General features: G+C 64.6%; 64 protein-coding genes, 1 tRNA gene and 1 pseudogene (1 of these 66 only partly in view). 32 read left to right on the top strand and 34 right to left on the bottom strand.

Annotation, left to right across the window (positions count from 1 at the left end):
- Positions 1-329: 329 nt before the first annotated feature.
- Genes ruvC through KR49_RS04415 form a run of 6 tightly spaced genes read right to left on the bottom strand, consistent with a single transcriptional unit; the run spans position 330 to position 5,625 of the window.
- Positions 330-794, bottom strand: coding sequence for a crossover junction endodeoxyribonuclease RuvC (gene ruvC / locus KR49_RS04440; protein WP_043692089.1), 465 nt, complete (start codon positions 792-794; stop codon positions 330-332).
- A gap of 15 nt (positions 795-809) precedes the next feature.
- Complete coding sequence (gene bchI, locus KR49_RS04435; protein WP_043692082.1) at positions 810-1,898, bottom strand: magnesium chelatase ATPase subunit I; 1,089 nt, start codon at positions 1,896-1,898, stop codon at positions 810-812.
- A 4-nt stretch (positions 1,899-1,902) separates the two neighbouring features.
- Complete coding sequence (locus KR49_RS04430) at positions 1,903-3,294, bottom strand: DUF3370 domain-containing protein (protein WP_043692080.1); 1,392 nt, start codon at positions 3,292-3,294, stop codon at positions 1,903-1,905.
- The gene (locus KR49_RS04425; RefSeq protein WP_043692078.1) at positions 3,291-4,457 is read right to left on the bottom strand and encodes a serine hydrolase; all 1,167 of its coding nucleotides are present in this window, start codon (positions 4,455-4,457) and stop codon (positions 3,291-3,293) included. The genes KR49_RS04430 and KR49_RS04425 overlap by 4 nt, the downstream gene beginning before the upstream one ends.
- 29 nt (positions 4,458-4,486) lie before the next feature.
- Positions 4,487-5,230 (bottom strand): RNA methyltransferase, encoded by a 744-nt coding sequence (locus KR49_RS04420; RefSeq protein WP_043692076.1) that lies wholly within the window; start codon positions 5,228-5,230, stop codon positions 4,487-4,489.
- Positions 5,227-5,625, bottom strand: a complete 399-nt coding sequence (locus tag KR49_RS04415) for a cytochrome c (RefSeq protein ID WP_043692074.1) — start codon at positions 5,623-5,625, stop codon at positions 5,227-5,229. Before KR49_RS04415 ends, KR49_RS04420 begins: the two co-directional genes overlap by 4 nt.
- A 58-nt stretch (positions 5,626-5,683) precedes the next feature.
- Between KR49_RS04415 and petG the strand changes: the two genes are divergently transcribed.
- Positions 5,684-5,797: a cytochrome b6-f complex subunit V gene (petG, locus tag KR49_RS14385; protein WP_071839763.1), complete on the top strand. Its 114-nt coding sequence runs from the start codon at positions 5,684-5,686 to the stop codon at positions 5,795-5,797.
- Positions 5,798-5,807: 10 nt separating this feature from the next.
- On the opposite strand, the pseudogene rsmD reads toward petG, so the two are convergent.
- The 5 genes and pseudogenes from rsmD to KR49_RS04390 form a co-directional block, all read right to left on the bottom strand.
- Positions 5,808-6,341, bottom strand: a pseudogene (rsmD, locus tag KR49_RS04410) (16S rRNA (guanine(966)-N(2))-methyltransferase RsmD); the annotation flags it as partial.
- Positions 6,338-6,973 (bottom strand): imidazole glycerol phosphate synthase subunit HisH, encoded by a 636-nt coding sequence (hisH, locus tag KR49_RS04405; protein ID WP_043692068.1) that lies wholly within the window; start codon positions 6,971-6,973, stop codon positions 6,338-6,340. The pseudogene rsmD and the gene hisH, both read right to left, overlap by 4 nt.
- A gap of 24 nt (positions 6,974-6,997) precedes the next feature.
- A complete protein-coding gene (gene trxA, locus KR49_RS04400) occupies positions 6,998-7,321 on the bottom strand; it encodes a thioredoxin (protein ID WP_043692066.1) in 324 nt (107 codons plus the stop codon).
- A 220-nt stretch (positions 7,322-7,541) separates the two neighbouring features.
- Positions 7,542-8,705: a GuaB3 family IMP dehydrogenase-related protein gene (locus KR49_RS04395; RefSeq protein WP_043692057.1), complete on the bottom strand. Its 1,164-nt coding sequence runs from the start codon at positions 8,703-8,705 to the stop codon at positions 7,542-7,544.
- A 70-nt stretch (positions 8,706-8,775) separates the two neighbouring features.
- Positions 8,776-9,315: a CAAD domain-containing protein gene (locus KR49_RS04390; RefSeq protein WP_043692049.1), complete on the bottom strand. Its 540-nt coding sequence runs from the start codon at positions 9,313-9,315 to the stop codon at positions 8,776-8,778.
- A gap of 93 nt (positions 9,316-9,408) precedes the next feature.
- Here KR49_RS04390 and gyrA point away from each other — a divergent pair, with 93 nt between their 5' ends.
- Together gyrA and crtL are read left to right on the top strand one after the other, a co-directional pair.
- Positions 9,409-12,003, top strand: a complete 2,595-nt coding sequence (gene gyrA / locus KR49_RS04385) for a DNA gyrase subunit A (protein WP_043692040.1) — start codon at positions 9,409-9,411, stop codon at positions 12,001-12,003.
- Between the two features lie 2 nt (positions 12,004-12,005).
- Positions 12,006-13,262, top strand: a complete 1,257-nt coding sequence (gene crtL / locus KR49_RS04380) for a lycopene beta cyclase (protein WP_043692033.1) — start codon at positions 12,006-12,008, stop codon at positions 13,260-13,262.
- Here the strand turns inward: crtL and KR49_RS04375 are convergent.
- The gene (locus tag KR49_RS04375; RefSeq protein ID WP_043696777.1) at positions 13,229-14,797 is read right to left on the bottom strand and encodes a glycoside hydrolase family 57 protein; all 1,569 of its coding nucleotides are present in this window, start codon (positions 14,795-14,797) and stop codon (positions 13,229-13,231) included. The two genes, crtL and KR49_RS04375, sit on opposite strands and share 34 nt — an antisense overlap.
- Positions 14,798-14,922: 125 nt before the next feature.
- On the opposite strand from KR49_RS04375, the gene KR49_RS04370 reads away from it, so the two are divergent.
- The 4 genes from KR49_RS04370 to KR49_RS04355 all read left to right on the top strand — a co-directional run bounded on the left by KR49_RS04370 (position 14,923) and on the right by KR49_RS04355 (position 17,959).
- The gene (locus KR49_RS04370) at positions 14,923-16,545 is read left to right on the top strand and encodes a 2-isopropylmalate synthase (protein WP_043692031.1); all 1,623 of its coding nucleotides are present in this window, start codon (positions 14,923-14,925) and stop codon (positions 16,543-16,545) included.
- 10 nt (positions 16,546-16,555) lie between these two features.
- On the top strand, positions 16,556-17,380 hold the full coding sequence (locus KR49_RS04365) for a carbohydrate ABC transporter permease (protein ID WP_043696774.1): 825 nt from the start codon (positions 16,556-16,558) through the stop codon (positions 17,378-17,380).
- 65 nt (positions 17,381-17,445) lie between these two features.
- Positions 17,446-17,691: a Nif11-like leader peptide family RiPP precursor gene (locus KR49_RS04360; protein WP_043692027.1), complete on the top strand. Its 246-nt coding sequence runs from the start codon at positions 17,446-17,448 to the stop codon at positions 17,689-17,691.
- 82 nt (positions 17,692-17,773) lie between these two features.
- Positions 17,774-17,959, top strand: a complete 186-nt coding sequence (locus KR49_RS04355; protein ID WP_043692022.1) for a hypothetical protein — start codon at positions 17,774-17,776, stop codon at positions 17,957-17,959.
- Between the two features lie 4 nt (positions 17,960-17,963).
- On the opposite strand, the gene KR49_RS04350 is transcribed toward KR49_RS04355, so the two are convergent.
- Together KR49_RS04350 and KR49_RS04345 are read right to left on the bottom strand one after the other, a co-directional pair.
- Complete coding sequence (locus KR49_RS04350) at positions 17,964-18,230, bottom strand: hypothetical protein (RefSeq protein WP_371257656.1); 267 nt, start codon at positions 18,228-18,230, stop codon at positions 17,964-17,966.
- A gap of 21 nt (positions 18,231-18,251) precedes the next feature.
- On the bottom strand, positions 18,252-18,692 hold the full coding sequence (locus KR49_RS04345) for a hypothetical protein (RefSeq protein ID WP_043692020.1): 441 nt from the start codon (positions 18,690-18,692) through the stop codon (positions 18,252-18,254).
- Between the two features lie 88 nt (positions 18,693-18,780).
- On the opposite strand from KR49_RS04345, the gene KR49_RS04340 reads away from it, so the two are divergent.
- The 5 genes from KR49_RS04340 (at position 18,781) to KR49_RS04320 (ending at position 20,758) form a co-directional block, all read left to right on the top strand.
- The gene (locus tag KR49_RS04340) at positions 18,781-19,029 is read left to right on the top strand and encodes a hypothetical protein (RefSeq protein ID WP_043692018.1); all 249 of its coding nucleotides are present in this window, start codon (positions 18,781-18,783) and stop codon (positions 19,027-19,029) included.
- Complete coding sequence (locus tag KR49_RS04335; RefSeq protein WP_253912817.1) at positions 18,996-19,331, top strand: MTH1187 family thiamine-binding protein; 336 nt, start codon at positions 18,996-18,998, stop codon at positions 19,329-19,331. The genes KR49_RS04340 and KR49_RS04335 overlap by 34 nt, the downstream gene beginning before the upstream one ends.
- Positions 19,332-19,408: 77 nt before the next feature.
- Positions 19,409-19,900, top strand: a complete 492-nt coding sequence (locus tag KR49_RS04330) for a hypothetical protein (RefSeq protein WP_043692010.1) — start codon at positions 19,409-19,411, stop codon at positions 19,898-19,900.
- A gap of 4 nt (positions 19,901-19,904) precedes the next feature.
- The gene (locus KR49_RS04325; RefSeq protein WP_043696768.1) at positions 19,905-20,525 is read left to right on the top strand and encodes an RluA family pseudouridine synthase; all 621 of its coding nucleotides are present in this window, start codon (positions 19,905-19,907) and stop codon (positions 20,523-20,525) included.
- Complete coding sequence (locus tag KR49_RS04320) at positions 20,504-20,758, top strand: SemiSWEET family sugar transporter (RefSeq protein WP_043692008.1); 255 nt, start codon at positions 20,504-20,506, stop codon at positions 20,756-20,758. The genes KR49_RS04325 and KR49_RS04320 overlap by 22 nt, the downstream gene beginning before the upstream one ends.
- Before the next feature lie 26 nt (positions 20,759-20,784).
- Here the strand turns inward: KR49_RS04320 and KR49_RS04315 are convergent, their stop codons facing one another.
- Entirely contained in the window at positions 20,785-22,758 is a 1,974-nt protein-coding gene (locus KR49_RS04315) for an HDIG domain-containing metalloprotein (protein WP_371257666.1), read from the bottom strand.
- A 200-nt stretch (positions 22,759-22,958) separates the two neighbouring features.
- Between KR49_RS04315 and folD the strand changes: the two genes are divergently transcribed.
- The 5 genes from folD to KR49_RS04290 are packed head-to-tail and all read left to right on the top strand — an operon-like array spanning position 22,959 to position 27,443.
- Complete coding sequence (folD, locus tag KR49_RS04310) at positions 22,959-23,840, top strand: bifunctional methylenetetrahydrofolate dehydrogenase/methenyltetrahydrofolate cyclohydrolase FolD (protein ID WP_043692002.1); 882 nt, start codon at positions 22,959-22,961, stop codon at positions 23,838-23,840.
- Positions 23,841-23,848: 8 nt separating this feature from the next.
- Positions 23,849-24,538, top strand: a complete 690-nt coding sequence (locus KR49_RS04305) for a TIGR02466 family protein (RefSeq protein WP_043692000.1) — start codon at positions 23,849-23,851, stop codon at positions 24,536-24,538.
- A gap of 27 nt (positions 24,539-24,565) precedes the next feature.
- Complete coding sequence (gene crtE, locus KR49_RS04300) at positions 24,566-25,495, top strand: geranylgeranyl diphosphate synthase CrtE (RefSeq protein ID WP_052378163.1); 930 nt, start codon at positions 24,566-24,568, stop codon at positions 25,493-25,495.
- Positions 25,492-25,995, top strand: a complete 504-nt coding sequence (locus KR49_RS04295) for a divergent PAP2 family protein (protein WP_043691998.1) — start codon at positions 25,492-25,494, stop codon at positions 25,993-25,995. The genes crtE and KR49_RS04295 overlap by 4 nt, the downstream gene beginning before the upstream one ends.
- Complete coding sequence (locus KR49_RS04290; RefSeq protein ID WP_043691996.1) at positions 25,992-27,443, top strand: ATP-dependent RecD-like DNA helicase; 1,452 nt, start codon at positions 25,992-25,994, stop codon at positions 27,441-27,443. The genes KR49_RS04295 and KR49_RS04290 overlap by 4 nt, the downstream gene beginning before the upstream one ends.
- 14 nt (positions 27,444-27,457) lie before the next feature.
- On the opposite strand, the gene KR49_RS04285 is transcribed toward KR49_RS04290, so the two are convergent.
- From KR49_RS04285 to KR49_RS04255, 7 genes are all read right to left on the bottom strand, one after another.
- On the bottom strand, positions 27,458-28,066 hold the full coding sequence (locus KR49_RS04285; protein WP_043691994.1) for a histidine phosphatase family protein: 609 nt from the start codon (positions 28,064-28,066) through the stop codon (positions 27,458-27,460).
- 180 nt (positions 28,067-28,246) lie between these two features.
- On the bottom strand, positions 28,247-28,612 hold the full coding sequence (locus tag KR49_RS04280; RefSeq protein WP_043691991.1) for a hypothetical protein: 366 nt from the start codon (positions 28,610-28,612) through the stop codon (positions 28,247-28,249).
- Positions 28,613-28,717: 105 nt separating this feature from the next.
- On the bottom strand, positions 28,718-29,071 hold the full coding sequence (locus tag KR49_RS04275; RefSeq protein ID WP_043691989.1) for an acylphosphatase: 354 nt from the start codon (positions 29,069-29,071) through the stop codon (positions 28,718-28,720).
- Positions 28,969-30,384: a cobyrinate a,c-diamide synthase gene (locus KR49_RS04270; protein WP_043691988.1), complete on the bottom strand. Its 1,416-nt coding sequence runs from the start codon at positions 30,382-30,384 to the stop codon at positions 28,969-28,971. Before KR49_RS04270 ends, KR49_RS04275 begins: the two co-directional genes overlap by 103 nt.
- A 14-nt stretch (positions 30,385-30,398) precedes the next feature.
- Positions 30,399-31,685 (bottom strand): glucose-6-phosphate dehydrogenase assembly protein OpcA, encoded by a 1,287-nt coding sequence (locus tag KR49_RS04265; RefSeq protein WP_043691987.1) that lies wholly within the window; start codon positions 31,683-31,685, stop codon positions 30,399-30,401.
- A 39-nt stretch (positions 31,686-31,724) separates the two neighbouring features.
- Positions 31,725-33,248 (bottom strand): glucose-6-phosphate dehydrogenase, encoded by a 1,524-nt coding sequence (gene zwf / locus KR49_RS04260; protein ID WP_043691986.1) that lies wholly within the window; start codon positions 33,246-33,248, stop codon positions 31,725-31,727.
- A 152-nt stretch (positions 33,249-33,400) separates the two neighbouring features.
- The gene (locus KR49_RS04255; RefSeq protein ID WP_043691984.1) at positions 33,401-34,570 is read right to left on the bottom strand and encodes an FAD-binding oxidoreductase; all 1,170 of its coding nucleotides are present in this window, start codon (positions 34,568-34,570) and stop codon (positions 33,401-33,403) included.
- Positions 34,571-34,792: 222 nt separating this feature from the next.
- Here KR49_RS04255 and KR49_RS04250 point away from each other — a divergent pair, with 222 nt between their 5' ends.
- On the top strand, positions 34,793-35,263 hold the full coding sequence (locus KR49_RS04250; protein ID WP_084188098.1) for an SRPBCC family protein: 471 nt from the start codon (positions 34,793-34,795) through the stop codon (positions 35,261-35,263).
- A 26-nt stretch (positions 35,264-35,289) separates the two neighbouring features.
- On the opposite strand, the gene KR49_RS04245 is transcribed toward KR49_RS04250, so the two are convergent.
- Together KR49_RS04245 and KR49_RS04240 are read right to left on the bottom strand one after the other, a co-directional pair.
- Positions 35,290-35,362, bottom strand: a tRNA-Glu gene (locus tag KR49_RS04245).
- Between the two features lie 47 nt (positions 35,363-35,409).
- Positions 35,410-36,561: a histidine kinase gene (locus KR49_RS04240; protein ID WP_043691982.1), complete on the bottom strand. Its 1,152-nt coding sequence runs from the start codon at positions 36,559-36,561 to the stop codon at positions 35,410-35,412.
- A 106-nt stretch (positions 36,562-36,667) separates the two neighbouring features.
- On the opposite strand from KR49_RS04240, the gene KR49_RS04235 reads away from it, so the two are divergent.
- From KR49_RS04235 to pepN, 4 genes are all read left to right on the top strand, one after another.
- On the top strand, positions 36,668-37,255 hold the full coding sequence (locus KR49_RS04235) for a hypothetical protein (protein ID WP_052378162.1): 588 nt from the start codon (positions 36,668-36,670) through the stop codon (positions 37,253-37,255).
- Positions 37,256-37,360: 105 nt separating this feature from the next.
- Positions 37,361-37,729: a cAMP phosphodiesterase gene (locus KR49_RS04230; RefSeq protein WP_253912855.1), complete on the top strand. Its 369-nt coding sequence runs from the start codon at positions 37,361-37,363 to the stop codon at positions 37,727-37,729.
- Positions 37,730-37,860: 131 nt separating this feature from the next.
- Positions 37,861-38,211 (top strand): glycine zipper 2TM domain-containing protein, encoded by a 351-nt coding sequence (locus KR49_RS04225; protein WP_043691976.1) that lies wholly within the window; start codon positions 37,861-37,863, stop codon positions 38,209-38,211.
- Between the two features lie 42 nt (positions 38,212-38,253).
- A complete protein-coding gene (gene pepN, locus KR49_RS04220; protein WP_043696758.1) occupies positions 38,254-40,857 on the top strand; it encodes an aminopeptidase N in 2,604 nt (867 codons plus the stop codon).
- A 9-nt stretch (positions 40,858-40,866) separates the two neighbouring features.
- On the opposite strand, the gene KR49_RS04215 is transcribed toward pepN, so the two are convergent.
- Both KR49_RS04215 and KR49_RS04210 read right to left on the bottom strand, forming a co-directional pair.
- Positions 40,867-41,076: a hypothetical protein gene (locus KR49_RS04215; RefSeq protein WP_043691974.1), complete on the bottom strand. Its 210-nt coding sequence runs from the start codon at positions 41,074-41,076 to the stop codon at positions 40,867-40,869.
- Between the two features lie 41 nt (positions 41,077-41,117).
- The gene (locus KR49_RS04210; RefSeq protein ID WP_043691972.1) at positions 41,118-41,663 is read right to left on the bottom strand and encodes a rhomboid family intramembrane serine protease; all 546 of its coding nucleotides are present in this window, start codon (positions 41,661-41,663) and stop codon (positions 41,118-41,120) included.
- 68 nt (positions 41,664-41,731) lie between these two features.
- On the opposite strand from KR49_RS04210, the gene KR49_RS04205 reads away from it, so the two are divergent.
- Positions 41,732-41,938: a hypothetical protein gene (locus KR49_RS04205; RefSeq protein WP_043691966.1), complete on the top strand. Its 207-nt coding sequence runs from the start codon at positions 41,732-41,734 to the stop codon at positions 41,936-41,938.
- A 10-nt stretch (positions 41,939-41,948) separates the two neighbouring features.
- Here KR49_RS04205 and KR49_RS04200 read toward each other — a convergent pair whose 3' ends face one another.
- The 3 genes from KR49_RS04200 to KR49_RS04190 are packed head-to-tail and all read right to left on the bottom strand — an operon-like array spanning position 41,949 to position 43,315.
- The gene (locus KR49_RS04200) at positions 41,949-42,455 is read right to left on the bottom strand and encodes a WbuC family cupin fold metalloprotein (RefSeq protein WP_043691963.1); all 507 of its coding nucleotides are present in this window, start codon (positions 42,453-42,455) and stop codon (positions 41,949-41,951) included.
- Positions 42,452-42,688, bottom strand: coding sequence for a DUF6737 family protein (locus KR49_RS04195; protein WP_043691961.1), 237 nt, complete (start codon positions 42,686-42,688; stop codon positions 42,452-42,454). Before KR49_RS04195 ends, KR49_RS04200 begins: the two co-directional genes overlap by 4 nt.
- Before the next feature lie 9 nt (positions 42,689-42,697).
- Positions 42,698-43,315, bottom strand: a complete 618-nt coding sequence (locus tag KR49_RS04190) for a PCC domain-containing protein (RefSeq protein ID WP_043691960.1) — start codon at positions 43,313-43,315, stop codon at positions 42,698-42,700.
- A gap of 106 nt (positions 43,316-43,421) precedes the next feature.
- Here KR49_RS04190 and KR49_RS04185 point away from each other — a divergent pair, with 106 nt between their 5' ends.
- Positions 43,422-43,658, top strand: a complete 237-nt coding sequence (locus KR49_RS04185) for a CopG family transcriptional regulator (RefSeq protein WP_043691958.1) — start codon at positions 43,422-43,424, stop codon at positions 43,656-43,658.
- 21 nt (positions 43,659-43,679) lie between these two features.
- Here the strand turns inward: KR49_RS04185 and KR49_RS04180 are convergent, their stop codons facing one another.
- The gene (locus KR49_RS04180) at positions 43,680-44,804 is read right to left on the bottom strand and encodes a transporter substrate-binding domain-containing protein (protein ID WP_253912816.1); all 1,125 of its coding nucleotides are present in this window, start codon (positions 44,802-44,804) and stop codon (positions 43,680-43,682) included.
- 48 nt (positions 44,805-44,852) lie between these two features.
- Here KR49_RS04180 and KR49_RS14555 point away from each other — a divergent pair, with 48 nt between their 5' ends.
- Complete coding sequence (locus tag KR49_RS14555) at positions 44,853-45,224, top strand: DUF3104 domain-containing protein (RefSeq protein WP_071839652.1); 372 nt, start codon at positions 44,853-44,855, stop codon at positions 45,222-45,224.
- Here the strand turns inward: KR49_RS14555 and KR49_RS14090 are convergent.
- Positions 45,146-45,325, bottom strand: a complete 180-nt coding sequence (locus KR49_RS14090; protein WP_043691955.1) for a hypothetical protein — start codon at positions 45,323-45,325, stop codon at positions 45,146-45,148. The genes KR49_RS14555 and KR49_RS14090 overlap by 79 nt on opposite strands.
- A 96-nt stretch (positions 45,326-45,421) precedes the next feature.
- Between KR49_RS14090 and pdeM the strand changes: the two genes are divergently transcribed.
- Together pdeM and KR49_RS04165 are read left to right on the top strand one after the other, a co-directional pair.
- A complete protein-coding gene (gene pdeM / locus KR49_RS04170) occupies positions 45,422-46,099 on the top strand; it encodes a ligase-associated DNA damage response endonuclease PdeM (RefSeq protein ID WP_043691952.1) in 678 nt (225 codons plus the stop codon).
- A complete protein-coding gene (locus tag KR49_RS04165; protein ID WP_253912815.1) occupies positions 46,021-47,604 on the top strand; it encodes a hypothetical protein in 1,584 nt (527 codons plus the stop codon). Before pdeM ends, KR49_RS04165 begins: the two co-directional genes overlap by 79 nt.
- An 809-nt stretch (positions 47,605-48,413) precedes the next feature.
- Here the strand turns inward: KR49_RS04165 and KR49_RS04150 are convergent.
- Positions 48,414-48,686: a DUF3764 family protein gene (locus tag KR49_RS04150; RefSeq protein WP_052378160.1), complete on the bottom strand. Its 273-nt coding sequence runs from the start codon at positions 48,684-48,686 to the stop codon at positions 48,414-48,416.
- Positions 48,687-49,112: 426 nt separating this feature from the next.
- Here KR49_RS04150 and KR49_RS04145 point away from each other — a divergent pair, with 426 nt between their 5' ends.
- The 4 genes from KR49_RS04145 to KR49_RS04130 all read left to right on the top strand — a co-directional run bounded on the left by KR49_RS04145 (position 49,113) and on the right by KR49_RS04130 (position 51,572).
- Positions 49,113-49,304: a hypothetical protein gene (locus KR49_RS04145; protein WP_043691941.1), complete on the top strand. Its 192-nt coding sequence runs from the start codon at positions 49,113-49,115 to the stop codon at positions 49,302-49,304.
- Positions 49,305-50,033: 729 nt separating this feature from the next.
- Complete coding sequence (locus tag KR49_RS04140) at positions 50,034-50,552, top strand: hypothetical protein (protein ID WP_043691938.1); 519 nt, start codon at positions 50,034-50,036, stop codon at positions 50,550-50,552.
- A 129-nt stretch (positions 50,553-50,681) separates the two neighbouring features.
- Positions 50,682-51,086, top strand: coding sequence for a septal ring lytic transglycosylase RlpA family protein (locus tag KR49_RS04135; protein ID WP_052378159.1), 405 nt, complete (start codon positions 50,682-50,684; stop codon positions 51,084-51,086).
- A gap of 54 nt (positions 51,087-51,140) precedes the next feature.
- A complete protein-coding gene (locus KR49_RS04130) occupies positions 51,141-51,572 on the top strand; it encodes a hypothetical protein (protein WP_043691934.1) in 432 nt (143 codons plus the stop codon).
- Between the two features lie 31 nt (positions 51,573-51,603).
- Here KR49_RS04130 and KR49_RS04125 read toward each other — a convergent pair whose 3' ends face one another.
- Entirely contained in the window at positions 51,604-51,897 is a 294-nt protein-coding gene (locus tag KR49_RS04125; protein WP_156957096.1) for a hypothetical protein, read from the bottom strand.
- A 328-nt stretch (positions 51,898-52,225) separates the two neighbouring features.
- Here KR49_RS04125 and KR49_RS04120 point away from each other — a divergent pair, with 328 nt between their 5' ends.
- Entirely contained in the window at positions 52,226-52,429 is a 204-nt protein-coding gene (locus KR49_RS04120) for a hypothetical protein (protein WP_371257665.1), read from the top strand.
- A gap of 17 nt (positions 52,430-52,446) precedes the next feature.
- Here the strand turns inward: KR49_RS04120 and KR49_RS04115 are convergent, their stop codons facing one another.
- Positions 52,447-52,508 carry the final stretch of a hypothetical protein gene (locus KR49_RS04115; RefSeq protein ID WP_043691929.1) on the bottom strand. It continues 226 nt past the right edge of the window, so 62 of the gene's 288 nt are visible here — the last part of the coding sequence; its start codon lies off the right edge, out of view — the gene reads right to left on this strand; it ends in the stop codon at positions 52,447-52,449.

Raw genomic sequence — 52,508 nt, 5'->3', positions numbered from 1 at the left:
GGATGAAGGCGGCAAGGCAATGTGGAATCCCCATCGAAGCTGTCGGAGACACGCGGACCTCAGCCGCAACCAGCAGTCCCGGCACTCAGAAGCAAGAGGCCCCAGTGACGGCAAGCTCTCAAGCTGGTGGTCCAGTCAATAACGTGACTTCGATCGAAGCCGGCGCGGCGAAGAAAACGAGCCGTCGCAGAGGACGCCGCAAAGCGTCGTAATCAATCCCCTCGATTGCGCAGGCATCGGCAGAGCGATTGGGGCGTTTGGTTCATCATCAGGCGGATGAAATCAGTGTTTTTTCTGCGAGGAATCGATGCCTGGCGGGCAGGGCTTGTTTATCGCTGGAACCAGCCGGTGAGGGCCACCGCCAGAGCGTCGGCGGCATCATCGGGGCGTGGAGGATCCGAGAGATTCAGTTCCCGCATCACGGCTTCCAGCACCTCGTCCTTGTCGGCATGGCCGAATCCGGCGAGGGCAAGCTTGATCTGCATCGGCGGGAACTCCACCACCGGCACCTTGAACCGCGCCAGGGTCATCATCACCACACCGCGGGCCTGCACCACGCTGATGGTGTTGCTTGAGCGATAGAAAAAGAACTTCTCCACCGCAGCCAGTTGCGGTCGCCAGCGGCGGATCAGCTGGCGCAGATCCCCGGCGATCTCCACCATCCGTTCACCATCGGGTCGGCCTGGATCGGTACGGATGATCCCGCAGTCGAGCATCCGCTGCTGCCCGCCTGTGGTGTCGATCACCCCATAGCCCACCCGGGCCAGGCCCGGATCGATGCCGAGGATCCGCATGCAGTTCCTGGCGGATCAGGCCGCCAGGGCCAGTTCGAAGCCGGCGCGGTCGCTGCTCTCACTGCGCTCGAACACCTTGCAGAACACCTTCACCACCCGCTCGCCGGAATCCACCTGCTCCAGGGGGTCCTTGCGCAGGCGGTGGCGCAGACAGCAGGAGGCCACCCTCGCCACATCGTCTTCACTCACCTCGATGCGGCCTTCAAAAGCGGCGAGGGCGCGGGCTGCCCGGTTGGTGACGATGTCGCCGCGCAGGCCATCCACATCCAGTTCGCCGCAGACCGAAGAGATGCGCAGGCGCAGATCCTCATCGATCACCACCTGCTCCAGCCGTTGCTGAGCCTCCACCACCCTCTGCTGCAGGGCTTTCTGGTTCTCCTCCATCGCGGTGCTGAACCGGTCGGGATCACTGTCAAACGCGGTGCGCTGGTCCACAACCTGCACCCGCAGCTCCGGGTCCCGCACGGTGCGCACCTCGACGCTCATGCCGAAGCGATCCAGCAGCTGCGGACGCAGTTCCCCTTCTTCCGGGTTTCCGGAGCCGATCAGCACGAAGCGCGCAGGATGGCGGACGGAGACCCCTTCCCGTTCCACGGTGTTCCATCCGGAGGCGGCTGAATCCAGCAGCACATCAACCAGGTGGTCATCCAGCAGATTCACCTCATCCACATAGAGCAGCCCGCGGTTGGCCTTGGCCAGAAGGCCCGGTTCAAAGGCACGCACCCCTTCGCTGAGGGCTTTTTCGATGTCGATGGTTCCGCAGAGACGATCCTCCGTGGCGCCAAGAGGCAGATCCACCATCGGCACCTGGCGCGGTTCGGTGGTCAGCGCTTCACCCTGCTCCTGCCGCTGACGCACCTCGCTGCTCTGCAGGTCTGGATCCGTGGCCGAGCTGTTGTAAGGATCACCCGCCACCACGTCGATGTCCGGCAGCAGATCCGCCAGGGCACGGATGGTGGTGGATTTCCCTGTGCCCCGATCCCCCATGATCATCACGCCGCCGATGCGCGGATCGATCACATTGAGCAGAAGCGCCAGTTTCATCTCCTCCTGACCGATCACGGCGGTGAAGGGGAAGACCCTGCGCTTCCGGGGTGCACTCACAGACTCACGTGTCAGGTGTCCTGGATTGTTTCACAGGCCGGAGGGTGAGCACCTGCGGGGGTGTGGCATCGGCTGGATAAACCAGACGAACCCGCACGTTGCGCTGCTCACCGGGGGCAAGGGTCAGTTGCCCGAGGGCCGGTCCCTGCTGTCCCTGACGCAGCACCAGGTGAATGGTCTGGCGGCCGAGTGGACGTCCGTCGTGGTCATCCAGGCCGGCGACCTCGATCGGGCCGCGGTACATCACCGGACCGGTCATCGAGGTTCTGAACCTGAGGCTGTCGCTGGGCTGATCGGATTTGAGCGGCGATTCCAGAGCCAGTTCAACGCTGGCGGGATGGTCGCCATCGTTGCTGAGAGGAAGGCTGAGGTCATAGGTGACCCCATAGTTGCCATGGGCGGCCCAGGCGGTGTCCGGATGGAACGCCTGCAGCTCCGCGGTCTGCACCTGTCCGGTGCCGAGGGATCCCCGTTCCAGGCTGCTGATCGGCCACGACAGCGGTTGGGACGGAATGGCCAGATGAGCGCTGCCAGGATCGGTGATCCGTGTGCTCCAGCTGCTGCCGATCTGAACACCGCTGACGCGGGAATAGACCATCTTTCCCTTGGCGCCCCGCGGTGTTGGGCTGTGTTCCTTGGAGCTGAGTTCCCCGCTGTGGAGCATCTCCTGCCAGCGGCTGGTGGGAGGCGGGGTGTCGGCACTGCCGTAGGCCGCCAGGGTGGCGAGGGCCACGGGGGCGGAACTGCGCAGTCGCAGCTGCAGATTGCGTCCGTTGAGCAGGGGGTCGAGGCCGGCCACGGGGATCGGCAGCACCACAATCGGCGTCGCATCGCCCGGCTCCAGCGACCAACGCGTCGTGTGCAGTTCCGGAGCCCGACGCTTCGCCAGCAGATCACCGGCCACCCGGCTGCCGGGCCCGGCGGCAACGATCTCTGTCGTTTCGCGCATGAATGCCGGCAGGGGCAGGAAGGGGGCGGCGGTCTGGCCGGGGCGGGTGGCCTGCGACAGCGATGTGCTGCCCTCCAGCAGTTCCAGGGTCACGGGGGTGCCGTCCAGAGGGGCGACCATCACCGCCAGCCAGAGGGTCGAGTCGAGCGTGTCGTCGTTGCCGGCGTAGACGTGATGGCTGAAGAGATCGAAGCGACCGTTCAGCGGCACCGCCAACGCGTCGGCGCCTCCCTCCGGAAAGGTCGACAGCAGGATGCCCTCGTCCCGGATCAACTCGGGATTGTTGTCGTTCACCATCAGCACCTTGTCCAGCGCGCCGGGCAGCGGACGGATCTCCTGTTGGCGCGCGAAGGCGTCGGCCCGCACGGCCGGGCAGGCGGGTCCCGTGGCGATCGCGGCGGCCGGCAGGGCGATCAAGGCAGCGGTCAGCAGGGCTCTCAGGCTCATGGGGAAGGCTGGGCGGAGACGGCTCGCGGTGGGCTCGGCGCTGGCTTGAGATGGGGAGCCATCGCTGCAGCCATGGCTCGGATCAGGTTGGTGGAACGCGGATCGTTGAACGGTCCCTTCACGAGAAAGCCTGCCACGGCCCGACGTCCATCGGGCAGTTCGATCAGTCCTGCATCGGCGTAGGCGATGCCGATGTCGCCGGTTTTGTTGTAAACGCGGTAGCCCTTGCGGCTCAGTGCTGGATCAGGCCGACCCTGCTCTCCCCCAAGGCCCTGCATCAGTCCCTTGGGCAGAAGCGTGTTGGTGACCGATGTGCCCATCACATCGCGGAACAGATCCCGGGTCCGCAGGGAGAGCGTTCCTCCGGTATCGACAAGGGCGATGGCACGACTCAGGTCGCGGGCGCTCGTGGTGTTGGTGCCATCCAGATCCGGGAGCCAGTTGTTCACCTTGGTGGCGGTCAGCCCCAGGGCCTGGAAGCGGCTGTTGAGACGTTCCTTGCCGCCGGCTCTCTGAATCAGCAGATTGGTGGCGGTGTTGTCGCTGATGCGGATCATCTCGGTCGCCACCTCGTAGGTCGGGAACCGCGTTCCCAGAGGCTTGGAAGCCATCCAGCCGGCACCGCCTCCCACCACCGGCTTGGTGAGCGTCAAAGGTTCGTTCCAGCGCAGATCCCCACGGTCGATCTGCTCCAGGCTGACCAGCAGGATCGGCGTCTTGATGGAACTCGCGGCCGGCATCGCACGGTCCGCCTGCATCTGGGCGTAGCGACCGTCATCGAGAACCAGCAGAAAGGCACTGGCTTCGAGGTCGTCCTGGGCTGCGGCCAACTGTGTCCATCGCTGACTCAGGGCGGTGATCTCCTGGGTCGGAAGAAACTGTCCCGGCAGCAGAGCTGGCGTGATCGGCTGCTCCTGGGAGGGAGCGGACTCGCTGGTCGCCGTTGTGTTCGTGTCGTCCGGCTGATCGTCGCTGGTGAGGGCGATCAGGTCGCTCAGCCAGGGGAGTGCGGGCAGGGTCTGCTGACGCACCTGCGGAGCCAGCATCTTGAGGGCCGTGCCGCTGAGCACGCCGAGCCCGACGCCGAACAGGATCAGACGAAGCAGCAGCCAAAGCGGCTGCTGCCATCCAGGGTTGGAACGGGATGAACGTCGGCCCGTCACGCCTGTTGCTCGCGGATCATCGGCAGAGGTTAGGGGCGTCGGGTGGTGAGCGCCCAGCGAAGCTGACGCACCATTCCCCGGATCAGAGCCACTTCCCCGGCCTGGATCGAAGCCCGTTGCAGCAGATCGCGAACCTTGTTCATCCGTGCCGCGGCGGTGTGAGGCAGCAGAAAGCCCACGTCCAGCAGGAGGTCTGAAGCATCCTCCAGGCAGTGATCCAGCTGGCGCGGCGGGGCCGGGTCCGGCTCGTCATCGCCGTCATGCTCTGGCAGGGTCTGCAGTCGGGCCAGCTCGTGCAGCACCACGGCGACAGCATGCGAAAGGTTGAGCGAGGGATAACTGCAGGAGCTGTGCAGGGTCAGCACGCGCTGGCAGAGCCGCAGCTCATCGTTGCTGAGCCCCCGGTCCTCGCGGCCGAACACCACGGCGACGGGTTGATCGTCGCTCTGATCCTGCCTGCCGGTGAGAAGCCAGCCCAGCGCCTCTTCCGGAGCATGCAGGGGGATCGAGCCGTGATCCAGGCGTCCGCAGCTCGCCACCACGCGCCGGCAGTCGGCCACCGCCTCCAGCAGCGATGTGCAGCTCCGTGCTGTTCTCAGCAGCTTCAGACCATGGACGGCCATCCGGCAAGCCTCCGGATCCATTGGGTCGCAGACGGGGCTGACCAGACGCAGTTCCCGCACCTCGAAATTGGCGCACAGCCGCGCAACGCTGCCCACGTTGATCGGCCCGGCCGGCTCCACCAGGACGACCACCGTCTGCGGGCGCTTCAACTCAGCTGGTGCAGATGGGCCAGAAGATCAGCCATGGCCTTCGGCTCCATCTGGAAACTCGGCATCGGCGGGGTCTCACCGCTCACGATCTGATGAATCAGCTGCGCATCACCGACTCGCTCGGTGATGCCCTTGAGCGTGGGCCCAAGCAATCCCTGTCCGGCCAGACCGTGACAGCCGGCGCAGTTGATCCGGAACAGCTGCCCGCCATGGTCCGTGGAGCCCTGCAGATCCAGGGTGGCCCGGATATAGGGATCCTGGCGGGCATTCCCCAGAACCCAGAGCAGCAGCACGATGCAGGCGCTGGCGGCGAGCACCACCAGGGCGGTGATCAGTCCGCGGCCCCCCTCCTTGATGACGGCAGCCTCTTCCGCAGCAGTTGATGTCGACTCCATGCTCGGATGAACAGGTCATGGAAGAATTGTGTTCGATTCTCCCTGCCGACGCGTCGTCATGATCGAACCCCTTCTCTGCGGCATTGTTCTGGGACTGATTCCCGTCACGCTGCTGGGTCTGTTCGTGGCGGCATGGAACCAGTACCGCCGCGGTGGCGCTCTGGAGGGTTGAGCAGCAGCAGGCCGCTGATGCCGTAGCGGCGGCGGTCCTTGATGGTCCACCCTTGCGGCGGCTCGATGCTGGCATCTGCGGGGTGTTCGCAGATCACCAGGGCATCCGGGTTGAGCCAGGTTCCTTCGCTCAGAAGTGTGAGGGCAATGGTGAGGAGGCCCGAGGCATAGGGCGGATCGATGTAGACGAGGTCGAATCCCGGCGGCTTCCAGCCGCGACGCAGACAGCTGGCCAGGTCCTGACGGATCACCTCGAACCCGCAGTGTTGTGGCGCGGATTCAACCGCGATGCCCAGGTTCTCCGAGCAAACGGCCGCCGTCTTCGCGTCCCGTTCGACCGCCACAACGGCGGCGGCTCCATGCAGCAGCGCCTCGCAGCCCATGATTCCGCTGCCACTGCAGAGGTCGAGCCAGCGACAGCCCTCAAGACGGCTGCCGAGCATGTTCATCACGGCTTCTCTCACCCGGGCGGTGGTGGGGCGCGTGCCTCGGCCCGGAGGACTCTTGAGTCTGCGTCCCCCGCTGAGGCGCAGTTGGCCGCTCATGGCACCAGGGGGGCCCCGGCGCTGAGCCATTCGATCCATCGACGCAGCAGCCCGGTCCCTGCGTCGGACGATTTCTCCGGATGGAACTGACAGGCCCCGGTCCTGCCCTCCCAGACGATCGCCGTCACATCGGTGGCACCGAAGGGTGCCGTCGCGGCGGTTGTTTTCGGATCGGACGGAACGGCGGCGAAGGAGTGCACGAAATACACCCAGGGCGCCGGTTCCTCGGGAGGCAGCAGCGGACAACTCTGTCGCCAGGAGAGTGGAGCCCAGCCCATGTGGGGGATCCGCTCCCCCTGCTGAACCGGAAGTCGTTCAATCCGACCCTCCAGCAGTCCGAGCCCGTCGCGTTCCCCTTCGGCGCTGGAGTCGAACAGCAATTGAAGCCCGAGACAGATCCCGAGGATCGGACGCTGCTCCTCACCCCAGCGCTTCAGGTGGGGAACCAGCCCGGTGGCCTCCAGGTTCTCCATGGCGGGGTCGAAGGCGCCGACCCCCGGGAGGATGAGCGCATCGCAGCCCTGGAGCTGGTGGGGAGCTGAAACAGGGCGCAGGCTTTGACCAAGTCGTTCAAGGGCTTTCCGCACGGAGTGCAGATTGCCCATGCCGTAATCGATCAGTCCCAGTTCCAAATCAAAGAGGGAACGCGTCCCCGATCAGAGGTACTTGGAGATGGTGCCGGAGAGGGTTGCCTTGGGAACAGCACCAACGACGGTGTCAACCTTCTGCCCACCCTTGAACACCATCAACGTGGGGATGCTGCGGATGCCGTACTGACTGGCGACGTTGGGGTTCTCGTCGGTGTTCAGCTTGAAAACCTTGATCTGACCTTCGAATTCCTTGGCGATCTCGTCAACGATCGGAGCGACCATGCGGCAGGGTCCGCACCATGGGGCCCAGAAATCAACAAGAACCGGCACATCACTCTGGAGAACGTCCTGCTCGAAGGAAGCGTCAGTGACCGGAGCGGCGCTGGACATAAACCCGGAGTGGATTGCGAGGAATGTAGCAACGAAATCCAGGCCTTTCAGAGATCCGGTGGACGCCCTTGGAATCAGCGATGGCTCCGCAAAAAGAGAGAAAGCCCGAGCTCGTCGGGCCGGGGGGTGTGAGGAGTGTGTGGACCTAGGCCCGCACACAACCCGACCCTAACTCCGGGATCCGGTTGCGTCTCCGCTCCCGGGTCGGAGTTGTTGCGGATTACTTGCCCATCCCCAGATGTTGTGCTTTCTGATACACCTTTCCTTCCGTCAGCAGGGATGGAGCCACCACCACCTCCACCTCCTGCATGTCCCGGAGCGTCTTGGCTCCCAGGGTCCCCATCGAGGTCTTCAGAGCACCGAGCAGGTTGTGGGTGCCGTCGTCGAGCAGTGCGGGTCCGCGCAGGATTCGCTCGATGCTTCCGGTGCTGCCGACGTTGATGCGCGTTCCGCGGGGCAGAACAGGGCTCGGGGTCGCCATGCCCCAGTGGAACCCACGACCCGGCGCCTCGTCAGCACGGGCGATCGGGGAGCCGATCATCACCGCATCGGCTCCGCAGGCGATGCACTTGCAGATGTCTCCGCCGGTGACGATGCCACCATCCGCCACGATCGGCACGTGGCGGCCGCTCTCCTGTTCGTAGTCGCGGCGGGCGGCTGCACAGTCGGCCACCGCCGTGGCCTGGGGAATGCCGACTCCCAGAACCCCACGGGATGTGCAGGCGGCCCCCGGACCGATTCCCACCAGAACGCCGGCGGCACCGGCCCGCATCAGCTGCAGGGCGACTTCGTAGGTGACGCAGTTGCCGATCACAACGGGAACACCCATGTCGCGGCAAAGGGCTTCCAGGTCAAGGCTGGCCCGTCCCTCAGGTCCGATGTGCTCCGTCGACACCACGGTCGCCTGAACAAAGAACAGATCAGCACCGGCTTCCGCGATCGCTGACCCGAAGCGCATCGCGGCCACAGGGGTGCCGCTGACCGCGGCGATGCCCCCCCTCTCCTTGATCTCCCTGATGCGCTGCCGGATCAGGTCTTCCTGTACAGGAGCGCTGTAAAGCTCCTGCATGAGCGGCACAAAGGCGTCCTTCCCGACCGCTGCAATCCGATCCAGGATCGGGTTGGGGTCTTCATAACGGGTCTGCACGCCCTCGAGGTTCAGAACCCCCAGCGCTCCCAGTTCCGACAACCTCGCAGCCATGGCGACATCGACAACACCGTCCATGGCGCTGGCGATGATCGGAATCTCCCGCTCGATCCCCCCGAGGCTCCAACGGGTGTCCGTGACGTCGGGATCGACGGTCCTTCCCCCTGGCACCAGGGCGATTTCATCAATTCCGTAGGCCCGGCGAACGGTCTTGAAGCGTCCGAGCTGAATGTCCACCGCGCGGTCTGGTCGAGTCGGTTCAAGCTACCAACCGGGATTGACCGCAGTGCCGCTCGGCAGGGGGGACTCAGCGTCCGATCACCTTGTCCCAGCGGGCCCGAAGCGAGCTGATCACCTCGGCGCGATCACTTCTGCGGATCAGGTTGGTCAGGCTGAACCGCACCAGCCAGATCAGGCCGATCAGCTCCAGCAGTCCTGAACCGACGGGCACGCTGTTGATCGTGCGGATGAGACCGCTGTAGATCTGCACGCCCACCACCAGAAGGATCAGGGCGGTGATCAGGCGGATCGGCAGTCGCAGCTGGATCCAGAGGACCTTGAGCTGATCTCCGTCGATCAGGCCCCGCAGCTTCTCCAGCAGCAGGTTCCATTCGCCGCCCTCGCTTTCTGCGTTCTCCTGAGCGGGGATCGTCACGCTGGCCGTGATGGTCGGGTCTGCGGAAGGCGCTGGTGTTGGAGCCGGTGTCGGCTCCGGGGTCACGGCAGGGGTTGGGGCCGGCGTTGGAGCGGGTGTCGGCTCCGGCGTCACAGTGGGAGTGGGGGCCGGTGTGGGTGTCGGACCGCCGCTCGCCGCAGCGTCGGAGAGGGGTTCGTCAGTCGGTCCCATGACACCGGCGAATCTGGAAACGGCAGCCTATCTGAGGTTTTTGGGATGTTCCGCAGGCCGAGATAAACTGAAGCGAGGCAGACAAACCCTTGTATGGCGGTTTCAGTGGGGCCCGGAGGCGGCGGTCCCGGCGATTCCGACGATCGAATCATCCAGACGGATCTGCGCAACGAGATGTCGCGTTCCTATCTGGAATACGCGATGAGCGTGATCGTGGGTCGGGCGCTGCCCGATGCCCGCGATGGGTTGAAGCCTGTGCATCGACGCATCCTCTATGCGATGTACGAGCTGGGGCTGACGAGCGATCGGCCCTACCGCAAGTGCGCCCGTGTGGTGGGTGAGGTGCTGGGTAAATACCACCCCCATGGCGACACGGCGGTCTACGACGCTCTGGTCCGCATGGCCCAGGACTTCTCGATGTCGATGCCTCTGATCGACGGGCATGGCAATTTCGGTTCGGTGGACAACGATCCCCCCGCTGCAATGCGGTACACGGAATCGCGCCTGCAGTCGCTCACCACGGACAGCCTGCTGGAGGACATCGAGGCCGAGACCGTTGACTTCGCGGACAACTTCGATGGCTCTCAGCAGGAGCCGACGGTGCTGCCGGCGCGGATTCCCCAGCTGCTTCTCAACGGTTCCGCGGGCATCGCGGTGGGAATGGCCACCAACATCCCGCCGCACAATCTCAATGAACTGATCGCCGGCCTGCTGGCGCTGATCGAGAACCCTGAGATCACGGATCAGGAACTGATCCAGCTGATTCCTGGACCTGACTTCCCCACCGGCGGTCAGATCCTCGGCCGCGAGGGGATCCGGGAGACCTATCTGAGCGGTCGCGGTTCCGTCACCATGCGCGGTGTCGCCGGCATCGAGACAATCGAGGCCCCCGGACGTCCGGATCGGGATGCGGTGATCATCACCGAGTTGCCCTACCAGACCAACAAGGCGGCGCTGATCGAGCGCATCGCTGACCTGGTCAACGACAAGAAGCTGGAGGGCATCTCCGACATCCGTGATGAGAGCGATCGCGATGGCATGCGCATCGTTGTGGAACTGCGCCGCGACGCCTATCCCCAGGTGGTGCTGAACAATCTGTTCAAGCTGACGCCGCTGCAGAGCAACTTCAGTGCTCACATGCTGGCGCTGGTGAACGGTGAGCCGATCCTGCTCACGCTCCGCAAGATGCTTGAGGTGTTTCTCGACTTCCGGGTCGAGACGATTGAACGCCGCACCCGCTACCTGCTTCGCAAGGCCGAGGAACGGGATCACATCCTGCTGGGTCTGCTGCTGGCCCTCGATCAGCTGGATCCGATCATCGCGTTGATCAGGGCGGCATCCGACACAGCCACGGCCCGCCAGCAGCTGCAGGATCGCCACGGCCTCACTGAGATCCAGGCGGACGCCATCCTGCAGATGCAGCTGCGCAGGCTCACGGCGCTGGAGGCCGACAAGATCCGTCTGGAGCACGAGGACCTTGTCACCAAGATCGCGGATTACAAGGACATCCTCGGGCGCCGGGAACGGGTGTTCGGTCTGATCCAGGCCGAACTGGGACAACTGCGCGATCGCTACGAGACGCCGCGGCGCACCGAAATCCTCGATCTCGGTGGCGGGCTTGAGGACATCGATCTGATCGCCAACGAGCGCTCCGTCGTGCTGCTCACGGAGACCGGCTACCTCAAGCGGATGCCGGTGAGTGAGTTCGAGGCCACCAGCCGCGGCACACGAGGCAAGGCCGGAACCCGCAGCCAGGGGGAGGAAGCGGTGAAGCTGTTCATCGGCTGCAACGACCACGACACCCTGCTGCTGTTCAGTGATCGGGGGGTCTCCTATGCCCTGCCCGCTTATCGGGTTCCCCAGTGCAGCCGCACGGCCAAGGGCACGCCGGTGGTGCAGCTGCTGCCCATTCCCAGAGAGGAGGAGATCACCTCTCTGCTGGCCGTCTCGGAGTTCAACGACGACACCGATCTGCTGATGCTCACCCGTGGCGGTTTCATCAAGCGGACCCGTCTTTCGGCTTTCAGCAACATCCGCTCCAACGGTCTGATCGCCATCGGGCTCGAGGACGGCGACGCGCTCTCCTGGGTCCGTCTGGCCATCCAGGGAGACAGTGTGCTGATCGCTTCAAGAACGGGGATGACCATTCATTTCCGCCTCAGCGATGACGAACTGCGGCCTCTCGGCCGCAGCGCCCGCGGCGTCCGCGCCATGAACCTCCGCAAGGGGGACAGCCTGGTGAGCATGGATGTGCTGCCGGCTGAGCTGGCGGATCAGGTGGCCGCCAGTGATGCTGACGATGACGAGGGTGGCGATTCCGCTGCCGTCGAGGGGCCTTGGGTGCTGGTGGCCTCCGCCTCAGGACTCGGCAAACGGGTGCCGGTGACCCAGTTCCGCCTGCAGAAGCGGGCTGGGATGGGGCTGCGGGCGATCAAGTTCCGCACCGACGTTGATGCGCTCGTGGGTCTGCGGGTGCTTGGCGCCGGAGAAGAGCTGCTGCTGGTGAGCGAGAAAGGCGTGATCGTGCGCACCAGTGCGGATGCGATTCCCCAGCAGTCGCGTGCTGCCACAGGCGTGAGGCTGCAACGCCTGGATAAGGGTGATCGCCTCTCGGAGGTTGTGCTGGTTCCCCCGGAAGCCGAGCAGGAGGACGACCAGGACGAGGACGCCACCGCAGCGGACGACTGACGTTGACGCACGATCCGGATGTGCTGGTGCTGGGTGGTGGTCCGGCCGCCCTCTGCATCGTGTCGGAGCTGGTCCGGCATGGCGTCTGCGTGGAGGGCATCGCACCGGAATCGGTGCATGCTCCCTGGCCGAACACCTACGGCATCTGGGCGTCGGAACTGGAATGCCTCGGTCTGCAGCATCTGCTGGCCCATCGCTGGAGCGACACGGTCAGTTACTTCGGAGAAGGAGGGGGAACGGATCGCGATCGGCCCACCCTCCACGGCATCGACTACGGCCTCTTCGACAGGGCTGCGCTGCAACGGCACTGGCTGGAGAACGCTGCGGGTGTGAGCTGGCATCAGGACGCGGCTGAGCGGGTGGATCCCGGCCTCGACCACACCACCGTTCACTGCCGCTCAGGTCTGCAGCGCCAGGCACGGCTGGTGATCGATGCCTCCGGTTCCCGCACCCCTCACATCAGGCGTCCCGACCATGGCCCAGTGGCGGGCCAGGCGGCCTACGGCGTGGTGGGGCGCTTCTCCTCCGATCCGATCGCGCCTGGGCGGTTTGTGCTGATGGACTTTCGCTCTGATCACCTCACAGATCTCCAGAGAACGGAACCGCCCACGTTTCTGTACGCCATGGATCTGGGTGATGGGGTCTTCTTCGTGGAGGAGACCTCCCTCGCCCTGGCGCCAGCCGTTCCTGATGCGGTGCTACAGCAAAGGCTTCAGCAGCGTCTGGATCGGCGTGGGGTTCGGATCACGGAGGTGATCCACGAGGAGTTCTGCCTGTTTCCGATGAACCTGCCGCTGCCGGATCGAACGCAACCGGTGCTGGCTTTCGGTGGGGCCGCGAGCATGGTGCACCCGGCCTCGGGGTACATGGTGGGTGCGCTGCTGCGTCGCGGTCCGGATCTGGCTCGGGCGATCGCTGAGGCACTGTCGGAGCGGCCCGGTCTGGGATCAGCCGCTCTGGCGCGTCGGGGCTGGCAGGCCCTCTGGCCCACGGAGCTGGTGTTGCGTCATCAGCTCTATCAATTCGGGCTGGAGCGTCTGATGGGGTTCCAGGACAGCTTGCTGCGCCGCCATTTCGAGACCTTCTTCTCCCTGCCTCAGGAGGAGTGGAGCGGCTTTCTCACCAACACACTGCCTCTGCCCAGGCTGATGGCGGTGATGCTGCGACTGTTCGCCAAATCGCCCTGGGAGCTGCGCAGGGGGCTGGTTCTTGGCGCTCCCGCGGATCAGGCTCCGGTCTTCGCCCAGTCCAGCGGCTGAATCAGGGGGAACAGGCGGTCATCCCGTCTGACGTTGTCCAGCCACTCCGCAGGCACATCCTGGCGCTCATCGATGGCGGTGATCAGGCGCCAGAAGCGCTCGAGATGGCGTTCGATCCGCTCGCGGGCCAGTCCGGTGGTGGTGCCGGCCCTGAGGATGAAACTCCAGTCGGAGGATTGAGACAGCAGCAGCTCCCGGGCCGCCTGCCGCAGTAGCTCCAGGTCGCTCTCGCGGGCGACACCCTGGCTGCAGCGCCGCACCATGGCCTCACCCGCCCGCTCCCATTGCGGCACCACCCAGGCGTTGGTGTCGTTCAGCCAGTAGTTGTGGTAGCCGCCCTGTCCCCAGCTGGAGGGACATGGGTCGCAGAGCTGCAGCTGGCCGGCGCTGGTCAGCACATCCCGCAACCGTGTGAAGCCCACCCCCTGGTCGGGCCCCTGACGGAACAGTTCTTTCAGGAAGGCCGGTCCTTCGAACCACCAGTGTCCGAACAGTTCGGCGTCGAAGGGGGCGACCAGAAGCGGTGGCACCGCCATCGATCCCCCCAGCTGCCTGAGCTGGCGTTGACGTCCCTGCAGGTAGTGACGTGCGTGATCCCGGACCCGTCCGGCGGCGATGTCCGGTTGATAGGGCTGTTTCGCCTCCAACGGTGCACTGTGATCGGTCACGCGATGCAGCTTCAGGCTGAGCGGCCGCGGCTGGGAGAGTCCCAGTGGAGCCAGCTTCTCGAGGGGTAGATCCCAGCCCAGATCGCGATGGAATTCCCGGTAGTGCGGGTCGCCGGGATACCCATCCTTGGCGGACCAGACCGGCAGGGTCGCTTCGCTGTCGCGCCCGAAGAAAGCGACGCCGTTACGGCTGCAGATCGGTGCGTAGACCCCGTAGCGCGGGCGCGGTCGGCCATGCAGCAGCCCGTGGGCGTCGAGCACCGCATAGCGAAGCCCGGCGTCGCGCATCCAGTGATCAAGGCCTTCGTAGTAGGCGCATTCGGGCAACCAGATGCCGAGAGGACGTTCGCCGATCAGGCGGTGGTGTTCACGCACCGCGGTGCGCAGCTGCCCTCGGACGGCTTCCGGATGCTGTCGCAGCAGCGGCAGATAGCCGTGGGTGGCTCCGCAGGTGAGCAGATCCACGACATCCCGTCGCTGCAGAGCCGCGAAGCGGCCGATCAGATCACCACCGCAGGCTTCCCAGGACCCCTGGTGCCGTTCGATGGTGGCAGCGAGGTGGTCGGCGGCGCTGCGCAGCTCCGGCGCGACCTCCACAAGCAGGTCAAGACGCTGATCCAGCCAGCCGGGGAACCGCTGCCTGAGATCGGGGTCATCCAGCAGAGAGAGCAGGGTCGGTGACAGCCCGATGGTCACCTTCGGCTGACAGGCCGGATCCGCATCCGCCTGTTCCAGGGTCTCCAGCAGCGGGAGATAGCACTCGATCAGCGCCTGGAAGAACCAGTCCTCCTCAAGCGATCCAGGTTCCGCTGAGCGGACGTAGGGAAGGTGGGCGTGAAGAACCAGGGCGATTGCGCCTTCGGTCACGGAACCACCCAATAGGTGGCTGAATTTAGACCGTATTTCTGCTGACAGAAGGCCGATCCGGAGACTCGCCTAGGATTAATCAACTCATAGTCAGTCCGACTAACGCCCGCCGCTGCAGTGTCGCCATGGCCAAGGACCCCGGTCGCGTCCTCATCTTTGACACCACCCTGCGGGACGGGGAGCAGTCCCCTGGTGCCAGCCTGAATCTCGAGGAGAAGCTGGCCATCGCTCAGCAGCTTGCACGGCTGGGAGTCGATGTGATTGAAGCGGGCTTCCCCTTCGCCAGCGCCGGTGATTTCGCTGCCGTGCAACGCATCGCTCAACAGGTCGGCGGTGAATCCGGTCCGATCATCTGCGGTCTGGCCCGGGCATCGAAGTCCGACATCAAGGCCTGCGCGGATGCGGTGAAACCGGCTCTTCACAGCCGCATTCACACCTTCATCGCCACCAGCGACATTCACCTCGAGCACAAACTCCGCAAGAGTCGGCAGGAGGTTCTGGGGATCGTCCCGGACATGGTGGGCTATGCGCGGTCGCTCGTTGAGGATGTGGAGTTCTCCTGTGAGGACGCCGGACGCAGCGATCCTGATTTTCTCTACGAGGTGATCGAGGCGGCCATCAACGCTGGAGCCACCACCATCAACATTCCGGACACTGTGGGGTACACCACCCCCAGTGAATTCGGAACCCTGATCGCGGGGATCAACCAGAACGTCCCCAATATCGGGGAGGCGGTGATCTCGGTCCATGGCCACAACGACCTCGGCCTCGCGGTGGCCAACTTCCTCGAAGCCGTCAAGAACGGAGCCCGGCAGCTGGAGTGCACGATCAACGGCATCGGAGAGCGGGCCGGCAATGCCTCGCTGGAGGAGCTGGTGATGGCTCTGCATGTGCGCCGTCGTTACTACAACCCGTTCCTCGGACGCGACGCTGACAGTCCGACACCGCTGACGGCGGTCCGCACCGAGGAGATCACCAAGACCTCGCGACTGGTCTCCAATCTCACCGGCATGGTGGTGCAACCGAACAAGGCGATCGTCGGCGCCAATGCCTTCGCCCATGAGTCGGGCATTCATCAGGACGGCGTGCTCAAGAACCGGCTGACCTACGAGATCATCGATGCCCGAACCGTCGGCCTGAGCGACAACCGCATCTCTCTCGGCAAGCTCAGTGGCCGCAGTGCCGTGCGCGCTCGCCTCGAGGAACTCGGCTATGACCTCACCCGAGAAGATCTCGATGAGGCCTTCGCACGATTCAAGGATCTGGCCGATCGGAAACGGGAGATCACCGACCGTGATCTGGAGGCGATCGTCAGCGAACAGGTGCAGCAGCCGGAAGCCCGCTTCCAGCTCAAGCTGGTGCAGGTGAGCTGTGGCAGCAGTCTGCGGCCCACGGCCACCGTCACCCTGAGTGACGATGACGCCGGCGAGCGAACGGTTTCGGCCGTGGGAACCGGTCCGGTGGATGCGGTCTGCCGCGCTCTGAACACGCTGGCCGGCATTCCCAACGACCTGATCGAGTTCTCTGTGAAATCCGTGACCGAGGGGATCGACGCCATGGGTGAAGTGACCATTCGACTCCGGCGCGATGGAAGTCTCTACTCCGGCCATGCCGCCGACACCGATGTGGTGGTGGCGGCGGCCATGGCGTTCGTCAACGCTCTGAACCGACTGGTGGCTGGGGAGGCCAAGCAATCGCTGCATCCGCAGAAGGATGCGGTGGTCCCCCCCTCCCGTCCGACGCTCTGAGATCGAGGCGATGCGCCGCACGTTCACCCGCGCTCTGCAGTTGGTGCTGCTGATCCTGCTGGCTCTGCTGGTGCTGGTTCCGTTGCTCTGGCTGGTCAGCACCTCCCTGAAGGGCCCCAGCGAAGACATCTTCAGCAGTCCGCCGGCGCTGCTGCCGGCGGAACCCAGCCTCGAGGCCTATTGGCGCCTGTTCCAGGACAACCCGCTCACGACCTATCTGCTGAACAGCACCGTGGTGAGCGTGCTGGCGGTGGTTGCCAACCTGCTGTTCTGCTCGATGGCGGCCTATCCCCTGGCGCGGATGCGCTTCGCCGGACGCGGGCTGGTGCTGGGTCTGGTGGTGGCCACGATTCTGATTCCGTTCCAGGTGGTGATGATCCCCCTCTACCTGCTGATGGTTCAGCTCGGACTCCGCAACACCCTGGTGGCCCTGGTGATCCCCCAGGCGGCGACCGCCTTCGGGCTCTATCTGCTGCGTCAGAGTTTTCTGGGGGTGCCTGTGGAACTGGAGGAGGCCGCCAGGATCGATGGCTGCAGCCGTCTGGGCGAGTGGTGGAACGTGATGATTCCAGCGGCGAGGGCAGATCTGATCACCCTGGGCATGCTGGTGTTCATCGGCACCTGGAGCGATTTCCTCTGGCCGCTTGTGATCCTGGATGATCCAGGCCTCTACACGCTTCCGCTCGGTCTGCAGCAGCTTTCGAGCAGTTTTTCCCTCGACTGGCGGATAGTGGCTGCCGGGTCGGTGGTCTCGATCCTTCCGGTTCTTGTGCTGTTCGTGCTTCTTCAGCGCTTCATCCTCCCGAGTGCCAGTGGAGATGCCGTGAAAGGTTGAGCGGCACGGCCTTCGCTCTCTGAGAACCGTCGCTGCCCTAGAACAGCGCCTGATGCAGAGCGAAGGTGTCTCTCGAGGATCTCGACCGGCTGCTGGAGCTGCGCCATACCGATGCGGCGCTGGCGGCCCGCCTGGCCTCACCGATGGAGCTTCCCGAACTGATGGCCCTGGCGGCCGAGCGAGGCTTTCAGGTGAGTGGGGATGATGTACTGCAGGCACGGGAGCGTGAGCTGGCCCAGCGCAGCTCCGAGGATCTGCAGCGGGAACAGGGCGAGGAGGCCCGTCGTCTGCGGCATTTCATTCACGGCTGACGCCGGCCCGCCGTTGTCGGCAGCACAGGCGGCCGTGTCGCCGTTGACTTCTGAGCCCAGCTCCGTCCCGGAGACTGATCAGATGGATCAGATCAGCATGTCGTTCTGGAAGGACGTCGCGGACTCGAGCTCGAGATGGATCTCAGTCGCCGAACACCTCGCCGAATCGGCGGAACTCAAACCGCTGCTCTCCACAGAGGAACGTGCGACGGGCCTCTGTGATCCCTCCAAGTTCCTGAGCTGGAACGATCTGGTCGGGGAGCGCTGAAGCGTCAGACGGTCAGTTTCACCACATCAGGTGTTTCACCGTGCACTTCGCCGATCCAGCGGGCGTGGGTGACGGCTCCCTCGTGGGTGTGAAACACCCAGGCATCTTCCACGGAATCGCGCACTTCGATCTGACTGCTCGATGCGTTCACGCCGAGGTAGAGCCCCTGGGAACAGGACCTCAGCACAAAACGTTCTGCGTATTTGGTGAGCATCGGCTGTGAAAGGGCTCTCTTTGAGCGATAGCTGACGTAGAGCCCGGCAAATCCCATGTTTGGAATCTCTACCGATTTTCACTCGCTGAGGGTTAATAAACTGCTCTGTTGTTCCATCAGTGTCTCCGGTGGACTGAACCGCAGCTGATGGCCTCCGTCGCGGAACCACGGTTCGTCGCAGGTCCGAAGCTGGAGGGCATCGGCTTCCAGTCCCCAGGTATCGCGCAGATAGAGGGCGATCAGCGATGGTTCCGCCGCCTCTGGCTGCTGCCAGTGCACCAGAGCCAGTTCTCCCGGTCGGCAGGTGAGCGTCACCAGGCGGTGATGAGCAACGCCGTCGGGTGCCGGCTGTTCGAGTTCTTCGCAACGCTCCTGGCAGACGAACAGTCGCAGGGGGCCGTTCTGATCCGGCTGCGGCAGGGGGTACTTGTTCAGATAAAGGCTGCGAGCACGCCGGAAGGCCGCTCCCGGAGCTCTGGACATCAGGGCGGTGTAGGCCTCCTGCAGGGTGCTGCTCACGGCTGGATGAATGAAGCCGTTCCAGTGTCCGTGATCCGGAGGAGTGGCTGACGTGGGAAGATGGTGACAATTTCGGGATTGGACCGCGATGGCGCTGCATCGCTCCCGCTACCGGCTGGTTGGCCTGGATGGTCTGCCGCATCCGGTGCTTGATGCCCATTACGACACGCTTGAGACGGCTCTGGACGAAGCGCGCTCCTGGTGCGCCGGCCAGGGTGCGGCTTGCGCCCTCGCCGGCCGCGGAATCGCCGTGGAGGTGAGAACCGGCAGCGGTAACTGGCGCACCATCGACTATCCGGTCAGTTGCCTGAAACGACCGATGTCTCCCGCTCCGTGAACTGGGTCAGCATCGATCTCTGTGTGGTGCCGATCGGGGTGGGCGTCAGCCTGTCGCCGTACATCGCCGCCTGTCAGAGGGTGATCGAGGCTGCTGGTCTGGAGCATGAACTCGGAGCCAACGGAACGGCGATCGAAGGACCCTGGGACGAGGTGATGGCCTGCGTGCGGGCCTGTCACGACGAGCTGCACCGGCTGGGGGTTCCGCGGGTCTACACCACCCTCAAGTTGAACACCCGCACAGACCGTCATCAGTCATTCCGCGAGAAGGTCGAGGCTGTGAAGCGGGAGCAGACCTCCTGAAATCTGGAGATGTTCGGGTGAATCAGCGAATTCGGTGTCTGATTCTGAGACCAATGAGATCAGCGAGCTGATGTTCCGTGCGGAGCTCCGTTCTCACCGCGCTGGTGCTGGCATTCACGGTCGGACTGGGGCACCAGTCACCGGCGAAGGCCACGACCTGGGATCAGATCGGCGGTTATCTGCGTCTGATCCAAAGCGCCGGCATCGAGGCGATGGTGGCGAACGACTGCCCGCTGGGGTTGTTCGGGGCCTATCACGCCGGTCGTGATGTGTTGCTGATGTGCGGCAACAACATTCCCGATGACCCCGCTGTCGTCTGGGAGGTGCTGGCCCATGAGTCGGCCCATGTCATGCAGGTCTGCAAGGGGGGGAATCTGATGCCCGAGTCGTTGCTGGTTGAGGAGATGGAGGCGACGATCGACAAGGGTGCTGACACGTTTCACGAGCTGGCCCTCTACCGAAGCGGCCGACACCATGTGGAGGCTGAGGCCAGGGTCGTGCAGGCGCTGCCTCCTCAGCAGGTGGAAGCCCTGTTCATCAAGCATTGCGGCGATCGCCTTGACCCCTGATCCGTTGCAGCCTCTGCATCGGGATCCGTGGCTGCTGGCGGTGAACAAGCCGGCTGGATTGCTCAGTCAGCCCGGGCTGGGAGCCGACCAGCAGGACTCTCTGATCACACGGCTGCGGGCGGGGGATGGCGATCTGCATCTGGTTCACCGCCTCGACCGGGACACCTCGGGCGTTCTGCTGCTGGCCCGCGGGCTGGAGAGCCTGCGCCGCTGCAGTGCCCTCTTCGCCCAACGCCGGGTGAACAAGCTCTATCTGGCTGAAATCGATGGTGCGCTCACCGGGCGGGGCTGCCTTGATGCCCCACTGGCCCGGCTGCAGCGCCAGCCGCCTCGCTACGGACGTCATCCCGACGGGCGCAGCAGCTGCACGATCTGGCGTGTCCGACGTGCCGTCAACGGCCGCACTCAGCTCTGGTTGCGACCGTTGACCGGCCGCTCCCACCAGCTGCGTGCCCATCTGGCCGACATCGGCCATCCGATCGTTGGGGATCCGATCTACGGCGGCAGCCCGGCCGGGCGGCTGCATCTGCACGCCCTGGCGCTGGGTTTCAGGCATCCCTTCTCCGGTGCGCGTCTCCGCCTTCACTCCCCCAGTCCGCTGCCATGGCCATCCCACCGGATCTGATCGGCTACACCGCCGCCACCCTGACCACAGCCAGCTTCTTCCCGCAGGCGATCAAGACCCTGCGCAGTGGTGACACCCGTGCCATCTCTCTCGGGATGTATGCCCTGTTCACATCGGGCGTGGCGCTCTGGTCCGTCTACGGGCTGCTCGCCGCTGATGGTCCGGTGCTGGTGGCGAATCTGATCACCCTGCTGCCGGCGGCGGTCGTGCTTCAGCGCAAGCTCACCAGCTGAGACTCCCGGTCGGTTGAGCCGGTGCTTCAGACCGAGAGACCGCGACGGGCCGGGATCGGATAGGGGATGCGTCGATGCCGCATCCGTCGCCAGACCTGGACGAAGGCACGCACCACCAGTTCCACCTCGGTCCGGCTCAGGGTGCTCTTGCGCAGCTGCCCGTCCTGATGACGCGACGCGACGATTCGTCTCACCGTGTCGCGGGCCTGGTCATCGGAGGTGTCCGGAGGCAGGGAGCGCAGCGCCGCTTCGCAGCCGTCGGCGAGCATCAGCACGGCGGTCTCCCGGGATCGTGGTGCCGGTCCGCGGTAGCGGAAGCGGCTCTCATCGACATCGGGATCCCGTTCGCGGGCCTTGTGCAGGAAGTACCCCATCTTCAGGGTTCCCTGATGCTCCGGAATGAAATCGGCGATCGGCCGTGGCAGTCGGTGCCTGCGGGCCAGTTTCAGCCCCTCGTCCACATGCGCCTGAAGCACCGCGGCGCTGGCTTGAGGATCATCGAGGCTGTCGTGGGGGTTCGGGCCATCCTTCTGGTTTTCGATGAACCAGTTGGGGGCGTGGAGCTTGCCGACATCGTGGTACAGCGAACCTGTGCGGATCAGATCGACGTCGGCGCCGATCGCCCGGGCTCCCTCCTCCGCGAGACCGCAGATCATCAGGGTGTGCTCGAAGGTGCCCGGCGCCTCGCAGGACAGGCGCCGCAGCAGAGGTCTCTCCTGATCGGCCAGTTCCAGCAGCCGGGCCCGGGTGAGCAGTCCGAAGGACGACTCCAGCACAGGAATCAGCAGCAGAGCCAGCATCAGCAGGATGCCCAGCAGCAGCGACTCGGCTGCCAGTTCATCGAGATTCGGATTGGTGGCCCCCCAGATCCGCCAGCCCGTGAGCGGTTGCAGCTGGAGCATCAGCCACTGGCCGAGCAGTGCTCCGATCGGCAGCATCACCGCCAGCTGAAGCAGCTGGCCGCGGCTGCGCTGCCGCCCAGCGATCAGTGCTCCGGCAGCGGCGACGACCACTGCCATCAACAGGCGTCCGTCCCCGAGACCGTTCACCGGTACCGGCCAGAGCAGCGCCGCGATCGACATCCACACCAGGCCGCATCCCGTGCCCAGCCCCTCGGTGATCACCAGGGTCGGAGGCACCAGCACCGCCAGAGGGCTGATCGAGCCCTTGAACCAGAGCTTGGCGCCCTGCACCAGCAGCAGCAGGGCCAGCGCCAGCAGGGCATGGCGCACTTCAAGTCCGGGCCGTTCGCGGCGCATCACCAGCAGCATCACGGCGCAGGCGGCCAGCGCCTCGAGGAAATGGCGGAACCAGATCGCCGGCTGCGGTTCCCGCCGGACCTTGCCGAAGTAGTCGAGAACGTCGTAGGCCTGAGGACTGATCGGCTCCCCCTTGCGGGTGATCAGATCTCCCGCCCGCACCTCGATGGTGGGAATTCCCTGTTTGGTGAGCTGCGTTTCGATCAGCTGCTTGCTGAGGTTGGGATCCGTGCGCAGATTGCTGCTGCCCTGGAGCGTGCCGGTGAGCAGCTTGGCGGCGAGCGACCGTGCCGCCGGCTCTTCGGCCACGAGATCACGCACCTGCAGCCGCACCGCTTCCCGGAGCTGCCCCTCGGCGAGACCGCTCACCAGCCCCTGGCTGAGCATGCGGTCAGCCGCTCTGCGCAGGGCGTCATCCCAGGCGAGACGCTCGTTTTCGCTGCGTTTCTGCAGCCAGCGCTGTTCGTTCGCGTCGAGATTGACGGGCCCGACCCGCGCGGCTGAGCCGGTGAGGCTGACCTGTTGCAGTTCCCCGAGCTGCCGTTCCAGGCGTTGTCGGAGCTCGAGCGTCTGCTGGCGGTCGATCACCTGAACCACCGAGCGGGCCAGGAGGTTGGAGCGTCGCTGCTCCAGAGCTGTGCTGTCCTGAACCAGGGCACCCTTGGGGGCGACGGCATCGAACGGCGCCAGAGAGCCCGGCTGCAGATCCGGCTTGAGCAGCCAGGGCAGGCTCGACACCATGGCAACCGCGAGGCAGAGCACCAGCACCGCCGACAGCTGAAGCCGGCTCCAGCGCAGCAACCTCCTGGCCGGTGCTTCATCACGCAGCCAGCGTCGCCAGAGGCGGCTCACACGCGGAAGGCCTACCAAATCGTGGGCGCTGACCTCATAACGCTAGCTCTCCCCGGCAGGCATGCTGGACGCAGTGTGAACCTGATGGCATGGCCCTGCGCCTGGATGGCAAGGTGCTCGCAAAAGCCGTTGAACACAGGCTCTCCGCTGTGATCAAGGAGCATCAGTCCGGCATCGGTCGCCCGCCGGGACTGGCGGTGCTGCGCGTCGGCGATGACCCGGCCAGCGCCGTGTACGTCGCCAACAAGGAGAAGGCCTGTGCCCGCATCGGCGTGGCCAGTTTCGGAGCCCACCTGGCGGCCGAGACGGCGGCGGACGCGGTGCTCGGCAGCATCCGTGCATTGAATGCGGATCCCAGGGTGGATGGAATCCTGCTGCAGCTGCCGCTGCCCGACGGACTCGATGAGAGGCCGCTGCTGGAGGCGATTGACCCGGAGAAGGATGCCGACGGACTGCACACGCTGAATCTGGGCCGTCTGCTCAAAGGGGAATCCGGCCCGCGCAGCTGCACGCCGGCGGGCGTGATGGCGATGCTGCGCAGCAACGGCATCGACCCGGCCGGCAAGCGTGCGGTCGTGATCGGTCGGAGCATCCTGGTGGGACAGCCGATGGCGCTGATGCTTCAGGCGGCCAATGCCACGGTGACGGTGGCCCATTCGCGCACCGTGGATCTTGCCGCGCACACCCGGGAAGCCGACATTCTTGTGGTGGCGGCCGGGCGCCCCGGGATGGTCGGGGCGGAGCATGTGCGTGCCGGAGCTGCCGTGGTGGATGTGGGCATCCATCGCCGTCCCGAAGGAGGGCTGTGCGGTGATGTGGTGGCCGCCGAGGTGGAGCCGATCGCTGCTGCGCTCTCTCCGGTGCCTGGGGGCGTCGGACCGATGACGGTGACGATGCTGCTGGTGAACACGGTGGTGGCCTGGTGCCGCCGCCATGGGATCGACCATGGCCTCGATGATCTGATTGTCTGAGAGTTGCAATGGCATTCCACTGGCTTTTCCCGACACCGGTGCTGCAGGTGGATCTGACTCCCGAGGCCGGCGTGGCTGCGGCGATGGACGCCGAGCTGGTCACCTTTGACCGTGAGGTGTTCGCCCATCCTGAGTTCAGCGACCGCAACAACCTCACCGGTGATCTGCTGGGTCGTGCCGGTCTGGACCAGGTGCATCGACTGGAGGCCTTTCAGTGGCTGAACCGTCAGCTGGCCCTGCATGTGAGTGGGTTCCTGCAGGAGCTGCTCGGGCCGGCCCATGGGCTGGAAGTCCATATTCAGAAGGCCTGGCCGGTGGTCTGTGCGCAGGAGGGGGGAACGATCGAGCCCCACACCCATCGCAACGCCCAGCTCAGTGCCGTCTTCTATGTGCGCACGGAGGCGGACAACGCCACCGGCGAACTGGAGTTCCAGGCACCGGAGGATTACTTCAGCCACGTGATGGCGATTCCTTACAAGGATGCCGCCGCCTCAGGCGGTGTCTTCGCGCCGAAGCAGCATCGTCTGCTGCTGTTCCCATCGGATCTCACCCACCGGGTGACGCCTTATGAGGGGAGCTCTCCGCGGTACTCCGTCTCCTACGACCTCGCCATCACCACGCCCCCCGGGGAGGGACGGGAGATGCGCATGCCCCACCCGATGGACTGGGTGCCCCTGAGCGGTATGGGCCCGGCCTGAGAGAATCCCGCCAGTTTCGGGTTCTCCATGACCGCTGCGGCGACCTCCCCCGACAGAGTTCCGGCACCGGCGGACAGCTTTGATTTCAAGGCTTACCTGACCAAGGCGAAAGCCACGGTGGAGCAGGCCCTTGATGCCGCTCTGCTGCCGGAGCGTCCGGAATCCCTGCGGGAGGCGATGCGCTATTCGCTGCTGGCCGGTGGCAAGCGGTTGCGGCCGATCCTCTGCCTGGCCGCCTGTGAACTGGCCGGTGGGGAGGCGGAGCTTGCCGTTCCCACCGCGGTGGCTCTGGAGATGATCCACACCATGTCGCTGATCCACGACGATCTGCCGGCGATGGATGACGACGATCTGCGGCGGGGCCGACCCACCAATCACAAGGTCTACGGCGAAGCGGTGGCGATCCTGGCCGGTGATGCCCTGCTCACCCGCGCCTTCGAAATGGTGTCGCTGCGCAGTCCCGGTGTTCCGGCGGAGCGCCTGCTCAAGGTGGTGGGGGAGCTGTCGCTGGTGGCCGGTGCCCCCGGCCTGGTGGGCGGTCAGGTGGTGGATCTGGAGAGCGAGGGCAAGCAGGTGGACCTCGACACGCTCGAGTACATCCATCTGCACAAGACAGGAGCGCTGCTCAGTGCCTGTGTGATCACCGGCGCCATGATCGGCGGCGCCGAAGACGACCTGATCGCAGCTCTGCGCACCTACGCCCGCGGCATCGGCCTGGCGTTCCAGATCATCGACGACATCCTGGATATCACCGCCAGCAGTGAGGTTCTCGGCAAAACCGCCGGCAAGGATCTGATCGCTGACAAGACCACCTACCCGAAGCTGCTGGGTCTGGAGGAGTCCCGCAAGCGGGCTGATGTGCTGGTGAATGAAGCCAAGGACGTGCTCAAACCCTGGGCGGAAAGGGCCCTGCCGCTGCTGGCCCTGGCGGACTTCATCACCAGCCGCGACCGATGATCGAGACCGTTCCAACCCATGCCGTTCTGCAGGAGGTGCTCGACAACGCCTCCCTGGCCTGGGGGCTGGCGGCCTGCGGCATCGCCCAGCTCTCGAAACTGTTCATCGAACTGATCCAGCACCGGCGCTGGCGCCCGGCTGTGCTGATCGAAACGGGGGGGATGCCCTCCAGTCACTCCGCTCTGGTGACGGGTACCGCGGCCTGCGTGGGCTGGACACTGGGATTCGATCACCCGCTGTTCGCGCTGGCGGCGATGATCGCCTTCGTGGTGATGTACGACGCCAGCGGCATCCGGCGGGCAGCCGGGTTCACCGCCGAACGGGTCAATGCCCTCCCCGCTGAACTCTGGCAGGAGAGCTTCGAGAAACCCCTCAAGGAAAGCCTGGGCCACAGCCGGCTTCAGGTGCTGGTCGGCAGCCTGATCGGTCCCGCCATCGCCCTGCCGGGACTTGCGCTGCTGGGATCACCGCTTCATCTGTTCGGAGTGCTGCTGGGGTGAACGCCGGGGCTGAACTCACCGGTGATCAGCAGATCGCATCCGATGCCTTCGCGGCATGGCTGGCGTCGCCGGCTGATGGAACGCCGTTCGTGCTGAGCGGTTTCGCCGGCAGCGGCAAGACCTTCCTCTCGATGCGTCTGCTGCGTCAGGTGGAGGCCAGCGGCCTCTGCTGGACCGTGGTGGCTCCGACCCACAAAGCGGTGGGAGTGCTGCGTCAGGCCCTTGAGCTGGAGGGCCTCAACCCTGCCTGGTACCCCTCCACGATTCATCGTCTGCTGCGGTTGAAGCTGAAGCGGCAGGGCGACATCGAGCTGTGCGAGCCGACGGAGCAGACGGCGATGGCCCTGGAGCATCTCGGACTGGTGCTGGTGGATGAGGCCTCCATGGTCGACAGCACGCTTCTCGGGATCGCCCTTCAGTGCGCTCACCCCTTCAAGACCAGGCTGGTGTTCGTCGGTGATCCGGCGCAGCTGCCGCCGGTGGGTGAGGACAGCAGCCCGGTGTTCGCCATGCAGCGCGCCTGCTCCGCTGCTCTGCGCCAGGTGGTGCGCCATCAGGGGCCTGTGCTGCAGCTGGCTGGAGGCCTGCGGGAAGGTCGGCTGCCCTGTCAGATGCCGCCGCTGCTGCCGCCGATCCGGGATCCGCAGGGCCAGGTGCGCAGCCTTGTACAGAAGGACTGGCTGCAGGAGGCTCGCCGCGCACTCCGGGAGGCTTCCGTCCAGGACAATCCCGATGCGGCCCGCATCCTCTGTTACACCAACCGCACCCTGGACCGTCTGGTGCCCCATGCCCGACGGGCCATTCACGGGGAGATGGCTGATCAGATGCCGGTGCTGCCGGGAGAGGTGCTGATCAGCCGCACAGCCGTGATGGCTCCGGCCTCCCGCGACGGGGAGGAGACGGGGGAGGAGCCGGACATGGTGCTCGGCTCCAATCGCGAGGTGACCGTGCGGGATGTGAAGCCGGAGTCCTGTGATCTGGTGGATTTCGGGCTGTCGGCCGCGGATGGCCCCGTGCCCGTGATCGAGACCCTTTCGGCCAGCGTCAGTGCCGGGGAGCTGGAGCTGACCCTGAGACTCCAGCCCCCGGTGGGCAGTGAGGCGCGGCAGCTGCTGGATGCCGTGATGCAGCGGTTGCGGCAACAGGCCCGGGACGCGGGCAAGAAGGACGGCCGATCCATCTGGCGCCGTTTCTTCCTGATCCGCGATGCCTTCGCGTCTCTCGGGCCGGCGGCCGTGCTCACGGTGCATCGCAGCCAGGGCAGCAGCTTCGGGGATGTCTTCGTGGCCCCCGATGTGTTCCGGGCTGATCCCTCCATCCGTCAGCAGCTCTGTTATGTGGCGGTGTCGCGGGCCCGGACGGGGGTCTGGCTGATCGGTGCGGACGCCTCAGCAACGGTTCAGGCGGCCTGGCGGCGTGAGTTCGAGGGCTTCTCCGGCGTCGGTTGAGCGGCAGCTCGGATTCAGACCCCAGGGTCGGTTGGGGCATTCCAGCGGGCGATGGCCTTCTGCCCCCGCTCCCAGCCGAGGATGCTCACGGAGGCGGTTCCCAGCTTGAACAGCCTGCCGCCGGCGGCTCCCAGTCCCAGCCAGGTGCCGGTGAGGGCCCGCAGGATATGGCCGTGAGCGAACAGGGCCACATCCCCATCCCCGGGGGCGGCCAGGGCGGTGGCGATGGCCTTCGCGCAGCGGGCCTGCACCTGATCGGCGTTCTCGCCGTTGGGACAGCCGTGGGTCCACACCGTCCAGTCCGGGACCGTTTCGCGGATCTCGGGCGTGGTGATCCCCTCGTAGTCGCCGTAGTTCCACTCGAGGAGGTCCTCCATGATCTGCATCTGCCCTCCCAGACCCCCCAGATCGCAGGTGCGGCGGGCCCGTTGCAGCGGAGAGCTGAACACGGCAGCGAAGCTCAGGCGCGTGAGGATCGGTGCGAGCGCCCTGGCCTCCTCCTCTCCCTGGGGCAGCAGCGGCAGGTCGGTGCTGCCGGTGTGGCGCCCGTTCAGGGCCCATTCCGTGGCGCCATGGCGCAGCAGCCACAGTTGCCGTTGACGTTGCTCTTGACCGGTGGACATGACGCAGCGGGGCGGTCCCGCTCAGGATGACCATCGCTGAGAGAGCCGACTGCAAGCTGGATCACAGCCTCAGGATCAGGGCGGCCAGTCCGATGCAGACGGCCAGACTCGCCACTCCGAGGAGGGCTTTCCAGAAGGCCGTGCTGCGGGGATTCAGCAGGTCATCGGGCATGGTGGCCTTCAGCTCTGCGGGGAAGTCTCGCTGCGCTCGGGAAGGAAGGGAAAGGTGGTCTGCAGGCTGCGTTCCAGAGCACCCGGCAACGCCGCGTGAACGCTGTTCTCCTCCACCTCGTAGCGCTCCGCGAGGATGACCGGATCGTCCAGGTCCAGCGTGCAGCTGCGGATCGCCGGACGCAGCCTGTGATCGCCCCCACCGCTGCTGGCGGTGGAGAAGGTGCCCTCCATCGCGGCCCAGGCGCGGCAGGCATGCATGGCTTCCAGCAGCGATCCGTACATGCGCTGAGGCTCATCGCGCCGGGCACTGACCACATCCATCCCGATCAGCGGCATGGCCGTGATGGTCAGAACGATGCAGAACCGCAGCATGCTTCGGAGCGCCGGGGGAGTGTTCAGTGATCCTTCCGCCCTAGCCAGATCCCGGCCATCCGCCGGATCTGTTCCCAATCTCTTCGGAGGCGGATGACAGGCCGCTTACTGACGCACCTCGAACCAGTCGTCGCCGGTGACCGGCAGCTGGCTCGGTTGCACTCTCAGCACCTGGGCACCCGGTGGGCCCTGCTCACACCAGGCCCGCAGCTCCGCGATGGCCATGGGAGCGCCTTCGGCCTGCACCTCCACGGATCCGTCCCTGCGGTTGCGCACCCAGCCGCGCACCCCCAGGTCCAGAGCGCGACGGTTGCAGCTGGCCCGGAATCCGACTCCCTGGACCTTTCCCTGGATGATCAGGCGCCAGCGTTCGATGAAGGGTTGGATGCGTTGCGGACGCGTCCGGCTGACGAAGCGCTTGCTGATGGCATCGGCCCGGTTGCGAGCGCGTCGCGCCATCGGCAGCAGATCGTCGAACAGCTGGCCCAGTGCATGTGAATCCAGCTCGCGTGAAGCGTCCGATCCCCCCATCCTTCCAAGCGTCGTTGGGTTCGCCACCCATCAATTTCCCACAGCGCCGATCCCTCGGGGTCGCGGTCCAGGCTCCAGCGGTGGAAGGCATGGCCCCGCAGTCGCTCTCCCCGACGCACCAGCAGTCCGTCGCTGGTTGCCGTCAGCGTGCGGTAGCCGACATCCAGCTGGCCGCGGCTGGCATGGAACGGCAGAGAGCCGGCCATGGCATGGACGGCTCCGTCGAGGTCACTGAGCGAGCGGCCCAGCAGCAGCATGCCGCCGCATTCTGCGTACACCGGTCGATGGCGCGCGAAGCTCCGCAGGGCATCGAGGCTGCGCCGGCAGCTGCTCAGCTGGGCCGCGTGCTGCTCTGGGAAGCCTCCGGGGAGGATCAGCCCTCTGGCGTTCTCCGGCAGCGGCTCATCGGCCAGAGGGCTCCAGGGAAGCAGAGGCATGCCCATCCGCTCCAGCAGTTCGCCGGTTTCGGGGTAACGGAAGTGGAAGGCGGCATCAGCCGCCACCGCGACCGGCATGGGGGTGCCTCCCCCCGACGGACACTCCGCCAGCGGGTCCTCGCCGCTGGTGGGCGCCGCCATCAGCGGCAGCAGACGCGGCAGATCCAGATGGTTGGCAGCCAGCTCCGCCCAGCGAGCCCGTCGCTCCGCGGTGCCGTTGAGTTCATGGGCGGGCGCCAGTCCGAGATGGCGGCTGGGCAGCTGCAGATCCTCGCTGCGGGGCAGGCAGCCGAGCAGGGGCACATCGAGCCTCTCCAGCACCTCCGCCAGCAGCTCCCGGTGGCGGCTGCTGCTGACGCGATTGAGCACCACACCCGCCAGGTTCAGGTTGGGGTCGTGGTCGCGGAAGCCGCGCACCAGGGCGCCGAGGGAGGCGGCCTGGCCACCGGCATCGACCACCAGCAGCACCGGCAGATCCAGCAGCCGTGCGGTGGCGGCGGTGCTGCCCGTTTCACTGCTGCCGATGCCGTCGAACAGCCCCATCACCCCCTCCACGAGGGCATGGTCGGCCGTGCTCCCGTAGCCGTGGAAGGCCCGGCGCACCCAGGACTCACCACAGAGATTGCTGTCGAGATTGCGGCAGGGACGCTGCGAGATCGCACTCAGCAGCTGAGGATCGAGATAGTCAGGCCCGACCTTGAAGGCCTGGATCGAGCGTCCCTGGGACCGCACCCAGCTCAGCAGGGCGAGGCTGAGCAGGGTCTTGCCGCTGCCGCTGGCCGGAGCGGCGATGACAACGGCCATGAAATCCGATCAGCTCAGGCGAGCAGCCTGGCAGCCAGAGGTGCGGCGGCGGCCAGAAGCGGGTTGGTGCTGTCGTGGCCGCCACTGAGCAGACGGGCCACATCCATCTCGGGAGTGGAATGCTGGGCGGGCACGACCTCCTCGTGCAGATCCAGGCTGGCCATGCCACCGCCTTCGAGTCGCATGCAGCCACCCGACTCGGCGCAGAGGATCACGCAGACGCCCTTGCCGTCATCCGGCTGGCAGATCAGGCGAAGGCCCACCAGCTGGCCGGCGTGAACGCTGGGCTGGCCCATCGGCACGGACATCAGCTGGAAGATCACCTCGGTGCCGTCCGCACGGCGGAAGCGGGCGGCGGTGCCCTCCTCCGTCGCTTCGGTGTGGTCGAGGCTCCAGCCCAGTCGATCGGCGATCCAGGCGGCCAGAAGCAGGCCCTGTGCGGGGTGATGGCCTTCCACATCGATGTCGAGCCGCACGATGTGGCTGAGTGCATCGCGGCGGTGCGGCGGATCGAACACCATCGCCAGGGTTTCGCGCCAGCTGCTCAGACGCAGCCAGTTGAGGTCGTTCACGGGTTGACCGGTGGTCACCCAGTGACGCAGCAGATCGAGGCAGTGACGCGGGCTGCCCACGGCCGTGTCGATGATCAGGCGACGGGGGGCACAGGCCAACTGCTCCATCAGGGCCGGAGCCTCATCCAGGAAGCCGTTCCACCAGACCCAGGAGGGCATCGAGGGCGGCAGCAGTGGCTGCAGGATGTTCATGCCGTCCTGCAGGGCGTTGTGGCCACCCCGCAGCACCACCACGTCACCGCAGGCGGCGGTTCCACCGCCTTCCTCCGGCAGGGGGCAATAGGCCGCCACAAGGGTTTCCAGCCCCTTGCCGGAATCGATGGTGGGGGCCAGGGTGATCAGCCGGCGGGGCTGAAGCGCGCTGAGGGCCGGGTCGATGTACTGACCGCGCAGATCCTCCGACTGGGTCTGGCCATCGAAAGCGGCGGCCGCTGCGATCACCTCTCCATCCAGAGGGGGGGTGCTGAGCGGTAGATCGGCGTCCACGACCACCTGACGGCCGGCGGCCACCAGGGAGTCGGATTGCTGGCCGGTGATCGGCCCCTTCAGGCGACCGCTGCGCACCAGCTGCTGTTCGGCCCAGGCCGGCTGCCAGATCAGCAGAGAGAACGTGTTGGCGCCGGTGCCGGTGCTTCCCTGCTGCTCCGGGGACCAGAGCTGTTCGAGGTAGGTGGGCACCTCCGAGGGCGCCAGTTCCAGGGGGGTCTGAAGCGTGAGCTGAGGGGACATGGTTCGGACGGAGAGGGGTGGAACAGGGATAAGGCGTTGTCAGGGACGGCGCCAGAGCAGTCCGTCGCGGGCGAGCAGGGCATCGGCGGCCGCCGGTCCCCAGGTGCGGGATTCATAGGGATGGATCGGCAGCTGCCAGGGGCTGTCCTCGATCAGTTCCAGCAGCGGGGTGTACAGGCGCCAGGCGGCCTCCACCTCGTCGCTGCGGGTGAACAGGGTGGGGTCGCTGAGCATGGCGTCGGCCAGCAGGCGCACGTAACCCTCATCGGAGGGTTCACCGAAGGACTCGTCGTAGGAGAACTCCATGTCGATCGGCCGGCTGCGCATGCCGGAGCCGGGAGATTTCACCTCGAAGCGGAATTCAGCCCCTTCATCCGGCTGGATGCGCAGGATCAGCTGGTTGGAGGTGGGGCCGCCGTTCGCGGCATCGAACAGGTGCACCGGTGCCTCGCGGAAGGTGAGCACCACTTCACTGACGCGCTTGGCCAGACGCTTGCCGGTGCGCACGTAGAAGGGAACGCCCTGCCAGCGCCAGTTGTCGATGAACAGCTTCAGGGCGACGTAGGTCTCCGTGGTGCTGTTCGGGTCGACCCCCGGTTCCTGGCGGTACCCGGCCAGGGGAGACTCCTGGCTGCCACCGGGTCCGTACTGGCCGCGGATGCAGCAGTTCCAGGGCTCCAGTTCATCAGCGAGCCGGGCGGCCTGCAGCACCTTGGCCTTCTCGGTTCGGATCGCTTCCTGGTCGAAGCGACCGGGTGCCTCCATGGCGGTGATCGCCAGCATCTGGGTCAGGTGGTTCTGCACCATGTCCCGCAGGGCTCCGGAGGTTTCGTAGTACCCGGCCCGTTCCTCGACGCCAACGGTCTCGGCGGCGGTGATCTGAACGCTGGAGATGTAGTTCCGGTTCCAGATCGGCTCGAAGATCGTGTTGGCGAAGCGCAGCACCAGGATGTTCTGGACCGTCTCCTTGCCCAGGTAGTGGTCGATGCGGAAAATCTGGTTTTCCTGACCGCAGCTCTGAACCACCCGGTTGAGGGACTGGGCGCTGCCGTAATCGCGCCCGAAGGGCTTTTCGATCACCACGCGGCTGCGCTTGGGATCCTTCAGCAGGCCGGCATCCGCCAGGGCACGACAGCCGCTGCCGTAGAACTTCGGCGACACCGAGAGGTAGAAGGTGCGGTTGCCGCGGGTGGCGCACTGCTGATCGATCTGCTCGAGGCGTCCCCCCAGACGGACCACATCCTCCGGCTGCTGCAGATCCACCGGCTCGTAGAAGAGTTTGGCGGAGAACTGCTCCCAGGCCTGGGGGTCCTCCTCGATCTTCGCCGCCAGTGCCTCGGTCATCTTGCTGCGGAACACCTCGTCGCTCCAGGGGCGTCGGGCACAGCCGAGCAGCGCGAACTCACTGGGCAGACGGCGCTGCTTGAACAGCTCGAACAGGGCCGGCACCAGCTTGCGATGGGTCAGATCACCGCTCGCCCCGAAAATCACCAGACACTGGGGTGCGATGACGCGTTCCTGACGAAGTCCAACCCTCAGGGGATTGGTGATCGTGGCGACCATGAAGCACAGGCGTCTGCCGCTGGTTTAGGCACGGAAGCGGAATTGCACAGTGCTCCAGAACATCCCGACTGGTGCATGCGTTCGGATTGTTTTCAAGCGAAAAAAAAAAGCCCGCCGCGGGACGCGGCGGGCGAGGGCACCGGAGATCCGGATCAATAGGTTTCCACGTGCCAGCGGTCGGCCTTCTTGAGCTGCGGACGCAGCTCGGACCAGTCCAGCCCCTTGGCGGCGGCGGCGGCGGTCATGGCCTCGTCGATGCCGGGCTCCATGCCGCGCAGACCGCACATGTAGACGTGGGTCTTGGGGTTTTCAATCATCGAGAAGATCTCCTCGGCATGCTCCAGCACGCGGTCCTGGATGTACATCCGGCCGCCCTTGGTGTTCTGCTGTTCGCGGCTGATCGCCTTGGTGTAGCGGAAGTTCTCGGGGAATTCCTTCTCGTAGTGCTGGAAATCCTCGTCATAGAGGAGGTTGCCGGTCTTGGGTGCGCCCATGAACAGCCAGGCTTTGCCTCGGAAGGTCCAGCCGTTCGCATCGCGCTCGCGGGGTTCGAACATGCGGCGGATGTAGGTGCGCATCGGAGCGATGCCCGTGCCGGTCGCCAGCATGATGATGTTGGCGTCTTCGTCGTCGGGCAGCAGCATCTCCTTGCCCACCGGACCGGTGATCTTCACCTTGGAGCCGGGCTCGATGTCGCAGAGATAGGTGGAGCAGACGCCGTAGATCTGTTCTCCTGCCTCGTTCTTGTACTCAAGCTGACGCACGCACAGGGAGACGGTGTTGTCCTGGTAGTTGTCGCCGTGGCGGGTGCTGGCGATCGAATACAGGCGCAGTTTGTGGGGCTTGCCGTTGGCGTCGTTGCCTTCCGGAATGATCCCGATGCTCTGCCCTTCGATGTACTCGAGCTGGGGTTCGCCGCCGGAGAGATCGAAGGTGATGTGCTGGACCCGACCGATACCGCCGTCCTTCACCAGCGAGTAGTTCTCGGTCACCGTCCCCATGAAGGGTGTCTTCGGTTTGTAGGTGTTGACCGGAACGTTGGCGTGGGGCTTTTTCTTGGGGGCGGGAGCAGTTGTCACGGCTTGCGGTTCGGGGGCGCTGGAGGCTGCCACCGGAGCGGAGGGAGAGTCCTCGCTGGCGGGTGACACGCTGATGATTCTGGCTCCAGAGGCGCTCAGGCGCTTGTACAGGTTGTTGAGTCCACTCATCGCCACCTGGTAGGTGCGAATCACGGAGGCCCCTGATCCGGCCTTGATGCCGCTGGCAACAACCGTGAACAGAGGAGACGTGGTTCCACCGGCCGTGGCGACAGGCACCCGCATGAGATCTCAATTTCGGTTGCGCGACTATAGGTGTGGTCTTCATCCGCGCAAGCGGAGGTTGACCGTTGACACAGATCGCGATGTGATCCGTGGGATCTCCTTAAGATCAGACCATTCTCTTTCTCATCGGAGACCTTTCAGGCGTTGGTTCCAGCTCAGTCAATTTTTGGACGTGGGCTCCGTGAAGCCGCTGCCGACGAGGGTGTTGTCATCGAGCAGACGATGGAGCGCCTTCCGCAGGGCGTCAGGCGTCTGGCGGTGCAGCTGAGAACAGCGATACCGGTCTCGGTTCTCTGGGAGGTCCTCACGGACTACGACCATCTCGACCGCTTCATTCCCAATCTCAGCACCAGCGAGCTGGTGCTGCGGGACGGCCAGACGGTGCGGGTGCTTCAGGTGGGCAGTCAGCAGCTTCTCGGTCTGCGCTTCTCCGCTCAGGTGCTGCTGGAACTGCAGGAAGTGCTGCCGGACGGCCTGCTGCGGTTCCGGATGGTGAAAGGCGATTTCCGGCGGTTTGAAGGGTCCTGGCAGATGCGAGATCTGCCCGAGGGGTCCTCACTTCTTTATGAGCTGACGGTGCAGGGATGCCTCGGCATGCCGATCGGGCTGATCGAAGAGCGGCTGCGCGACGACCTGTCGAGCAATCTGCATGCGGTCGAACAGGAAGCCAGACGGCGCTGGAGCGGCGACTGACGACATTCAGCCGCGTTGATTTGACATACCCCCAAGGGGATTCGAACCCCTGTCGCCTCCGTGAAAGGGAGGTGTCCTAGGCCTCTAGACGATGGGGGCGAGGCCGTGAGCGATGAGCTGTCTGTGCTCCCGGTCACCAAGCAAAACTACGGGTCGGGCTGACCCTCCGTCAAGACAGCCTGACCCCATTCCTGTCCCTGGCCCTGCCAGATCGGCACGGTGAAGGTGAAGCAGGCCCCCTCATCGGGTTCCGACACCACCCAGATGCGGCCGCCGTGCACTTCCACGATGCGGCGGCAGACCGACAGCCCGACGCCGAATCCGGTGGTGCGATGCGATGTCTGCGGCAGACGGACCCGGTCCAGAAAGATCCGCTGCTGCTCTTCGGGGGGGATGCCCGGCCCGCTGTCGCAGACACTCACCTCCACCCACTGACTGGTGCGGTGCAGCATGGTCAGGGTGATGTGCCCGCCATTGCCTGTGTATTTCAGGGCGTTCTCCAGCAGGTTGAGCAGCACCTGACGCATGCGTCGCTGATCGGCGAAGACCTTCGGCAGGTCGATCGGTATGTCGGTGCGGATCTCGACGTTGCGTCCGAGCCAGAGCTTCTCCAGTTCCAGGATCACCTCCGCTGACACGCTCGCCAGATCGAGCCGCTGAGGGTTGAACAGGGCCTCCCAGCGGGTGGTTCCCACCTCCAGCAGATCCTTCGAGAGCGCCTCCATCTCCTCGAGACGGCGGGTGATCACATCCTGGAAGCGATCCATGTCGATCTGCCCGAGCCTCTGGCTCTGCAGGGCCAGGGTCGCTGCGGTGAGGGGTGTGCGCAGCTCGTGGGCCACCATGCGCAGCAATCTCTCCTGGGCGTGGATGCGGTCGATCAGGGTCTCGTTCTCCTGACGCAGCACCAGCAGCTGATCCTCCAGCTGCAGCTCCTTCTGGGTGCGGCTGCCGTCGAGTTCGGTCGGCCGCAGGCTGAGCCCTAGTCCGCTGACGACGCCGTCCTGCTGCCAGCGCGGCACCCACCCCTTCAGCTGCTGGTGGATGTTGCTGCCGGCGAACACCTGCTTGGGGGAGGGCGACAGCTTGATCAGAGCGGGGGTGACCACGAGCCGGTGCAGCTCCAGCAGCTCCGGCTGCTGGGACGGATCCGCGAGCTGGAGGGTCACCTCGAATCCGACGTCCTCCCGCTCCAGGTACTGCACCAGAGAACGGAGGTCCTGGCCGGACAGGTGATGACGGGCAGCCACCAGCAGCAGCTGAAGCTGCTGACGACCTTTGGGACCGTCACCCTTCACAAGGCATCCGACGCGGAAAACGAATGCTCACCTTATGGGTTTTTGACGGGGACTCCATCCGGGCTAAGACGTTCATGAACAGTCCGCTTCGCCGTATCCGCGGCTCATGTCGCTTTTTTCCGGGCAAAACCGTGTTCCATTGACGGTGCCGTCGCGCGCTGACGGATCACCATCGGTCTCCGTGGACAGCAATCTGCGCCGCTGGTTCACCCGCAATCTGGGCGTCTGGCGTTCGCGACGTCAGTACATGTTCAGCGATGACCAGGTGCTGCATCTGGACATGAACCTGAAGATGGAGACCTTCGCCGAGCCGACGGCCGGTGAGAGCCGTTACCGCTTCAGCTGGTGGTCGGACGCCGAGGATCAGCACTCCGACGAGTTCTTCGCGCGCAAGCCCTGGTACGAGCGCAGCGGCGTGATGGAGGCGACCCTCTGGGGCCATCAGCTCCAGCGCAGCCGGGGCTATCTGAACGGCGACCCCGTGCGCACCCGCCTGCGGCAGGTGGATGAGCACGAGACGATCCTCGAATCCCACTACCAGCAGTGGGACATCCTGGAACACATCCGGCTTGTGGATCAGGACCGCTACCGCTACCGGGCGATCTACAGCTGGGAGAACGGGGAGCTGTCGATCGTCGAGCACCACCACGAAATCCGTCTCTCCGAGGCGCCGCCGCCGATCCAGGAGAACTGACCGGACCACTCCGGACGCCTGGAGGGTTGATCTACGTAAAAATACCGAGGATCAATCGGTGTCAGTCCGTTGAAACTTCGCCACAAACTCCTGGGAGCATTGGCGGTGCCGGCCCTGCTCGCCACAGGTGAGCTGTTCGGCGCTGTGGCCGGTGCTGTTGCCGCTCCCGCCACCAAGCAGGACATCGCCATCTATCAGGCCATGGGCACGTCCTTCTTCTGCATGGCTGCGCTCGATGGCGTGGAATTTCCGAAGGCGCTCGGCATCTCCGCCAGCACCTATGCCCAGGCCCTGAAGGGCCGCCATGACGGCAAGGTGTCGATGCTCGACAACAAGACCCTTTCGGAGAAGGAAATGTTCGCCGCCGCCGAGCAGCAGGTGCTCCTGCGCGCCATGCAGGCCTGCCCGAAGGCGATTCCAGCCGATGTACAGGCCAAGGTGAAGGAAGCCATCAAGAAGATCTCCGACAAGTGAGCCTCAGGCTCCGGCCAGTTGCATCTGGAAGCAGTTGGCCGGAGTTTCGGTTGCCAAACGATCTGGATCCGGCGGTTGTCTGGGGGGGCGTCAGACCAACTACCTGACGTCGTCCTTTTCCGAGATCACGGATGATCCGCTTCTCTCCGTTTTCCGTCCTGGTGCTCGCCGGAGCGCTGGTGACGACGGCCCTGCCCGCTCAGGCCCATCACTGGTCGAGTGGGCACTCTTATCCCTATGAACCGGCCCCCTATCCCTACGAGCGGTCGCCCTACAACAGCTCGGCGGGGGATGGCTGGATGCGAACGCAGCTGGAACGCGACTGCAACAGAGGGCGACTGATCGGGGGCATCGTGGGAGGTGGCCTCGGCTACGTCGCCTCGCGGGATGACGGCCGCAGCTGGGCCGTTCCCCTCGGTGCGCTGCTGGGATCTCAGGTGGGTTGCAACGCCGGCAGCGGCCGCCGCCCTCTGCCCTGGTGACTGGTCCGCCAGGATCAGGGCTGCTGAATGCCCGGTGACGCCATGGCAGCCGTCGCTCCGGTCCGCCTCGCGGACTACACCCCATGGCCCTTCGGGCTGGAACAGATCGCTCTGGATGTCGTCATCCACGCCGATCACGTTCTGGTGACCAGCCGGCTGCAGCTCACGCCGCTGCAGTCCGGGGTGCCCCTGGTGCTGCACGGTGTCGATCTGACCCTCGAGCACCTGGCGATCGATGGCAGTGTTCCGTCGGCGCAGGCCTGGCAGCTGCAGGACGGCATGCTCACGCTGCTGTCTCCGCCGGATCAGCCGTTCACGCTCGAGACCCGCTGTCGGATCGACCCCTACAGCAACACATCCCTGGAGGGTCTTTACGCCAGTGGCGGCATGCTCACCACGCAGTGTGAAGCCGAAGGCTTCCGCCGCATCAGCTTCCATCCGGACCGCCCCGATGTGCTCAGCCGCTGGCGGGTGCGACTGGAAGCCGAGCGACAGCACTTCCCGGTGCTGCTCAGCAACGGCAACGCCGTGTCGGCCGGGCCGCTGGCGGGGGCACCGGACCGCCATGAGGCGATCTGGGATGACCCGCACCCGAAGCCGTCGTACCTCTTCGCGCTGGTGGCTGGTGATCTGACGGAGGTGCGCGATCAACTCCGCACCGCATCCGGGCGGGAGGTGACGCTGCGCCTGCATGTGGAATCCGGCGATGAGCCTTACACCGCCCATGCGATGGCGTCACTGAAACGGTCGATGCGCTGGGATGAACAGATCTACGGCCTGGAATACGACCTCGACGAGTACAACATCGTCGCCGTGCGTCACTTCAACATGGGCGCGATGGAGAACAAGAGCCTCAACATCTTCAACTCCAAACTGGTGCTGGCCGATGCGGAAACAGCCACCGACGGGGAGTTGGAGCGGGTTGAAAGTGTGATCGCCCATGAGTACTTCCACAACTGGACCGGCAATCGCATCACCTGCCGCGACTGGTTCCAGCTGTCGCTCAAGGAAGGACTGACCGTCTTCCGCGATCAGAGCTTCACCGCGGATCTGCATTCCTCTGCGGTGAAGCGGATCGAGGATGTGGCGATGCTGCGCAACACCCAGTTCCGGGAGGATGCGGGGCCGACGGCTCACCCTGTGAAGCCGGCGGAGTATCAGGCGATCGACAACTTCTACACGACGACCATCTACGAAAAGGGTTCGGAACTGATCCGCATGCTGCACACCCTGCTGGGGCATGAGCGGTTCATGGCGGGAATGGCGACCTACGTGGAGCGTTTCGACGGCACCGCCGCCACCACTGAGGATTTCGTGCAGGCCATCACCGACGGGGCCGCTTCCGATGGCCGGCCCCTGGGGTTTGATCCCGATCGCTTCCGGCGCTGGTACCACCAGGCCGGCACCCCCCAGCTGAACGTGGAGCGCAGCTGGAACGCCACCACCGGTGAGCTGACCCTTCAGCTTCAGCAGCGGACCGAGCCGACTCCAGGCCAACCGCAGAAGCAGCCGCTGGTGCTGCCGCTCGCCATCGCCCTGGTGACGGCCGACGGTCGCATCGGCGAGGAACAGCTTGTGGTGATGGACGAGGCCGATCGGACCATGGTTCTGAAGGCACCGCCCGCCGAACAGCCTCCGGCGCTCTCGATCCTGCGCCGCTTCTCGGCACCGGTGGTGCTGCGCATGGATCAGCCGCTGACGGAGACGCTGCAGCTGTTCGCGGCCGATGACGATCCCTTCTGCCGCTGGGATGCCGGCCAGCGGCTGTTCCGTCAGATCCTGCTGGCCCGGGCTGCGGATGCGCCGGAGCCCGCTGTGGAGGCCGCCCTCACAACAGCTCTGGGGCAGACCCTGGCCGGCTCGGATGAGGGGGCGGAGCTGGCTGTTCTGCTGACGCTGCCTGGCCTGGCGGAGCTGGAGGCGCTGCAGACGACGGCGGATCCGCTGAGCCTCGATCGGGCCATGCACAGCCTCAGAGCCGATCTCGGCGGCGCCTTGCACGAGCCCCTGCGTCAGTTGCTCGAGCGATGCCGTCCGGGCTGGAGCCGGCTCTGGCCGGAGGGGCAGGGAGCACGCCAGCTGACGGCCGTGGCCTGGAGCTGGCTGGCGGCCGCCGGCGATGCGGAAGCCCGTGAGCAGGCTCTCAAGGCGGTGAGCGGTCCATCGATGACCCTGGCCCGGGCTGCGCTGCGGGCTCTGCGGCCGATTGACTGCCCTGAGCGCGACCAGGCGCTGGCGGCCTTCCATGACCGCTGGCAGGACAAACCGGTGATTCTCGACAGCTGGTTCTCCCTGGAGGCCTCGACGCCGCGCTCCGACAGCCTGGAGCGGGTGCGGGACCTGCTGCTGCATCCCCGGTTCGATCCGCTGGCTCCGAATTCCCTGCGAGCCGTTCTGGGGGGCTTCACCGCCAACATCAGCGCCTTCCATGCCGTCGACGGCAGCGGCTACCGGTTCATGGCCGAGCAGATCGCCGCGGTCGATGCCCGCAACCCGATCACGGCGAGTCGTATGGCCAAGGTGTTCAGCCGCTGGCGCAGTTACGGGCCGGAGCGTCAGGCCGCCATGCGCGCGGCGATCGAGCTGCTCGATGGCGCTCCCCTGTCTGCCAATACCTCGGAGGTGGTGGCGATGCTCCGCTCCTGAGCGGAGGGGTCAGAGTCTGGAGAGCAGAACCACCAGCAGCGCGGTCACGACCAGAGCAGTGATCAGGACCCAGCGGCGGCGACCGCTCTGCCGCTGGCCTTTGGCGCTCGGTCGGGTACCGAGGGCGTAACCGCAGCGCTTGCAGATCAGTCGTCCGGCCAGGGCGCGATCAGCGCGGAACTCCCGACTGCCGCAGTTCAGACAGACCGCTGGTGGCATGGGGTCATCTCCGGCGTCCGTTCAGCATGCCTTGAACCGTGTCACGACGTCTGCCCTGCGCTGTCGCGATGCACGGCCAGGGCCGCCAGCAGTCCTCCTGCGAATCCGGAGGCATGGCCGATCCAGCTGACACCGGCGGGGGAAACTCCCGGAATCAGGGCCACCAGGGCGGATCCGTAGAGCCAGAAGGCGATCAGGCTGAGCAGCACGGGCAGCAGCCGACGCTCCAGCCAGCCGATCAGCAGCAGATACCCGAGCAGTCCGTAGATCACGCCGGAAAGACCATGGCTGGCTGTGGGCCAGAGCAGCACCACCGGCACCTCCATGAGCAGCACGGCGATCCAGATCGCGATGTAATCCCGCATCCCCCGGGTGAGCACAAGCCAGCTCAGCGGCAGGAACACGGCGCTGTTCGAGATCAGGTGTGCGAACCCGGAGTGGCTGAACGGGGCGCTGAGCAGTCGCCACCAGGGCAGGCCCGGACCCATGGGCAGGTTCCATTGCCCGGCGAACAGGATCTGATCGACCAGTTCCTGGCTCCAGGCCAGAGCAAGCAGCAGCAGCGGCAGCAGAAAGCGTTGACGCATCCGGTGGGTGCAGCGGTATCAATGATGGCGAGCCCTCGTCATAACCTCCCCCCACCCGACAGCCCGGCATGAACACCAACGCCAGGATCGACGCCCTCCAGCTCATGCTCACCGATCTGCGCATGCGCAATGAGCCGATCCGCCACAAGGCGGCGTTCCGGGGATGTCAGCCTGAGTTCCAGTCTCTGGTCAGCCGGCTGATCGAGCAGCTGGAGACGGAGCTGCTGGATGAGAAGCAGCGGTTCCGGGAAGCGGTGCGGACCGCCGAGGTCTGAAGCGGTTCTCTCAGGGCCGGTGACCGGTGGCGAACAGCTGCCGCCAGCTGCGTTCCTGATCCTCCGCCTGTTCGCTGCCTTCGCCGGGGAAGGCGCTGAGGAAGTCCTTGTCTTGCGTGGGCTGGTAAGGGCCCTGCTTGAGTTCGAACATCACCGTGTCCGGCTCCAGAGCCACCAGGGAATGGAACTGGTTCTCCGCCAGTTCGATGCCGCGCAGCGGTCCGGTGGCGCTCAGGCGGTGCCGTTCGATCAGCTGTCCGTCGCCATCGAAGATCAGCAGGCCGATCGCCCCCTGAAGCACCAGAAAGCACTCGAAGCCCGTTCCCGCCTGCTCGCGCACGTGGCGATGCGGGCGCACGTAGGTGCCGGGTTGCAGCACGTTCAGAAACCGCTGCACCAGATCGCTCTCCTGGTGGAGATTGTGGTTCATGCGCAGGCGCGGTTTCCCGCGTGCCACGGCCGCGACGCGGTCGAACAGGCTCTGGTCGATGGCCTGCAGCCTGATGCTGTCGCTCATGGTGCCGGTGGTGTCGGTGGCAGGGCGCCGGAGCGGGGCACCACGATCAGAAACAGCCACCACCAGATCAGCACCAGCAGGGCGATGGGCAGGGTCAGCCACAGCCAGTGCAGCAACCACCAGGACCCTCCGATCGCCAGGGACCCGGTCATCAGGATCGTCCAGGGCTGGCACCACCAGGGTTTGTGGGACCAGAACGACGTCGGCTCAGGGCTCTCCTCCGGTGTGGCCATGGCCGAGGCTCAGCGCAGCTGCTCCAGCTTGCCTGAACCGTGCAGGGAGGCGAGGTCGTCGTAGCCGCCGAGCAGTGCACCATCGATGAACACCTGCGGGAAGGTGCGCATGCCGCTGCGGGACTGCCAGCGGCTGAAGGCGGCATCGTCGTTGACCGTGTCCACGGTGTGGGGCAGATCCAGGGTGCGCAGCAGCCGCAGAGCTCTTGCGCACCACGGACAACCCGGCAGCACGGCGATCTCGATGCGGGGCGGCTGTGCAACGGGTGTGGCTGTGTTGCCGTCGACGGCCGGCTGGGACGGCTCGAGAACTCCCACCAGAAGGTCGACGCCCTTCTGCACCAGGGTGCCGGGTTCGAGATGTCCTCCCCACACCTGGCAGGCACCATCGGAGAGGCTGAGATGCAGGTGCACTCCTTCGGGGCTGAGGGTGCCGTTCAGGGTGATCACTTCGAGATCCCCCTCCAGCACGGTGGGCTGTGCCTGGCCCGGGCACTGAAAGGCGGCACGGCTGAGGTTGCCCACCACGCCCAGGACGAAGCCGTTGAGCTGCTGCGCACGGGCCAGCTCCTCGAGGCTGAGGCGCAGGTCGCTGCCGGGCGTCAGTTTCAGGGGCAGTGGGCGCATGGCATCCTGAAAAACGAGGTCAGGATACGCGCACAGGCGGACATCAAGCCAGCCTGGTTTTAGGCACGATATTGCATCTATATTGTGTATAAATCTTCACTGAATCGTGCCGATTCTTCAGGATCTTGTGCAGGAGCTGCAGCAGCGGCTGGCCTCCACCGAACCGGCTCCCAGCACGGCCGCCGTCGCCGATGCCGCTTGTTCCGAGCGGATCAACGTCACCCTGCCCCGCGGCGTGATGGACGATCTCAAGCGGCACGCCCTCGAGGAGGGGCGCAGCTGCGGCAACCTTGCAGCCTTCCTGGTGGAAGACGCCCTGCGGCGTCACCGGCCCCTCAGCTGAGGCGGCGTTCCCCCGGCGGATTCAGTTGAGCAGAACGTTGGTGATGGCTTCCACCTGCCCCTGCCGCTGCAGCTGCAGGATCGAGACGTTCAAGGCATTGCGCAGGGGGTCACCGGATCGGAAGGCGAAGCCGTAGGTCTCCTCGGTGAGCGTGAACGGCGCTAGTCGTACGGCCAGATCCGGATTCTTCTTGAGGTAATAACGGATGGCCGGTCGATCGAAGATCACGGCCTCCGCCCGGTCCTCCAGCATCAGATCGATGGCGCCGGCGAGCGAGTCGGCCGACACCACGCGCATGTTGCGTCTCTGGGCCAGTTCCACGCCGCTGGTGCCGCTCACCACGGCGACCCGGCGTGATTGCAGTTGCGCAGGATCGGTGATCGCGGTTTCGGTGGCGCCGGTGAGGAACAGGGTGAAGGCCGACGCGAGGCTCGCCGTGAGCGAGGACACGGCGATCAGGGAGATGGTCATCCAGGCGGCGGTGAGCCCACGGCCGGTGCGGGTGACCGGGGCCTTGTCGCCGTAGCCCACCGTGGTGAGCGTTACCAGCGCGAACCACATGCCGCTGCCGATGCCCGCCAGCGGCGCCCGGGGGAACTGCTCGGCATTGCGGCGCCGTTCGGCCAGCCAGATCAGGCTGCCCACCGCCAGCAGCACCCCCAGCAGCACCAGTACCGACGACACCACCGCCCATCCGAAGAACACGCTCAGGCGGCTGACCAGACTGGGGGGAGAGAGGGGCAGCAGCACGCCGGACTTGCCCAGGAAGTAGGGCTGTGTGAAATCGACGTCAGGCATGGCGAGGCGCCGGGCGGTGATGCTGATCGGCCCCACCAGCAGATCGATCTCTCCCATCTCGATCGCCCTCAGTCCCTGCTTCGGGGTCGGCTGCTCGACCAGGTCGTAGCTGAGGTCGTTCTGCTCGGCCACGCGCCGCCAGATCTCCAGGCTGATGCCCCCTCGCGAGCCATGGCCGCTGAGCACGAACGGAGGCGATCCGGTGATGCCCACCCGCAGGGTGCCGCGCGGCTCCGGTGCTGCCGCCACAGCGGGAATGATCAGCAGCTGGGTGGCGCTCAGCAGGGCTGCAGCCAGGGCGGAGCAGCGCATCGCCGCCGGATCGGATGACACCTGGAAGCGTGCCATGCTCCGGCCTTTCCGTCGCTAGAACGAACGTACTGGCACGAGGTCGGGATGGACGGGCCGTTGTTTCTCCGCGCTCGCTGCGGTGATCTGGTGGTGGTGGAAGGCGAGGATCCGGGGGACTGGTGGATGGGCCATGTGCTGCATGTGGTGGGCAGCGCCCGTGGCCCTGAGCCGTCCCTGTTTCAGATCGCCTGCATCGACAGCGGCGTGGTGCGGATGGTCAACGCTGATCAGGTGATCGAGCGGTTGCCGTTCAGCGCTGTTCCAGACGACGCACGATCAGCGTCATCGCCACCAGTGAGCCGGCCAGAGCGATCAGCAGGGCAAGGGTCATCGGGGGGTCAAAGCGGGGCAGGTGCCGTCAGGTTGGCATCCACAGCCCCCAGCAGCCATTCGGCCACTTCCATGCGCAGGGCGTAGGCGCATTCGTAACGCTCTTGACGTTCCAGCGACAGCAGCCGTCGCTCGAGCCAGCGAAGGGTTTCGCTCGGAAGCTGGTTCGGACGCACGGAACGCGCCACAATTAATTCCTCATGGGACGCAAGGTTGATGCACGGATGTGCCGGCCCGATGCAGTCAGGGCTACACAACAGCCAGATCAAGCCACCCCGGCGCGGATGAGCGCGCAGCTCTGGCAGTGGGGAGCGGAGTCGCTGCAGTTTCTGCCGCAGCGGGCGCTCTGGCGGCCGGAGGGACGGGTGCTGATGCTGGCGGATCTGCATCTGGGCAAGGCGGAGGCCTTTCAGGCGCAGGGAATCCCGTTGCCGAGCGATGCCGATGGCGGCACGTTCAACCCCCTGCTTGAGCTCTGCCATCAGTGGCGTCCGCAGCAGCTGATCGTTCTGGGAGACCTGATCCATGCCCGGGTCGGACTCACCCCGAGGTTGCGGGACAACCTGCGGGCTCTGCCGGAGCTCTGCGGTTGCGAGGTGCTGTTGATCGGCGGCAATCACGATCGCCACAGCTGGATGGAAGGCCTGCCGCAACTGCCGTCTCAGGCCCTCGGTGCCCTGTGGCTGAGCCATGCTCCGGAATCCCCGCCGCAGCCTCACCAGCTGAATGTGTGCGGTCATCTGCATCCCACCAGTCGGCTGCGCAGCCGCTCCGATCACCTGCGTCTGCCCTGCTTCGCCTACGACGAGGTCGGTTCCCGTCTGGTGATCCCGGCCTTCGGAGAGTTGACGGGAGGGCATGACTGCGGCGACCGTTACCGCACATGGCTGGTGGCCGACGGCGTCATCGTTCCTTGGTTCGATCCACTCCCCAAAAACCAAGGTCGACGGCCCGCCGCGTGAAGCCACGCGTTCCCCGCCAAGACCAGACCCCCCGACCCCGGTGGCGGAACCGCTGGCTGCTGCTGGCGCTGGCCCTGCCACCGCTGGTGTTCGCCGGCCTGATCGCCCTGGCTCCGAATGCCCCGGAGCGGGTGGCGGAGAGCAACGAGCAGGGCGACCTCGTGCTGCCGGGCCTCCCGGCCGACGATGAGCCGTTTCATTACATCCCCGATGACGAGGTCTATGCCCTCGATCTCGATCCCCGCGAGGTGCGCTTCGGGTTGCTGGAGGGCTGGGACCGGGAGCAGGACGCGTACGAAGACATCGCCGCCCTGGCCTACGTCTCCGGGCCGATGTACGAGCGCCACATTGACAACGGCGGGCAGGAGATCACCGTTCCTCTGGGTGATCTGAAGTTCGGTCCGCGGGTGTGGCGCGGCCGCAACCGCACCGCCTCGCGCCAGCGCGCCTTCATCGGCATCCGCCACGACGGCAGCGTTGATTTCGGCTTCGGGGAACTCACCGATGACCACAGCCGCACCTACGAGACCTTCATCGGTGGATTGCACAGCCTCTACAACGATCTGGAGGAGGCGCCCGACACCTACAAGGGGGCCTACAGCATCAGCATGGGGCAGCGGATCCGGTATTACCTGCCGCGCATTCGCATGGTGATGGGTCTGCGGGACGATGGCCATCTGGAGGTGCTGATGAGCCGTGACGGCCTCACCCTCGAGCAGACCAAGGAGTTGGCGCGGCGCCGCGGATATCTCGCCGCCTATATGCCCGATCACGCCTCCAAGAGCCGCTTCATCATTCCGGGCACCAAGGGATTCACCGAAGAGGACGCCAACTGGATCAGCGGTGGCGCCACCAGCTTTGTCCACGTGCCGTACATGCTGCGGCTGAGCCGTCGTCAGACACCGCTCCGCGGCAATCTGATCGCCGGGCTCACCCCGAAGCTGCCGGGGGATCAGTCGTGCGAGGGGGCGGTGGCGTGTGTTCAGGCCGTGGGTCTTCACCTCACCGATCGTGCGCTGGCCGGCCTGAACCGGGTGATGGAGCAGGGGGTGGAGCCGCTGGCCCGAATGATCTGGGCGCCTGCCCCGCCACCGGAACGTCTCGACGGTTCGCCTGATGAGCCTCCCAAGAACGTGGAGCGATCGCCGCTGCGGGAGCCGCCGATCACCGCCGATCCCCTGGTGCTGCGGGAGCGGCCGAACCTGCAGGAGATCGAACCGGTGGAGGACGGCCTCGAGGATCCGACTCTGATTCGTGGTCCGATCACGCCGTTGCCCCCCGATCTGCCGCCGCCGATGCTGCTGGAGGATCCGGTGCTGGAGATGCCGGCGGAGACTCCGTTGGAGAGCGACGACCCCGTGATGGAGGACCGGCCTGAGATGGCGCGGGATCCGTTGATCGGAGCACCACCTCCTCCGGAATTACCACCGTTGCCGGTGGTACCAGACCTGCCGGCTCCGCCAGCGGACTTGCGTCAACAGGATGCTCGGCTGTTGTTGGAGTAAGCAGGATTGGGGCTGAGTTATTGAGCTGCAGAAGTGGTGATCCGTTGCTGATTGCGGAGATGTGTCTGGCTTGAACGCTCCCCCTAGCGGCCAAGGACTATGAGTTTGAATTTGTGTGAGGCCAGCTTGTGGATTGCTGAGAAGAATTCGATGTCAGATCTGTCAAGAATGACATCCTTTTGCAGTTCATTCAGGTAGGCATTGCAATCCATTAATCGATCAAGGGGCGTTCCTTTTTGGTAGTCGTTCATCATTAGCTCAAAGTGGTCATCTGCTATCCGACACATGATCACTTGGTTGTCCGTGAGCTTGGTTGGATTCATTGATTCGGCTCCCAATTGTCTACAACGTCATTCAAATTCTGTCGTTGCAGACCATTCGAACGTTCACTCGATCGGGGGATTTATCCCAAGCCCGCCTCCCCCAACCGGGGGAGAGAGACTTGACTTCCTGTGCGTCCGTTCCCCTCTGGTGTCAGACTTTGATCGTCATCACTGGGATCCAGGTCTTGGGACAGAAGTGCTGGATTTGGTTCAAAGGTGACTCTCTCAAGAGCAAGGCCAAGTGGGTTGGTGGCTGGATCGGATCTGTGGCTCCTCTCGGTGGGGTGCGAATCGAGCACCATGACTATGTTCCCTGTCGCGTCCCGCAGTGGCGCGTCCTGTGGGAGGAACCCAAGGATGTGTCGCAACCCCCTGAGATTCCTGATGGTGCTCAGTGGAAGCTCTGGCCAACTGACTGAAGCTGAATCTGAGTGTCGAGGGTCCTGGCCCAGTCGTGCATCACACCAGATCGGTATGCACGACTGGTCAGCACTGCTTGTATGAGGTCACCACAGCGGTGTGCATGAGAGCACCATTCTCAACAAAGCGTGCAGCGTTGTCTTGCATGTGCTGCGCAATCACACCCGTTTCAGCTTGGACGACAATGACAACTTTGGAAGGGTTGTTGTTCGCGACCCCGCGATAAAGCACTTTGATGCCTTTGGCTTCCCGGCCCGGTGCTTCGTCGTGATCGAACTTGTCGGCAAATTCGGCAAAGGAGTTGCTGATGTCCAACGTGCAGACAATGGTTTCGAGCATTTGCCTGATGGAATTGATTTTGTGGATCGTTAGCCTAGGAAATGGTATTGATGTTTTAAGACAATGTCACCTTGCTCAAGGTAAACATGACGGAAGCATTTGCCGCTGAGGCCATGGCAGCTGTGCTGCGGTTCAGGATCAGCCGAGTGAGCATCGGAGTGGCGGTCTAAACCACTAGGCTCAACGCTGATTCAGGTCAACAATGATTCCGGAGCCCTACGAGCCTTTCGACATTGGAAACGGCCCAGACAAGGTTTTCCTCATTGGAAGTGCGTGGATCGTGCTCTTGCTGTTTCTCCTTTAGTTCGGCAACCCAACCTCGCCTGGCAACGGGGGGGCCCCATCGTTTAGCCGCTGCGCTCAGGGAACCGACACCCGGTTGGGTTGCCGTGGCCAGGCTGATCAGGCCCTTGCTATCGAGAGCTGATGACGGAACCGATCAAGCCCAGGGCGCTGACCTACACCGAGATGATGAATGGTGGCCGCCAGCAGCTGGATGCAGCTGGGCAGCGCCGCGAGCATGAGCTTCAGCAGAGGGTTGAGGCGCTGGAGCGACGGGTGGAGCACCTCGAGCAGTCGTTTCAGCACCAGGCCAGCCAGGCTGAGCAGGAAAGCTGAGGCTTGCGTTCTGCCCGTGTCGGGCCAATCACGAATCCGAACCCAGGCCCTTGCCGAGGGCGCAGATGGCCGGGCATATTTGTTGTGTGAGGAAAAACGCCTCACGGGGTGGAAACAAGGTCACACTCCCGAGAAGCGTTTTGAAGCCCCTGCCTTCGGCGGGGGCTTCTTTTTGCTCCTGCGAGATCGGAGTGGCCGGCTCACCGCGTCCCGCCGGAGCTCCCAAAGAGGAAGGCCGCCCTTCCCGGTGGAAAGACGGCCTAGCTCGCTCGTTTGTGCATTGCAATCGACCTGTTCAGTGAAGCTGTATCCGCGAAGCGTGAAGTGCCCTTCGAACGACAGTGAACTGAGAGAAGAGGTCGAAGCGTCTGGCTTGTGGCAACCCTGGGGCCATTGGAACCAGGTGTGATGCAGGTCTTCTGCGGGGCACCTGAGACGGTGCAGAGAAGAATCGACTGATCAGACGACCATCCGTGTCGTCACAGACGAGTTGCTCACGATTGGGTTGAAAAGTTGGAGCAGGGGCCAGAAAAGTCAGGCTGCTTCTGCCGTTTGCTGTGGTGGAGTGTCGGCCGTCATGGCTCCTCCGATCTCGATGCATCCAGTGTTGGTGTTCCAGGCGACAAAGACAATCGGTGTTAAGGCGCATTGCCTCCGGGGCGATGCCGACCGATTGTTGAAATGGCGTGCCTGGCTCATTCACCGCCTCAGCCCAGCCACAGTACTGAGATGACGAAGCCACTCAAAATAATCACGCTATTTTCCGTCTCACTGTTGCTGGTCTCATGTTCTTCGTCGGGCAGCAACACGCTCAAGTTTTCCAGCAAAGAGGAAGCCTTTCTGGCGCAGGTGGACTTCTTGAAAGACAGCGAAGACATCGTTGTGATCACCAGCCCGACGGATCAGCAGGTTGAGGAGCTGATGCAAGAAAAGCAGAAGGTTCTGGAGGCAGTCTGCAAGACCGTGACCAGGATGGTCAGCACAGGCAAAGATGCGAATGGTGCTGCGTTGGATGCTTCTTCATTAAGCAAGCAACAGGAGTATCTCGATCAGAATTGTTCTCCCGGAGCGATGCCTTCTGTGGATCAAGATGAATTGTCGACACGAGACCTGGTCCAAACACGGTCTTGCGACTTCTATGAAGCAACACGCCGGATTGTCTGCAAGGAATGGCAGGTTCAAGGAGATGAGATCAGCAAGGAGGAATGGGAGGCCATCAAGCCTCAATATTCCTATTTCAACTTTTAGAGCGAACAGCAACAGCGTTCTGGATGCTTCATCGACCCGTGCTCCTGCTTTGATCGATTCGACGGCCCAGGCGGCTGGTCGACAGATTCCATCCCGGTGGCTAGTTCTTGAGAAGATCAGCTTCTGTTCATGCGCAACCTCCTGCGTCTGCCAGCTCTCGCTGCGGTTCTGATCACGCTCGGCGTCAGCGGTTGCGCCAGTGATCAATCCTCATCCAAGCCCGCCCCAACGGCTGAAACCGCCAATGCGACGGAGGGGAGAGCCACTTGGTATGGACCGGGGCTTTACGGAAATAAAACCGCCAGTGGTGAGGTGCTCAAAGAGGGCACGATGACGGCGGCTCACAGCAGCTTGCCGCTGGGGACTGAGGTGAAGGTCACCAGGCTCGACACCGATGAGAGTGTCACGGTGGTGATCAACGACCGCAAGCCGTACAAAGAGGGCACGGTGATCGACCTGGCCCATGGGGCCGCCGATGCCCTCGACATCGACGATGACGGCACGGCCAACGTCAGCATCGAGGTGATGGACTGACGCCGGCAGAGGGGCTAACCCCTCCCACGTTGAAGAGCGCACGACAGGTGAGCTGTGATCAAAAAGCTGGTTCCTCCTTTGCTGCTTGCCATGGTTGCCATGGCTTATTGGTGGATCGACTCGGACCGATCCAAACAGTCAGCCAGAGGTCGGGATGGGATCGTGGCAGGCCGTTCGAGCAGTGATTTTGGAACACTGAAGATTTGGTCCAACCATCAAGCCAATGAACTGACCGGCGTCTACATCAATACGAAGACAGACCAAATGGATGGCCTGATCAATGGAACTCTGGACGGCGATCTGTTGTCAGGCTATTGGATCCAGCAGAAATCCCAGAGAAGGTGTGCTGAGCAGAAGTTTGAAACTTTTTTCTGGGGACGACTGGAATTCAGCTTCGACTCTGGCGATGCCTTTTCAGGCCGGTGGGGCTACTGCGATGACATGGTTCAACGCCAATGGAATGGCCGCAAAGGGATGAGCCGATAACAATGTGCCCCGCTCTCATTGCTTGAGAGATTCAGTCTCTGCTCCAGGTGTCGCCGCAGTTGGCTTTGCTGAATTGCTTCTTGGCCAGGCGGTAATCGGAGTTGTACTGGTCTAGTTGCTGACTGGCTAGATCCTGTTTTTCCTTGTCATCTGTCGACGCAATCGTCATCCTCAACACCGACATCCGCGAGCCCAGCTTGTTCATCGTTCGGATGATGAACTCGCACTCGCTCATGGCATTGGCAGGTCCACCGCTGGCCAGCAGCAGGCTTGCTGTGATCAGGGCCAGCGGATGGTTATGTCTGGTTGTTGATCTTGAATTCATTGAAAATGGCTTCGGCTTCCGCATACTCCTTCTTTTCTCTCAAATAAAAGACTTGTGCTTTCCACCAGTCCCAGGTTTCCATCTGAATGAGCTCATCGAGAATGCGTTCGCGCACTGGCCTGTTGCAGTGGTTTTCAGGTTAGATAGTGAGCTTTTGATGTCAATCCCTGGTAACAGTCAGTCGCTTTAAACCGTATCAGGGGCTACGGTGCCTGATGAGCAGTGTTGCGTGATGCAGAACGATTTCGATTACTCGGCGTCCATTTCTTTCATGGATGTGAGAGAAAATCTTCCTTCTGTCGATCCTGAGAATCTATCTCCCCAGGATGTGTTGGATATTCTTCTGCATCTGTTCCGTCAGAAACCAGGGTTTCTGGATCTCGGCCATGAGATGAACAACCGGGAGACCGGCTGGGTGAATGGCTATCTGTTCAGGCTGAAGCACGACGGGCCGGAGGCGTTTGTGGTGGAAACCGTTGGCTCCAGCGTCGACAAGATGGCAGCGCTGCGCCAACAGCAACAGCAGCAATAACCAGGGCCGTTCCCCGCTCAGACCCTGCTGTAGCCGAGCCTGGTTTCGAAGATCTTCAGGGGCAGTCCGAAGGATTCCA

Origin of the sequence: Synechococcus sp. KORDI-49 (genome assembly GCF_000737575.1) — a bacterium.
In the GTDB taxonomy this organism is placed as follows: Bacteria; Cyanobacteriota; Cyanobacteriia; order PCC-6307; family Cyanobiaceae; genus Parasynechococcus.
This window is presented reverse-complemented; position numbering and strand designations above follow the sequence as displayed.

What these genes read in the sequence shown, in the direction of transcription:
- ruvC (WP_043692089.1), bottom strand. Translation starts at nt 794, where the DNA reads ATGCGGATCCTCGGCATCGATCCGGGCCTGGCCCGGGTGGGCTATGGG.
- KR49_RS04430 (WP_043692080.1), bottom strand. Translation starts at nt 3,294, where the DNA reads ATGAGCCTGAGAGCCCTGCTGACCGCTGCCTTGATCGCCCTGCCGGCC.
- KR49_RS04415 (WP_043692074.1), bottom strand. Translation starts at nt 5,625, where the DNA reads ATGGAGTCGACATCAACTGCTGCGGAAGAGGCTGCCGTCATCAAGGAG.
- petG (WP_071839763.1), top strand. Translation starts at nt 5,684, where the DNA reads ATGATCGAACCCCTTCTCTGCGGCATTGTTCTGGGACTGATTCCCGTC.
- trxA (WP_043692066.1), bottom strand. Translation starts at nt 7,321, where the DNA reads ATGTCCAGCGCCGCTCCGGTCACTGACGCTTCCTTCGAGCAGGACGTT.
- KR49_RS04390 (WP_043692049.1), bottom strand. Translation starts at nt 9,315, where the DNA reads ATGGGACCGACTGACGAACCCCTCTCCGACGCTGCGGCGAGCGGCGGT.
- gyrA (WP_043692040.1), top strand. Translation starts at nt 9,409, where the DNA reads ATGGCGGTTTCAGTGGGGCCCGGAGGCGGCGGTCCCGGCGATTCCGAC.
- KR49_RS04370 (WP_043692031.1), top strand. Translation starts at nt 14,923, where the DNA reads ATGGCCAAGGACCCCGGTCGCGTCCTCATCTTTGACACCACCCTGCGG.
- KR49_RS04365 (WP_043696774.1), top strand. Translation starts at nt 16,556, where the DNA reads ATGCGCCGCACGTTCACCCGCGCTCTGCAGTTGGTGCTGCTGATCCTG.
- KR49_RS04355 (WP_043692022.1), top strand. Translation starts at nt 17,774, where the DNA reads ATGGATCAGATCAGCATGTCGTTCTGGAAGGACGTCGCGGACTCGAGC.
- KR49_RS04350 (WP_371257656.1), bottom strand. Translation starts at nt 18,230, where the DNA reads ATGGGATTTGCCGGGCTCTACGTCAGCTATCGCTCAAAGAGAGCCCTT.
- KR49_RS04340 (WP_043692018.1), top strand. Translation starts at nt 18,781, where the DNA reads ATGGCGCTGCATCGCTCCCGCTACCGGCTGGTTGGCCTGGATGGTCTG.
- KR49_RS04320 (WP_043692008.1), top strand. Translation starts at nt 20,504, where the DNA reads ATGGCCATCCCACCGGATCTGATCGGCTACACCGCCGCCACCCTGACC.
- KR49_RS04315 (WP_371257666.1), bottom strand. Translation starts at nt 22,758, where the DNA reads ATGGTGTCGAGCCTGCCCTGGCTGCTCAAGCCGGATCTGCAGCCGGGC.
- folD (WP_043692002.1), top strand. Translation starts at nt 22,959, where the DNA reads ATGGCCCTGCGCCTGGATGGCAAGGTGCTCGCAAAAGCCGTTGAACAC.
- KR49_RS04305 (WP_043692000.1), top strand. Translation starts at nt 23,849, where the DNA reads ATGGCATTCCACTGGCTTTTCCCGACACCGGTGCTGCAGGTGGATCTG.
- crtE (WP_052378163.1), top strand. Translation starts at nt 24,566, where the DNA reads ATGACCGCTGCGGCGACCTCCCCCGACAGAGTTCCGGCACCGGCGGAC.
- KR49_RS04295 (WP_043691998.1), top strand. Translation starts at nt 25,492, where the DNA reads ATGATCGAGACCGTTCCAACCCATGCCGTTCTGCAGGAGGTGCTCGAC.
- KR49_RS04285 (WP_043691994.1), bottom strand. Translation starts at nt 28,066, where the DNA reads ATGTCCACCGGTCAAGAGCAACGTCAACGGCAACTGTGGCTGCTGCGC.
- KR49_RS04280 (WP_043691991.1), bottom strand. Translation starts at nt 28,612, where the DNA reads ATGCTGCGGTTCTGCATCGTTCTGACCATCACGGCCATGCCGCTGATC.
- KR49_RS04275 (WP_043691989.1), bottom strand. Translation starts at nt 29,071, where the DNA reads ATGGCGCGACGCGCTCGCAACCGGGCCGATGCCATCAGCAAGCGCTTC.
- KR49_RS04270 (WP_043691988.1), bottom strand. Translation starts at nt 30,384, where the DNA reads ATGGCCGTTGTCATCGCCGCTCCGGCCAGCGGCAGCGGCAAGACCCTG.
- KR49_RS04265 (WP_043691987.1), bottom strand. Translation starts at nt 31,685, where the DNA reads ATGTCCCCTCAGCTCACGCTTCAGACCCCCCTGGAACTGGCGCCCTCG.
- zwf (WP_043691986.1), bottom strand. Translation starts at nt 33,248, where the DNA reads ATGGTCGCCACGATCACCAATCCCCTGAGGGTTGGACTTCGTCAGGAA.
- KR49_RS04255 (WP_043691984.1), bottom strand. Translation starts at nt 34,570, where the DNA reads ATGCGGGTGCCTGTCGCCACGGCCGGTGGAACCACGTCTCCTCTGTTC.
- KR49_RS04250 (WP_084188098.1), top strand. Translation starts at nt 34,793, where the DNA reads ATGGAGCGCCTTCCGCAGGGCGTCAGGCGTCTGGCGGTGCAGCTGAGA.
- KR49_RS04235 (WP_052378162.1), top strand. Translation starts at nt 36,668, where the DNA reads ATGTCGCTTTTTTCCGGGCAAAACCGTGTTCCATTGACGGTGCCGTCG.
- KR49_RS04225 (WP_043691976.1), top strand. Translation starts at nt 37,861, where the DNA reads ATGATCCGCTTCTCTCCGTTTTCCGTCCTGGTGCTCGCCGGAGCGCTG.
- pepN (WP_043696758.1), top strand. Translation starts at nt 38,254, where the DNA reads ATGGCAGCCGTCGCTCCGGTCCGCCTCGCGGACTACACCCCATGGCCC.
- KR49_RS04215 (WP_043691974.1), bottom strand. Translation starts at nt 41,076, where the DNA reads ATGCCACCAGCGGTCTGTCTGAACTGCGGCAGTCGGGAGTTCCGCGCT.
- KR49_RS04210 (WP_043691972.1), bottom strand. Translation starts at nt 41,663, where the DNA reads ATGCGTCAACGCTTTCTGCTGCCGCTGCTGCTGCTTGCTCTGGCCTGG.
- KR49_RS04205 (WP_043691966.1), top strand. Translation starts at nt 41,732, where the DNA reads ATGAACACCAACGCCAGGATCGACGCCCTCCAGCTCATGCTCACCGAT.
- KR49_RS04200 (WP_043691963.1), bottom strand. Translation starts at nt 42,455, where the DNA reads ATGAGCGACAGCATCAGGCTGCAGGCCATCGACCAGAGCCTGTTCGAC.
- KR49_RS04195 (WP_043691961.1), bottom strand. Translation starts at nt 42,688, where the DNA reads ATGGCCACACCGGAGGAGAGCCCTGAGCCGACGTCGTTCTGGTCCCAC.
- KR49_RS04190 (WP_043691960.1), bottom strand. Translation starts at nt 43,315, where the DNA reads ATGCGCCCACTGCCCCTGAAACTGACGCCCGGCAGCGACCTGCGCCTC.
- KR49_RS04180 (WP_253912816.1), bottom strand. Translation starts at nt 44,804, where the DNA reads ATGGCACGCTTCCAGGTGTCATCCGATCCGGCGGCGATGCGCTGCTCC.
- KR49_RS14555 (WP_071839652.1), top strand. Translation starts at nt 44,853, where the DNA reads ATGGACGGGCCGTTGTTTCTCCGCGCTCGCTGCGGTGATCTGGTGGTG.
- pdeM (WP_043691952.1), top strand. Translation starts at nt 45,422, where the DNA reads ATGAGCGCGCAGCTCTGGCAGTGGGGAGCGGAGTCGCTGCAGTTTCTG.
- KR49_RS04165 (WP_253912815.1), top strand. Translation starts at nt 46,021, where the DNA reads ATGGCTGGTGGCCGACGGCGTCATCGTTCCTTGGTTCGATCCACTCCC.
- KR49_RS04150 (WP_052378160.1), bottom strand. Translation starts at nt 48,686, where the DNA reads ATGCTCGAAACCATTGTCTGCACGTTGGACATCAGCAACTCCTTTGCC.
- KR49_RS04145 (WP_043691941.1), top strand. Translation starts at nt 49,113, where the DNA reads ATGACGGAACCGATCAAGCCCAGGGCGCTGACCTACACCGAGATGATG.
- KR49_RS04140 (WP_043691938.1), top strand. Translation starts at nt 50,034, where the DNA reads ATGACGAAGCCACTCAAAATAATCACGCTATTTTCCGTCTCACTGTTG.
- KR49_RS04135 (WP_052378159.1), top strand. Translation starts at nt 50,682, where the DNA reads ATGCGCAACCTCCTGCGTCTGCCAGCTCTCGCTGCGGTTCTGATCACG.
- KR49_RS04125 (WP_156957096.1), bottom strand. Translation starts at nt 51,897, where the DNA reads ATGAATTCAAGATCAACAACCAGACATAACCATCCGCTGGCCCTGATC.